This is a genomic window from Amycolatopsis sp. NPDC059021 (genome assembly GCF_042739895.1).
Taxonomy (GTDB): Bacteria; Actinomycetota; Actinomycetes; order Mycobacteriales; family Pseudonocardiaceae; genus Amycolatopsis.
On sequence record NZ_JBHYIQ010000086.1, the window covers coordinates 1 to 44233 of the forward strand.

40 protein-coding genes are annotated in these 44233 nt (G+C 69.9%); 18 read left to right on the top strand and 22 right to left on the bottom strand.

Annotation, left to right across the window (positions count from 1 at the left end; translation table 11 throughout):
* Positions 1 to 293 precede the first annotated feature (293 nt).
* Both alc and allB read right to left on the bottom strand, forming a co-directional pair.
* Positions 294 to 1313 (bottom strand): allantoicase, encoded by a 1020-nt coding sequence (alc, locus tag ACFWX1_RS36095; RefSeq protein WP_378394328.1) that lies wholly within the window; start codon positions 1311 to 1313, stop codon positions 294 to 296.
* 1 nt (position 1314) lies between these two features.
* Positions 1315 to 2640, bottom strand: a complete 1326-nt coding sequence (allB, locus tag ACFWX1_RS36100; RefSeq protein WP_378394288.1) for an allantoinase AllB — start codon at positions 2638 to 2640, stop codon at positions 1315 to 1317.
* 80 nt (positions 2641 to 2720) lie between these two features.
* Between allB and uraD the strand changes: the two genes are divergently transcribed.
* The 4 genes from uraD to ACFWX1_RS36120 are packed head-to-tail and all read left to right on the top strand — an operon-like array spanning position 2721 to position 5022.
* Positions 2721 to 3212 carry a 2-oxo-4-hydroxy-4-carboxy-5-ureidoimidazoline decarboxylase gene (uraD, locus tag ACFWX1_RS36105; RefSeq protein ID WP_378394289.1) on the top strand — a complete coding sequence of 164 codons (492 nt, stop codon included), beginning with the start codon at positions 2721 to 2723 and terminating at the stop codon, positions 3210 to 3212.
* Positions 3209 to 3535: a hydroxyisourate hydrolase gene (gene uraH / locus ACFWX1_RS36110; RefSeq protein WP_378394290.1), complete on the top strand. Its 327-nt coding sequence runs from the start codon at positions 3209 to 3211 to the stop codon at positions 3533 to 3535. Before uraD ends, uraH begins: the two co-directional genes overlap by 4 nt.
* Before the next feature lie 2 nt (positions 3536 to 3537).
* Entirely contained in the window at positions 3538 to 4413 is an 876-nt protein-coding gene (gene pucL, locus ACFWX1_RS36115; RefSeq protein ID WP_378394291.1) for a factor-independent urate hydroxylase, read from the top strand.
* Between the two features lie 57 nt (positions 4414 to 4470).
* Positions 4471 to 5022 (top strand): TetR/AcrR family transcriptional regulator, encoded by a 552-nt coding sequence (locus tag ACFWX1_RS36120; RefSeq protein ID WP_378394330.1) that lies wholly within the window; start codon positions 4471 to 4473, stop codon positions 5020 to 5022.
* A 4-nt stretch (positions 5023 to 5026) separates the two neighbouring features.
* On the opposite strand, the gene ACFWX1_RS36125 is transcribed toward ACFWX1_RS36120, so the two are convergent.
* From ACFWX1_RS36125 to ACFWX1_RS36150, 6 genes are all read right to left on the bottom strand, one after another.
* The gene (locus tag ACFWX1_RS36125; RefSeq protein WP_378394292.1) at positions 5027 to 6076 is read right to left on the bottom strand and encodes an NADPH:quinone reductase; all 1050 of its coding nucleotides are present in this window, start codon (positions 6074 to 6076) and stop codon (positions 5027 to 5029) included.
* Positions 6077 to 6150: 74 nt separating this feature from the next.
* Entirely contained in the window at positions 6151 to 6876 is a 726-nt protein-coding gene (locus ACFWX1_RS36130; RefSeq protein ID WP_378394293.1) for an MgtC/SapB family protein, read from the bottom strand.
* Between the two features lie 127 nt (positions 6877 to 7003).
* Positions 7004 to 9283: a xanthine dehydrogenase subunit D gene (gene pucD / locus ACFWX1_RS36135; RefSeq protein ID WP_378394294.1), complete on the bottom strand. Its 2280-nt coding sequence runs from the start codon at positions 9281 to 9283 to the stop codon at positions 7004 to 7006.
* Positions 9280 to 10620 (bottom strand): 8-oxoguanine deaminase, encoded by a 1341-nt coding sequence (locus ACFWX1_RS36140; protein ID WP_378394296.1) that lies wholly within the window; start codon positions 10618 to 10620, stop codon positions 9280 to 9282. Before ACFWX1_RS36140 ends, pucD begins: the two co-directional genes overlap by 4 nt.
* Positions 10617 to 11084: a (2Fe-2S)-binding protein gene (locus ACFWX1_RS36145; protein WP_378394297.1), complete on the bottom strand. Its 468-nt coding sequence runs from the start codon at positions 11082 to 11084 to the stop codon at positions 10617 to 10619. The genes ACFWX1_RS36140 and ACFWX1_RS36145 overlap by 4 nt, the downstream gene beginning before the upstream one ends.
* Complete coding sequence (locus ACFWX1_RS36150; protein ID WP_378394298.1) at positions 11075 to 11944, bottom strand: FAD binding domain-containing protein; 870 nt, start codon at positions 11942 to 11944, stop codon at positions 11075 to 11077. Before ACFWX1_RS36150 ends, ACFWX1_RS36145 begins: the two co-directional genes overlap by 10 nt.
* Positions 11945 to 12066: 122 nt before the next feature.
* On the opposite strand from ACFWX1_RS36150, the gene ACFWX1_RS36155 reads away from it, so the two are divergent.
* The gene (locus tag ACFWX1_RS36155) at positions 12067 to 13485 is read left to right on the top strand and encodes a PucR family transcriptional regulator ligand-binding domain-containing protein (protein WP_378394300.1); all 1419 of its coding nucleotides are present in this window, start codon (positions 12067 to 12069) and stop codon (positions 13483 to 13485) included.
* Here ACFWX1_RS36155 and ACFWX1_RS36160 read toward each other — a convergent pair.
* Positions 13414 to 14658, bottom strand: a complete 1245-nt coding sequence (locus ACFWX1_RS36160) for an MFS transporter (protein ID WP_378394301.1) — start codon at positions 14656 to 14658, stop codon at positions 13414 to 13416. The genes ACFWX1_RS36155 and ACFWX1_RS36160 overlap by 72 nt on opposite strands.
* Positions 14659 to 14768: 110 nt before the next feature.
* Here ACFWX1_RS36160 and ACFWX1_RS36165 point away from each other — a divergent pair, with 110 nt between their 5' ends.
* Positions 14769 to 15698 carry a LysR family transcriptional regulator gene (locus tag ACFWX1_RS36165; protein ID WP_378394302.1) on the top strand — a complete coding sequence of 310 codons (930 nt, stop codon included), beginning with the start codon at positions 14769 to 14771 and terminating at the stop codon, positions 15696 to 15698.
* A gap of 74 nt (positions 15699 to 15772) precedes the next feature.
* Here the strand turns inward: ACFWX1_RS36165 and ACFWX1_RS36170 are convergent, their stop codons facing one another.
* Together ACFWX1_RS36170 and aceB are read right to left on the bottom strand one after the other, a co-directional pair.
* The gene (locus ACFWX1_RS36170; RefSeq protein WP_378394303.1) at positions 15773 to 16966 is read right to left on the bottom strand and encodes a DUF6986 family protein; all 1194 of its coding nucleotides are present in this window, start codon (positions 16964 to 16966) and stop codon (positions 15773 to 15775) included.
* Complete coding sequence (aceB, locus tag ACFWX1_RS36175) at positions 16966 to 18540, bottom strand: malate synthase A (RefSeq protein ID WP_378394304.1); 1575 nt, start codon at positions 18538 to 18540, stop codon at positions 16966 to 16968. The genes ACFWX1_RS36170 and aceB overlap by 1 nt, the downstream gene beginning before the upstream one ends.
* Positions 18541 to 18645: 105 nt before the next feature.
* On the opposite strand from aceB, the gene ACFWX1_RS36180 reads away from it, so the two are divergent.
* On the top strand, positions 18646 to 19404 hold the full coding sequence (locus ACFWX1_RS36180; protein WP_378394305.1) for an IclR family transcriptional regulator: 759 nt from the start codon (positions 18646 to 18648) through the stop codon (positions 19402 to 19404).
* Positions 19405 to 19451: 47 nt separating this feature from the next.
* Here ACFWX1_RS36180 and ACFWX1_RS36185 read toward each other — a convergent pair whose 3' ends face one another.
* The gene (locus tag ACFWX1_RS36185) at positions 19452 to 19670 is read right to left on the bottom strand and encodes a hypothetical protein (RefSeq protein ID WP_378331499.1); all 219 of its coding nucleotides are present in this window, start codon (positions 19668 to 19670) and stop codon (positions 19452 to 19454) included.
* Between the two features lie 120 nt (positions 19671 to 19790).
* Between ACFWX1_RS36185 and ACFWX1_RS36190 the strand changes: the two genes are divergently transcribed.
* The 5 genes from ACFWX1_RS36190 to ACFWX1_RS36210 are packed head-to-tail and all read left to right on the top strand — an operon-like array spanning position 19791 to position 22619.
* Complete coding sequence (locus tag ACFWX1_RS36190; protein WP_378394306.1) at positions 19791 to 20639, top strand: helix-turn-helix domain-containing protein; 849 nt, start codon at positions 19791 to 19793, stop codon at positions 20637 to 20639.
* 18 nt (positions 20640 to 20657) lie between these two features.
* Positions 20658 to 20861: a DUF397 domain-containing protein gene (locus ACFWX1_RS36195; protein ID WP_378394307.1), complete on the top strand. Its 204-nt coding sequence runs from the start codon at positions 20658 to 20660 to the stop codon at positions 20859 to 20861.
* A gap of 35 nt (positions 20862 to 20896) precedes the next feature.
* Positions 20897 to 21079 (top strand): hypothetical protein, encoded by a 183-nt coding sequence (locus tag ACFWX1_RS36200; protein WP_378394308.1) that lies wholly within the window; start codon positions 20897 to 20899, stop codon positions 21077 to 21079.
* Entirely contained in the window at positions 21076 to 22305 is a 1230-nt protein-coding gene (locus ACFWX1_RS36205) for an rRNA adenine N-6-methyltransferase family protein (protein WP_378394310.1), read from the top strand. Before ACFWX1_RS36200 ends, ACFWX1_RS36205 begins: the two co-directional genes overlap by 4 nt.
* A 5-nt stretch (positions 22306 to 22310) precedes the next feature.
* Positions 22311 to 22619, top strand: a complete 309-nt coding sequence (locus tag ACFWX1_RS36210; RefSeq protein WP_378394311.1) for a hypothetical protein — start codon at positions 22311 to 22313, stop codon at positions 22617 to 22619.
* Here the strand turns inward: ACFWX1_RS36210 and ACFWX1_RS36215 are convergent, their stop codons facing one another.
* Positions 22620 to 23135: a GNAT family N-acetyltransferase gene (locus tag ACFWX1_RS36215; RefSeq protein WP_378394312.1), complete on the bottom strand. Its 516-nt coding sequence runs from the start codon at positions 23133 to 23135 to the stop codon at positions 22620 to 22622.
* 209 nt (positions 23136 to 23344) lie between these two features.
* On the opposite strand from ACFWX1_RS36215, the gene ACFWX1_RS36220 reads away from it, so the two are divergent.
* On the top strand, positions 23345 to 24217 hold the full coding sequence (locus ACFWX1_RS36220) for a hypothetical protein (RefSeq protein ID WP_378394313.1): 873 nt from the start codon (positions 23345 to 23347) through the stop codon (positions 24215 to 24217).
* A 1-nt stretch (position 24218) separates the two neighbouring features.
* Here the strand turns inward: ACFWX1_RS36220 and ftsY are convergent, their stop codons facing one another.
* On the bottom strand, positions 24219 to 25547 hold the full coding sequence (gene ftsY / locus ACFWX1_RS36225; RefSeq protein ID WP_378394314.1) for a signal recognition particle-docking protein FtsY: 1329 nt from the start codon (positions 25545 to 25547) through the stop codon (positions 24219 to 24221).
* Positions 25548 to 25687: 140 nt separating this feature from the next.
* Between ftsY and ACFWX1_RS36230 the strand changes: the two genes are divergently transcribed.
* From ACFWX1_RS36230 to ACFWX1_RS36240, 3 genes are all read left to right on the top strand, one after another.
* Positions 25688 to 26908 carry an anhydro-N-acetylmuramic acid kinase gene (locus ACFWX1_RS36230; RefSeq protein ID WP_378394315.1) on the top strand — a complete coding sequence of 407 codons (1221 nt, stop codon included), beginning with the start codon at positions 25688 to 25690 and terminating at the stop codon, positions 26906 to 26908.
* Positions 26909 to 26917: 9 nt separating this feature from the next.
* Entirely contained in the window at positions 26918 to 28486 is a 1569-nt protein-coding gene (locus ACFWX1_RS36235; RefSeq protein ID WP_378394316.1) for a sodium:solute symporter, read from the top strand.
* A gap of 109 nt (positions 28487 to 28595) precedes the next feature.
* Positions 28596 to 29123 (top strand): DUF3455 domain-containing protein, encoded by a 528-nt coding sequence (locus ACFWX1_RS36240; RefSeq protein ID WP_378394317.1) that lies wholly within the window; start codon positions 28596 to 28598, stop codon positions 29121 to 29123.
* Between the two features lie 79 nt (positions 29124 to 29202).
* Here ACFWX1_RS36240 and smc read toward each other — a convergent pair whose 3' ends face one another.
* Both smc and ACFWX1_RS36250 read right to left on the bottom strand, forming a co-directional pair.
* A complete protein-coding gene (gene smc, locus ACFWX1_RS36245) occupies positions 29203 to 32805 on the bottom strand; it encodes a chromosome segregation protein SMC (RefSeq protein ID WP_378394318.1) in 3603 nt (1200 codons plus the stop codon).
* Positions 32806 to 32985: 180 nt separating this feature from the next.
* Positions 32986 to 33273, bottom strand: coding sequence for an acylphosphatase (locus tag ACFWX1_RS36250; RefSeq protein WP_378394320.1), 288 nt, complete (start codon positions 33271 to 33273; stop codon positions 32986 to 32988).
* Between the two features lie 178 nt (positions 33274 to 33451).
* Between ACFWX1_RS36250 and ACFWX1_RS36255 the strand changes: the two genes are divergently transcribed.
* Entirely contained in the window at positions 33452 to 34096 is a 645-nt protein-coding gene (locus tag ACFWX1_RS36255) for a hypothetical protein (protein ID WP_378394321.1), read from the top strand.
* Positions 34097 to 34171: 75 nt separating this feature from the next.
* Here ACFWX1_RS36255 and ACFWX1_RS36260 read toward each other — a convergent pair whose 3' ends face one another.
* From ACFWX1_RS36260 to kdpF, 6 genes are read right to left on the bottom strand one after another with little or no spacing between them, the layout of a single operon-like run.
* Positions 34172 to 34867 (bottom strand): response regulator, encoded by a 696-nt coding sequence (locus ACFWX1_RS36260; RefSeq protein ID WP_378329140.1) that lies wholly within the window; start codon positions 34865 to 34867, stop codon positions 34172 to 34174.
* Positions 34864 to 37461, bottom strand: a complete 2598-nt coding sequence (locus ACFWX1_RS36265) for a DUF4118 domain-containing protein (protein WP_378394322.1) — start codon at positions 37459 to 37461, stop codon at positions 34864 to 34866. The genes ACFWX1_RS36260 and ACFWX1_RS36265 overlap by 4 nt, the downstream gene beginning before the upstream one ends.
* A 5-nt stretch (positions 37462 to 37466) precedes the next feature.
* Positions 37467 to 38078 carry a potassium-transporting ATPase subunit C gene (locus ACFWX1_RS36270; protein WP_378394324.1) on the bottom strand — a complete coding sequence of 204 codons (612 nt, stop codon included), beginning with the start codon at positions 38076 to 38078 and terminating at the stop codon, positions 37467 to 37469.
* A 5-nt stretch (positions 38079 to 38083) separates the two neighbouring features.
* On the bottom strand, positions 38084 to 40186 hold the full coding sequence (kdpB, locus tag ACFWX1_RS36275) for a potassium-transporting ATPase subunit KdpB (RefSeq protein WP_378394325.1): 2103 nt from the start codon (positions 40184 to 40186) through the stop codon (positions 38084 to 38086).
* Positions 40183 to 41844 carry a potassium-transporting ATPase subunit KdpA gene (gene kdpA / locus ACFWX1_RS36280; protein WP_378394326.1) on the bottom strand — a complete coding sequence of 554 codons (1662 nt, stop codon included), beginning with the start codon at positions 41842 to 41844 and terminating at the stop codon, positions 40183 to 40185. The genes kdpB and kdpA overlap by 4 nt, the downstream gene beginning before the upstream one ends.
* Positions 41845 to 41880: 36 nt before the next feature.
* The gene (gene kdpF, locus ACFWX1_RS36285; RefSeq protein ID WP_345389302.1) at positions 41881 to 41982 is read right to left on the bottom strand and encodes a K(+)-transporting ATPase subunit F; all 102 of its coding nucleotides are present in this window, start codon (positions 41980 to 41982) and stop codon (positions 41881 to 41883) included.
* Between the two features lie 363 nt (positions 41983 to 42345).
* On the opposite strand from kdpF, the gene asnB reads away from it, so the two are divergent.
* On the top strand, positions 42346 to 44187 hold the full coding sequence (gene asnB / locus ACFWX1_RS36290; RefSeq protein WP_378394327.1) for an asparagine synthase (glutamine-hydrolyzing): 1842 nt from the start codon (positions 42346 to 42348) through the stop codon (positions 44185 to 44187).
* The last annotated feature ends 46 nt before the right edge of the window (positions 44188 to 44233 follow it).

Below are 44233 nucleotides of genomic sequence, written 5' to 3' on the forward strand. Positions count from 1 at the left end.
TGTTCGCCGCGCCCGCCCCCCCTCCCCCACTCTGCGTCCAAACGCCCCCCCTGCCGGCCCCATAAACCCGACACCCACTGCACGAACGGACCATTCGCGACACCCCGCCTGCGGAGGCGTCGAGATTTCCTTGCTGCTTAAGGGTTTCCGGCGGTATCCACAGCACGGGACGCATGTGGACAGTTCCCGGGCCCACGTCCGATCGCCGGGGTTTTTGTCGGCCCCGGGCGATAGACTGTTGCAGGGCTGCCCCCCTTGGGGAGGGTGGGGGAGGGGGTTAGGCGGGGAGGGGGTCAGGAAGTGGTGTCGCGGTAGCGGGTTTCCAGGGTGGCGCGGCCCCGGGGGGTGAGGGAGCCGTGGAGGCGGAGGCGGGCGAGGCCGCCGTCCGGGTAGATGTCGAGGCGGGCTTCGGTGATCTCGGGTGAGCCGGGGACGGCGAAGCGGTGGCGGGTGTCGGGTTGCAAACGGGTCTTCGGCAGCACCGGTTGCCAGGGGCCGTCGCCGTCGCGGCCGCTCAGTGCGGCCCAGCCGGGGGCGTTGCCCTTGAGGTTGCTCGTGTCCAGGTCGACGAAGCGGACAACACCGGCGCCGACGAGGCGCACGGTCACCCAGTCGTTGCCGTCGTCGCGGCGGCGCGCGGTTTCCCAGCCTTCGGCCTGGTGCGCGGCGAGGCCGGGCGAGAAGAGGTTGTTCGGCGACGAGTAGAACATATTGCTGCAGCCGGTGCACTCGGCACCGTTCTCCAGCGCCGCCAGATCCAGCGCGCCGAGGTCGAGCAGCGCCGGATCCGGCACCGGCGAGCCGTGCACCCGTAGCCGCGCGACACCGCCGTCCGGGTGCATGGTCAGCCGGACATGCGTGTAGCGCCGGGTACCGCCGACGGCGAAGAAGTTCTCCGTGTGCCCCTCGGCCGGCGCTCGATCCACCAGAACGTCCCAGTCCACTTCGGACAGTTCAGCGGCGGACGGATACCCGGGGACGGCACAGGCCTCGACGGAGACGAACGGCGGGTAGTTCCCTTTGAAGAACGCCGTGTCGACGATGACGCCGGAGATCACCCCTGGCAGGCCCAGCCGCAGCACGGCCTGGTCGTCGCCCGGCGAGCGGTGCCGCCGGGTCTCCCAGCCGTCGTACACCTGGCCCCGCGGCCCGAAGGTTTCCGGCCGGTGTTCCGGTTTCCATGGGTTGACCAGGTTCTCCTTCTCGGCGAACAACTCGTCGGTCGCCCACATCACGGTCCCGCCGAAGCGGCGCGAGGCCAGATCCGGCTGAGCTGTCCATTCCGGACGGTCGTACGGCACATTCGCCTCCAGGTCAGCAGTTCCCACGTTCCAGCAGCGTCCCACGCGGTTCCTCGCCGATCATGGTCCCGCGCAGCCAGGTACTCCGCACCACGCCGGCCAGCGGACGCCCGTGGTAGGCGCTCACCGGGTTGCGGTGCTTCAGTTTCGCGACGTCCACGACGAAGGCCTCATCCGGTGCGAACACGCAGAAATCGGCGTCGCACCCGACCGCCAGCCGTCCCTTGCGCCGCATGCCCGCCTGCGCCGCCGGGCGCGCGGCCATCCAGCGGACGACGTCGGTGAGCGCGAACCCGCGTTGCCGTGCCTGCGTCCACACCGCGGGCAACCCGAGCTGCAGGCTGGAAATTCCACCCCACGCCAGCCCGAAATCCCCGCTGTCGAAGCGTTTCAGCTCCGGTGTGCACGGCGAATGATCGCTCACCACGCAGTCGATCACGCCGTCCGCGAGCCCCTGCCACAGCCGCTCGCGGTTGGCCGCCTCGCGGATCGGCGGGCAGCACTTGAACTGCGTGGCGCCGTCGCGGATCTCCTCCGCGGTGAAGGTCAGGTAGTGCGGGCACGTCTCCGCGCTCACCGCGACACCCGCGGAGCGCGCAGCAGCGAGCAGGGGCAAACCGTCCGAAGAGGACAGATGGAGGATGTGCGCCCGCGCACCCGTCCGGCGCGCCTCTTCGATGACCTGCGAGATCGCCGTGTTCTCCGCGACGCGCGGGCGCGAGCGCAGGAAGTCCGCGTACTCCGGCCCGTGTGGTTCCGGGGCGCTGTCGATCTCGTGCGCGTCCTCGGCGTGCACAATCATCAACGCGCCAAGCGAGGCCAGCTCCCCCATCGCCGAAGCCAGCCCGCGCGCGTCCAGCGGCGGGAACTCGTCGACGCCGGAATGCAGCAGAAAGCACTTGAATCCGAAGACTCCGGCCTCGTGCAGCCCCCGTAGTTCGGCGAGGTTGCCCGGGATCGCGCCGCCCCAGAACCCGACGTCGACGTGCACCCGCCCCGCCGCTGCCTGGCGCTTCACCGCCAGCGCCGCGACGTCGACCGTCGGCGGAAGGCTGTTGAGCGGCATGTCGACAATCGTGGTGACACCGCCCGCCGCGGCCGCGCGCGTCGCCGTCTCGAAGCCCTCCCATTCGGCGCGGCCAGGGTCGTTGACGTGCACATGCGTGTCGACCAGGCCGGGCAGCAGCACGACGTCCTGGCCGAGGTCCAGGACCTCCTCGCCGTCCATCGTGGCCTCGAAGGGTTCGACCGCGACGATCCGGCCGCCGTCGACACCGATGCTCGCGGCGACCTCGCCGTCCCCGGTGATCGCCCGCGCCGCGCGTACCACCAGCTCCATCCACGATCCCCTTCCCCGCACGGGTTTTCCGGGTCCAGAATGGCACGCCGATCAAGCCCGAGCCTGCTAACGTCGGGTGCGTGCCGACCGATCTCGCAGCGTTCAACACCGCCGACGCCGACCGGGTCCGGCCGCTGCTGACCGCCTGTTTGGCGGTACCTCGCTGGGTGGACACGCTGCTCGCGGGCAGGCCGTATCCCGACCTGGCCGCGTTGTTCGCGGCCGCCGATCAGGTGAAACCGCTGATGCCAGGCGAAATCCGCGACGCCATCGCCGCGCATCCCCGCATCGGCGAGAAACCCTCGAAGAACGACACCGAGGCCGAGTGGTCCCGTTCGGAGCAGTCCGGTGTGGACGACGCGGCCGCGGAGGCGTTCGCGGCGGCCAACGCCGAGTACGAGGCCCGATTCGGGCACGTCTACCTGGTCTGCGCGAACGGCCGCGACGGCGAGGAACTGCTGACCGACCTCGTGCACCGGCTCCGCAACGACCCCGAAACCGAGCTGCGCAGAGCAGGCGAGGAACTCGCGAAAATCGGCAGGCTCCGGCTGGAAAAGGCGGTGGTTCCTTGAGTCTCATCACCACGCACGTCCTCGACACCGCGGCGGGCAGTCCGGCCATAGGGATCGCCGTCCGGCTCGAACACCACGACGTCGCGGGCTGGAGCCCCGTCGCCGAGGGCCGCACCGACGACGACGGCCGTGTCCGCGAACTGGGCCCGGACACCCTCGCGCCCGGGACGTACCGGCTGGTCTTCGAGACCGGCACCCATCACGGGCCCGACGCGTTCTTCCCCGAGGTGACGATCGCCTTCCGGATCACCGACGGCACCGCGCATCACCACGTGCCGCTGCTGTTGAGCCCGTACGCGTACGCGACCTACCGAGGGAGCTGACAGTGGCCATCACGCTGGGCCCCAACCAGTACGGCAAGGCGGAGGTCCGGCTGGTCACGGTGCGCCGGGACGGACCGGTGCACCACCTGAAGGACCTCACCGTGTCGACGGCGCTACGCGGTGATCTGGCCGCGACGCATCTGACCGGCGACAACTCGGCCGTCCTCGCCACCGACACGCAGAAGAACACCGTGTACGCCTTCGCCAAACAACAGCCGGTCGGCGAGATCGAGGACTTCGCCCTGCGGCTCGCCCGGCATTTCGTCGCGACGTCGGAGAAGATCACCGGCGCGCGCATCGTCATCGCCGAGCACGGCTGGGACCGCATCCCCGTCGATGGCGCGCCGCACGATCACGCGTTCACCCGCTCCGGCGGGGAAAGCCGCACCACCACGGTCACCGTGCACCACGACCGCGCGTGGGTGGTGTCCGGTGTGGACGGTCTCGTCGTGCTGAAGTCCACCGGCTCGGAGTTCCACGGCTTCCCCCGCGACGAGTACACGACGCTCGCCGAGACCGACGATCGCATCCTCGCCACCGCCGTCACCGCGCGCTGGCGGTATCAGGGCGAAGTGATCGACTGGGCGGACGCGCACGAGGAGATCCGGCGGGTCATGCTGGAGACGTTCGCGACCAAACACAGCCTGTCGCTCCAGCAGACGCTGTACGCGATGGGCGAGGCCGCGCTGAAGGCGCGTCCCGAGGTGGCCGAGATCCGGCTTTCCCTGCCGAACAAACACCATTTCCTGGTCGATCTGGCCCCGTTCGGGCTGACGAACGACAACGAGGTCTTCTACGCCGCGGATCGCCCGTACGGGCTCATCGAGGGCACGGTGCTCCGCGACGACGCGGAGGACGCCGGACCCGCCTGGATTTGATAGACCGCTCTAGCGTGGGCGTATCCTGAGCGGGTGGCAGGGACCAAGGAACGCATCATGGCCGCCGGCGCCGAGTTGTTCCGGCGCAACGGGTACACCGGCACCGGCGTGAAGCAGATCGTCGAGGCCGCGAACGCGCCGTTCGGCTCGCTGTACCACTTCTTCCCCGGCGGGAAGGAGCAGCTCGGCGAGGAGGTCATCCGCACCTCCGGGATGATGTACATCCAGGTGCTCGAAATCTTCCTCGAACCGGCGCCGGACCTGGTCAGCGGCATCGAGGCGGCCTTCGCGGGCGCCGCGGCCACGCTACGCGAGACCGACTACGCCGACGCCTGCCCCATCGCGACCGTGGCGCTGGAAGTGGCCAGCACCAACGAACAACTGCGGATCGCGACGGCGGACGTGTTCGAGGCGTGGCTCAAGGCGGGCACCGAGCGGTTCGGGCAGTTCGGGCTGAGCGAGGACGCCGCGCGGACGCTGACGATGACGCTGGTCACCAGCCTCGAAGGGGCGTTCGTGCTGAGCCGGTCGCTGCGCAGCACCGAACCCATCGCGATCGCGGGCTCCGCCGTCGTGGACGTCGCGCGCCGTCTCCTCGCCGAGGCGTGAGCCTTCAGGGGACGGTGACGAGAACCTTGCCGACAACGCCTCGTTCGACGGCGGTGTGCGCGTCCGCGAGCCGATCCAGCGGGAAGCGATGGAGTGGCAATCCGGCCTCTTCCCCGGCGCGCAAGGCACCCGCGGCCATCGCCGCCGTGACGTCGGCGACCGCGTGCTCCTTCGCCGTCACCGGGACGGTGTAGACGAAAACGCCCTGCCAGCGCAAGTTCGACGGGAGCGTTTCGAGCACCGGCACGGAAAGCGGCTCCCCGGCGTTTCCCGAGTAGAACGCGATGACCGCGCCCGGCGCGGCGACCGCGACATCGAGCGCGGCGTTGGCCGCGGGCGCGACCTCCACGATGATGTCCACGCCCTCCGGCGCGACGGCCCGGATCTCCGTGACGGCGTCCTGCGCACGGTAGTCGATCACGCGGTCCGCGCCCGCCGCGTGAGCCAGCGCCGCCTTGGCGGGCCCGCTGACGGTGGTGATCACCCGCGCGCCCGCCCAGTGAGCGAGCTGGATCGCCGCGTTCCCGACCGCGCCCGCACCACCCGCGACCAGAACGGTGACGTCGCGCAGCGTGCCCGGCGCGATCCGCGCCGGACCGCCGTCAGCAACGGTGAGCGCGCGATGCGCGGTCAGTGCCGGAATCCCGGCGGACGCGCCGAGTTCGAACGAGGCGTGGCCGGGCAGTGCGACGGCCTGCCGGTCGGGGACGAGCGTGTACTGCTGGGCCGTGCCCCAGGCCCGCTGCCACGCGGCTTCCCAGAGCCACACCCGCTGCCCGATCCGGTCCGGGTCCACGTCCGGCCCGACGGCGTCGATCACCCCGGCGCCGTCCTGATGCGGCACCTGTTCGCTCAGCCCGTCGGGCAGGTCACGCTGCCTGCTCCGCCAGTCCGTGGGGTTGACGCCGGAGACGTGCACCCGTACCCGGACTTCACCCGGTCCCGGCTCGGGAACCGGACGTTCGACCAGCTCGAAAACCTCGGGACCACCGGCGGCCGTCCGGACGACGGCCTTCATCACGCCCACCACACTTCCGCCAACCGGCATGATCATCGGCGTATTCCCCAAGCCGTGAAGGCCTCCTTACCGGCGCTCAGGGCCGTGAAGGAGTCCTTCACGGAACACCGCTATTCGCCGTTCTTGGGTTCCGGGGCCTCGCTGCGGACCTCCCAGCGGACGCTGGTGACTGACGGCTCCAGCGAAAGCCTGCTCACCGCCGACTCCATCTGCTTGTCGTCCCGTTGTTCCGCCGACAGCTCGGCCCGCACCTCGACGAGCCCCTCGGTGTCGGTGTTGCTGCTCTGCACCGACGCGAGCCGGAAGTCGGTCCGGCCGAGCGCCTGGACCAGCAACGCGCGTACGTGCGCCTCGGAGTCGTCCCGGGTCACCGCGCGGAAGTCGTAGACGGACGGCGTTTCGTCGCCGGATTCCGGCCTGCGGTCGATCGCCCGGCCCAGCGGGCGCAACGCCAGGTTGACCGCGACGACCACGACGGTCCCCGCGGCCGCGACCGAGTACAACCCGGCTCCGGCCAGCGAGCCGACCGCCGCCGAGCACCACAACGTCGCGGCGGTGTTCAGGCCGCGGATCGACAGCCCGTCCCGCAGGATGACACCCGCGCCGAGAAAACCGATGCCGGACACGATCTGCGCGGCCACCCGCGTCGGGTCCGCCGTCCCCGCGAGCCCGCCGAAACCGTAGGACGACAGCAGCACGAACAGCGTCGCACCCGCCGCGACGAGCGCGTTGGTGCGCAGGCCCGCCATCCGCGCGCGGTACTGCCGTTCGACACCGATGACGATGCCGAGGCCCACCCCGGTGGCCAGCCGCAGCACCATTTCCGCAGTGGTCATGCACACGGCCTTCGGTCTCGGGAGTGACAGTGCCACCACGATCGGTGACAGCGCGCCCAGTAGACCGCAGTCCGATCACACAGTCAAATACTTGCGCAAGTAATTGACCGTACGTTCACCGCGTGTTTCAGGTTCCAGTGAGGTGCTCCGGCCGCACGGGAACGCGGGTGAGCGCGAGACCGGTCGCCGCGCGGATGGCCGCGACGATGGCGGGCGTCGAGGAGATCGTCGGCGGTTCCCCGACCCCGCGCAACCCGTAGGGCGCGTGCGGATCGGGCCGCTCCAGCACGTCGATCGTCATCGGCGGCATGTCCAGCACGGTCGGGATCAGGTAGTCGGTGAACGACGGGTTGCGGATCTTCCCGCCGTCGATCTGGATCTCCTCCATCACCGCGAGCCCGAGGCCCTGCGCCGAGCCGCCCTGGATCTGGCCGAGCACGGCCTGCGGGTTGAGCGCCTTGCCGACGTCCTGCGCGCAGTCCAGCGCGACGACCTTGACCAGCCCGAGTTCGGTGTCGACGTCGACCACCGCGCGGTGCGCGGCGAACGCGTACTGGACGTGCGCGTTCCCCTGGCCGGTCTCGGGATCGACCGCCGCGGTGGGCCGGTGCCGCCACTCCACCGTCTCATCGAACGCGACGTCCGCCAGCACCTCCGGCAGATCGGCCAGCACCCGGCCGTCCGCCGCAACGACCTTCCCGCCGGCGAGCCGCAGTTTTCCCGCCACGCCAAGGAGATCACGCGCGTGCTCGGTCAGCTTCCCCAGCACGGCCGCGCACGCGGCCCGCACCGCGCCGCCGGTGACGTAGGTCTGCCGCGACGCCGACGTCGAGCCGCCGCTGCCGATCGAGGTGTCCATCGGCAGGATCGTCACGCGCTCGACGCCGAGTTCGGTCCGCACGATCTGCTGCATGACGGTGACGAGCCCCTGGCCGACCTCGGCCGCGGCGGTGTGCACGGTCGCGGCCGGTTCCCCGCCGACGAGTTCCAGCCGCACCCGCGCGGTCGAATAGTCGTCGAATCCTTCGGAGAAACAGACGTTCTTGATGCCCACCGCGTAGCCGACCCCGCGCACGACGCCCTCGCCGTGGGTCGTGTTCGAGACACCGCCGGGCATCCGCCGCAGGTCGAATTCCCCCGGCGCGGCGGGCATCGGCATCGCGCGCACCCGGTCCAGCAATTCCGCGACCGGCGCGGCCGAGTCGACGACCTGACCGGTCGGCATGGTCGAGCCCTCGCTCAGCGCGTTGCGGATCCGGAGTTCGACCGGGTCCAGCCCGCACGCCTCGGCCAGTCTGTCCATTTGGGACTCGTAGCCGAACGCCGCCTGCACCGCGCCGAACCCGCGCATGGCCCCACACGGCGGGTTGTTCGTGTAGACGCCCCAGCAATCGACCGTCACGTTGTCCACTATGTACGGTCCGATGCCGAGTGTCGCCGCGTTCGCCACCACCGCGCCGGTCGAGGACGCGTACGCACCGCCGTCGAGATAGAAGCGCGCCTTGACATACACCAAGTGCCCGTCACGATCCGCGCCGTGCTCGTAGTACAGCTTCGCCGGATGGCGATGTACGTGGCCGTAGAAGGATTCCTCGCGGTTGTAGACCATCTTGACCGGCTTGCCCGTGTGCAACGCCAGCAGACAGGCATGGACCTGCATCGACAGGTCTTCCCTGCCCCCGAACGCGCCGCCGACTCCGCCGAGCGTGAGCCGCACCTTCTCCACGGGCAGACCCAGCGCGGCGACGATCTGCTGCTGATCGACGTGCAACCATTGCGTCGCCACGTAAAGGTCGATGCCGCCTTCGGTGTCCGGCACCGCGAGCCCTGATTCCGGACCGAGAAAAGCCTGGTCCTGCATACCGACTTCGTACACGCCGGAGACCACGACGTCGGCTTGCGCGTCCTGCGCCCCGCGCCGGATCTTCATGTGCCGCACCACGTTCCCGCCCGCGTGCAGCCGCGCCCCTTCCCCGGCGGCGGCGGATTCGGCGTCGATCACCGGCTCCAGCACGTCGTAGGTCGCGGCGATCCGGGCGATCGCGCGACGGGCGGTCTCCGGATGGTCGGCGGCGACGAGCGCGACCGGCTCGCCCTGGTAGCGCACGACGTCGTCGGCGAGCACCGGCTGATCGGCGTGTTCGAGGCCGTAGCGGTTCACGCCAGGAACGTCCTCATGCGTCAGTACGGCGTGAACCCCAGGCACCGCAAGGGCTTCCGCGATGTCGATCCCGGTGATGCGCGCGTACGGATGTGGACTGCGCAGGGTCGCGCCCCACAGCATGTCCTCGTGCCACAGATCGGACGCGTAGGCGAACTCGCCGCGAACCTTGCCGACGCCGTCGGGCCGCTGCGGGCTGGCGCCGACGCCGTTCGCGGTCCCGGCCGCCGCCTCCGTGGTGGTCATCGCCGCTCCCGCAGCCGGGCGCTCGCCGCGGCGAGTTCACGGGCGATCGACGGCTCGTCGGCGTGGTCGAGCCTGCCGTCACTCACCACCTCGCGCCCGCCGACGAACAGCCGCCGCACCGGCGGTGTCGTGCCGAGCACCAGCGCGGCGACGGGATCCTCGATGCCCGCGTAGTGCAGCCCGTTCAGGTCCCACACCACGAGATCCGCGAGTTTGCCCTGCTCGATCGAGCCGAGTTCGCGTTCCCGTCCGAGACAGCGGGCCCCGCCCATCGTGCCCATCCACAACGCCTCGCGCGTGGTCAGCGCGCGCGGCCCGCCGCGTTGCCTCGCCTGCAACAGCGACTGGTGCAGCTCCTCCCCCAGCCCGCCGGACTCGTTGGACGCCGCGCCGTCGGCCCCGAGCCCGACCGCCACTCCCGCGTCGAGCAGCTCACGCACGGGCGCGATCCCGGCGCCGATGCGGCCGTTCGACGTCGGACAGTGACCCGCCCCGGTCCCGGTGGCGCCGAGCCGGCGGATCGCCTCCGGGGCGAGGTGGATGGTGTGCGCGAGCCAGACGTCGCCGCCGAGCCAGCCGAGTTTGTCGGCGTACTCGGCGGGCGTGCAGCCGTTCTCCTCGAGGCACTGCCGTTCCTCGTCCACGGTCTCCGCGAGGTGCGTGTGCAGCCGGACTTTCTTCCGGCGAGCCAGTTCCGCGGCCCCGGTCATCAGCGGCTCAGTGACGGTGAACGGCGAACACGGGCCCGCGGCGATCTGGACGTGCGCGTTCGGGGACGCGTCGTGGAAGCGGTCGATGGCGTCCTCGGTGCCGAGCAACGCGGCTTCGGTTTCCTCGACGAGGTTGTCCGGCGGCAGCCCGCCCTGCGATTCACCACGATCCATCGAGCCACGCACGACGTGCAGCCGCACGCCGATCCGTTCGCGCGCGGAGACGAGCGCCTCGACCTGGTCACCCGCGTCGCGAGGGAAGACGTAGTGATGGTCGGCGACGGTGGTACAGCCGGTCGTGGCCAGCCGCGCGAGCCCGGCCGTGGCGGCCGTGTGCGTGATCGCGGCGTCGAGGTTCCCCCAGACCGGGTAGAGCGCGGTGAGCCATTCGAACAGCGTGTGATCGGCGGCCATCCCGCGGGTGGCCCACTGGTAGAGATGGTGGTGGGTGTTGATCAGGCCGGGCGTGACCAGGCAGCCCGAGGCGTCGACACGCCGATCGGCTTCGGCGGGACCCGCACCCTCGCCGACGGCGGTGATGCGCTCGTCGTCGATGACGACGTGGCCCTTGTCGTACTCGGGGCCGGTGACCGTGGCGATCGCGGCGTTCTCGATGACCGTCCTCATGCGACACTTCCCTTCGCGGCGAGCCGCACCGCGTCGAGGATCTTCTCGTACCCGGTGCAGCGGCACAGGTTCCCGGCCAGCGCCTCGCGGATCTCCTCGTCGCTCGGCTCGGGCACCCGGTTCAGCAGGTCGTGTGCGGCTACCACCAGCCCCGGCGTGCAAAACCCGCACTGCACCGCCCCGGCGTCCACAAAGGACTGCTGGACCGGGTGCAGGGTGTCGCCGTCGGCGAGTCCCTCGACCGTACGCACCTCGCGGCCCTCGGTCTGCCCGGCCGCGACCAGGCACGAACACACCGGAACGTCGTCGAGGTACACCGTGCAGGAGCCGCATTCGCCCTGTTCACAAGCGTTCTTCGAACCGGGGAGGCCGAGCCGCTCGCGCAGCACGTAGAGCAGGCTCTCGCCCTCCCACACGTCGTCGGCCTGCCGCCGCTCGCCGTTGACCGTCACGTTCACGCGCACCAGCGTTCACTCCCCCGCAACTCGTCCCAGGCCCAGCCCAGCGTGCGCCGGGCCATGACCGACAAAGCGTGCCTGCGATACGCGGCGCTGCCGCGCACGTCGTCGATCGGCGAAGCGGCCTCGGCCACCAGCTCGCCGAAGTGGCGCTTCACGGAGTCCGCCAGCGGCGCCCGCGACGTCCAGGCCAGCTCCGACGCGAGGAACTCCTCGGCCGCCCGCGCACGGCGCGGGGTCGGTGCGGCGGAGCCGATCGCTGCGCCGATCACCGCCCGATCGGGCCGCAGGGACAGCGCGAACGAGCACACCGCGATGACCATCGCATTGCGCGTCCCGACCTTGGCGAACTGCTGCGGGCCTGCCGCCGCGGGCAGGAGGATCGCCGTGATCAGCTCGTCCGGTTCGAGCGCGTTCCGCTTGACGCCGCGATAGAAGTCGTCGGCGGCCAACGTCCGTTTCCCTCGCACGGAGGCGACTTCGACGCGGCCGCCGAGCGCGAGCAGCACGGGATGCGTGTCCCCGGCAGGCGAAGCGGCGCCGAGGTTGCCGCCGACCGTGCCGCGGTTGCGGATCTGCGGCGAGCCGACCGTCCGCGACGCCATCGCCAAACCGGGCAGCAATTCACCCAGCTCAGTGATCACGCGGGTGTACGGGACGCCCGCGCCGAGCCGGACCTGGCCGTCCGAAGTGGACCATTCCGCCAGTTCGGGGACGCGGTTCAGATCCAGCAGCGCGGCGGGCCGCCGGTGGTCGAAATTCAGCTCCACCATGACGTCCGTGCCGCCCGCGAGGGGTACCGCGTCGGGATGTTCGGCCTTCGCGGCCAAAGCGTCGGCGAGGGAAGCGGGCCGCAGGAAATCCACGCTGGAACTCCTTCCCAGGTTCGATGCTCCAGTAGACGCCAAGACCGGCACGGCGGCAACGGTGCCGCCCCACGAACCGGGGGCAGCGCGGCGGGCCCGTTTTGTGCTTTCCTACAAACCTGATGACGACCGTGAAAACTCTGCTTGACCTGCCGGGGTTGCGCCCGCACGCGAGCACCGGCAGGGAGCTGCTCGACCGCACGGTGACCCGGATCTTCGTCACCGAGCTGCCCGACCCGGGCCGCTATCTCTCGGCGGGCGAGCTGGTGCTGAGCGGGCTGTTGTGGTGGCGTGAACCCGGTGACGCCGAGCCGTTCGTAGCCGCGCTCGCCGAATCCGGCGCGGCGGCGCTCGCGGCGTCCGGCGCGGACACCGGTGGCATCCCGGCCGACCTCGTCGAATCCTGCGCCCGCCACCGGATCCCGCTGCTGGAGGTACCGCCGGACCTGTCGTTCGCGGTGATCACCGAACGGGTGGTGCTGGCGCTCGCCGCCGCCTCGGACCACGCCCGCAAACGTTTGCTCGCCGCGGCCGCCGAAGACGCCCCGATCGAGGGACTCCTGCGCAGCGCGACGACCGAACTCGGGCTGCCGTGCTGGGTGGTGTCGACGCTCGGCCGCGTCGTCGCGGGCACCGGCCCGTTGCCGGGCACCGCGGACGACATCGTCCGCCGGTTCCTCGGCAGGCGGCGGTCCGGGAAGCTGACGCTCATTCCGATCGAGGGCAGGCACGCGGTGCCGTGGCTGCTCGCCGTCGGCGGACCGCTGACCGCACCGCAGACCGAACTCGCCGAGGAACTGGCCGGGCTGGTCGGCCTGGCCAGGGCCCGCGCGGATCAGGTGCGGCGGGTGGCGGATCGCGTCGTCGATCCGGTCCTCGCGGGCGGCGACGTCCAGGGCCTCGGGCTCACCGGTGAGCTGCGGGTGATCGCGGTCCGCACCGAAGGCAGCGACGAAGCCCAGGACGTCCTGCGCGAGTTGCTGGCCGACCACTCCGGGCGGGTCCTGGTCGGTTCCCTCGACGGGGACGCGTACGCGCTCGCCGAGGACAACGGCGACTGGCCGTCGGACACGGCCCGCGCACTGTCCACTGTGGAGCCTTTGCTGACGGCGCGTGGCATCCGTGCCGGGATCAGCGACCGCGTCCCGGTTTCGGCGCTGCACGGCGCGCAGGAGGTGGCGCGGCACGCGCTCGCCGTCGCGGCAGCCCGGCCGGGCCCGGTGGCGGTGGTGCCCGCCGGCGAGGTCGGCGTCCATCAGCTGCTGCTCGCCGGGGCGCCGGACCAGCTTCGCGCGGTACTGCGGCGGCGGGTGCTCGGCCCGCTGCTGGACTACGACGCCGAACAGCACTCCGACCTCGTGCACACCCTGCGCGTGTTCCTCGACTGCTCGGGCTCGCCGACCCGCGCGGCGAAGGCGTTGCACGTCCACGTCAACACCCTGCGCTACCGGATCGGCCGGGCGAGCGAACTACTCGGCGTCGACCTGACGGAGTTCACCGCGCAGCTCGACGTCTACCTCGCGCTGCTCGCCGAGGGTTGACCGGCTGCGCAGCAGGAAAGGCGTGCCCAGCACCAGAATCCCGGCCAGTGCGAGAGCCGCGCGCGGGCCGATGAGCTGGGCCAGGAGGCCCCACAGCAGGGTGAGCACCGCGATGCTCGTGCTGGTGCCGATGGACCACGCGGCAAGCACCCTGGCGCGTCGATCGGCCTCGGTGTGGTTCAGCCGGTAGGCGGACAGGACGGAGCTGAAGAGGCTCGCGCAGACGATCAGCCCGAACTCGGTGACCATCACGATCACCAGCCCGGCCACGCCCGGCCGGACGAACGCGAGCCCCAGCGGCCAGCAGGCCCGAAGCGTGCCGAAGACACGCAGCACCCGCGGTTCGCCCCAGCGGGCGGCGACGCGGCGGGAGAGCCGGGCACCGATCAAGCCGCCGATACACGGAACGGCGAACGCCAGCCCGTACTCCCAGACTTCGAATCCCAGGTGCGAAAGCATCAGCACCGACAACAGCGGCTCTCCGGCCATGATGAACCCGTTGACCAGCATGGCGTTGAGGAACAGCGGGCGCAGCGTGTCGTGGGTGAAGATGTAGCGCCAGCCCTCGACGATGTCGCCCCGCCGACGCGTCGACGTCTTCTTCGCGGGTGGCTCGGGTTCCCGGATAGCGGCGATGCCGAGCGCCGAGAAGAGGTAGCTGACCGCGTCGATGACGACGGTCGCCACCGGACCCACCAGTCCGATGACGGCGCCGCCCACGGGCGGTCCGACGACCGTGGCCGACCAGGTGGTGGCCTCGAAGCGGCTGGTGGCCACGAGCAGCCTGTCTGCGGGGACGATCGTCTTGAGATACGCGCCGCCGGCCGCGGTGAACGCGATCTTCGCCGCCGCGGTGACGACGGAGATCACCAGGAGCTGCGCGAAGGACAACACGTCCAGCCAGTAGGCGAGCGGCAGAGTCGCCAACGCCGCGAAGCGGACGACGTCCATCGCGATCATGACCGGCCGCTTGGCGCGGAACTCCATCCACGGCCCGAGCGGGACCGCCAGCAGCGCCCCGATCAGGAGCCCGGACGACGACAACGCCGCGACCTCCGCCGAACCCGCGTGCAGGACCACGATCGCGACGACCGAGAACGCGCCGAATCCGAGACCCGTCCCGTACGCGCTGACCGCGTACGCGGCCCACAACCACCCGAATGCCCGACCCATCTCCACCTCTCTGGTCTCCGAGGAGAGGGAAGCCGATCGGCGGGCGATGGCACCAACAACGGATCGAGCGGCGTGTCACAACAGAACGTTGTGGCGTTACGTTCTTCCCCGTGGATCTCGTCGCGGTTCGTACCTTCCTCGCCGTCGCCGACGCGGGCCAGTTCCAGGCCGCCGCTGACGAACTGGACGTCACCCAGCAGGCCGCGTCGCGACGAGTCGCCAACCTCGAACGGGAACTCGGCGTTCAGCTCTTCGTGCGGACGGCCAGGGGTGCGCGGCTCACCGTCGACGGGCAGGCGCTGCTCCCCCACGCGCGTGAGCTGCTGCGTGCCGCCGAACGCGCCAGCGCGGCCGTGACTCCGGGGCGCCGGGCCCTGCGGGTCGACGTCGTCAGCCGCCGGGTCGCGCCGTCCACCGTGTTGCGTGCCTTCTACCAGGAGCATCCGGACATCGAGCTGGACGTCGTCGCGCTGACCAACGCCGATACGCCGTCGGCGCTGGCCGAGGTCAGCGGAGGTGCCGTCGACGCCACCTTCCGGTCGTTGCGGGACTTCGGGCTCAGGGCTCCGGCCGGGCTGCGGTCGGCACGCGTCATCGACGACCGGCACGAAGTCCTGGTCGGCCCGCGGCATCCGCTGGCGGACCTCCCGGCCGTGACCCCTGCCGAGCTCGCCGGGCACCCGATCTGGATGCCCGGGATGACCGATGAGCCGATCGGCTACTACGAGGATCTGGCGAAGGCGTTCGGGCTCACCATCGACATGACCGGGCCGGTCTTCGGCATCGAAACGCGCCTCGCCGAGATCGCCGCGTCGCCTCGGCTGGCCACGTTCATTGGCGAGGGGACGCGCTATCTCTGGCCGGAAAGCTACGACCTGCGCCGCATCCCCGTCGTCTCGCCTGCTCTGGTCTATCCGCTCCGGGTCGTCTGGCGAGCCGACAACCCCCACCCCGTCCTGGCGAGCTTCCTCGACTACCTCCACGCCCGGCACCAGGCCACCTCCGATGCCGACGCCTGGGTCCCCGACTGGGCCCGGTGAGCTGAAGGGGACTTTCGTCGCATGCGATGCGAGGAAAGTCCCCTTCAGCTCATGTAGCGTGACGAAAGTCCCCTTCAGCTCACGCGGCGGGCGTGGCGGTCGAGGGTGGCGCGGTCGAAGGGGAGTTCGGACGGCGCCAGGGCGCCACAATCCAAGCCCCGCAAGAGATACGACGCCAGGGCCTGCGCGGTGGCGGGCTCGTCGAGGACGCCGCTGTCGATCTTGTCGACGTAGTCTCGAAGCCGCGTCACGGCCGAAGGGAAGCCTTCGCGGAAGAAGGCGTACGTCGCCGCGTAGCGCGTCGGGAGCTGATGCGGGTGAAGGTCCCAGCCCTGGTAGAAGCCGCGTTCCAGCGACCGGCGCACCAGCCGCTGATGCTCCGCCCAGGCCGAGGGCAGCGCGTCGCCGATCGGAAGGCGGTTGGTGGAGCCGTCGGACAGCCGGACCCCGGTGCCCGCCGCCGAGACCTGCATGACCTGTTTGGCGAAGTCGGCCGCCGGGTGGTCCATGCTCTGGTACGCGGCGCCGATCCCGAGCCCGGCGCTGTAGTCGTACGTCCCGTAGTGCAGGCCCGAACACCGGCCCGAAGCCGCGCGGATGATCCGCGGGACCGACACCGTGCCATCGGTGTCCACAATGGACTGCGACGTCTCGATCTGGACCTCGAACCGCAACGTCCCCTCGGCGAGGCCGTACGCGGATTCCAGGCGTGCCATGACGTCCGCCGCCACCGACACCTGCTCGACAGCGGTCACCTTCGGCAGCGTCACCACGAAACCGGACGGAAGCGGCCCGTTCTCCAGCAACCCGGACAGGAACAGGTCCAGCGTCCGGATCCCGCGCCGCCGCGTCGCGGCTTCGAAGCTCTTGAACCGGATCCCGACGAACGGCGTCCCGCCGGTGGTGGCCAGAGTCTGGCCAGCCGCGAGCGCCGCCGCGTCCTCGACGTCGTCAGGCACGCGGCCGTAGCCGTCCTCGAAGTCGATCCGCAGATCCTCGATCGGCTCAGTGAGCAGCTTTTCCCGCACCCGGTCGGCGATCTCCGGCTCCAGGCCGAGAAGTTCGCCCTGTTCGACGAACACGCGCATGGCCTGCTTGCCCCAGTCCGCGACCAGCCGCGCCCGGTACTGCGACGCCGGGACGTACACCGTGTGGACCGGCTGACGCCCCGGAGCCTCACCGGGGTACGCCGCCGCGACGCGCGCGTCGGCCGAAGCCAGGCGCGCGTCGGCGGCGGCGTAGACGTCTTCGGGAAGACGTCCGGGCACTACTTGATCCGCTCGTAGGCGGGCAGGGTGAGGAAGTCCGGGAACTCGTCGGCCAGCGCGACCTGCTCGAACAGCTCCACCGCCGGGTCGAGCAGCTCGGACTTGATCTCCGCGGCCAGCTCGCCGCGGACCTCGGTCACGACGCCACGGACCAGCTCGCGGGTCACGACGTCGCCACTGTCCAAAGTGGTCCCGTTCTTGACCCACTGCCACACCTGCGAGCGCGAGATCTCCGCGGTCGCGGCGTCCTCCATCAGGTTGTGGATGGCCGCGGCGCCGTTCCCGCCGAGCCAGGACGCGATGTAGCGGATGCCGACGTCCACCGCGCCACGCAGGCCCGCGGCGGTTGCGCCACCGGGCGTCGAAGCGACGTCGAGCAGCTGCTCGGCGGTGACGCTGACCTCGTCACGAGTGCGGTCGAGCTGGTTCGGCTTCTCGCCGAGGACCTTGTCGAACTCCTCACGGCACAAGGAAACCATGCCCGGGTGCGCGACCCACGAGCCGTCGAAACCGTCGCCCGCCTCGCGGGCCTTGTCGTCGTGGACCTTCTTGAACGCGCCCTCGTTGACCGCCGGGTCCTTGCTCGGGATGAACGCCGCCATCCCGCCGATCGCGAACGCACCGCGCTTGTGGCAGGTGCGCACCAGCAGCTCGGTGTAGGCGCGCATGAACGGCGCGGTCATGGTGACCGAGTTGCGGTCCGGCAGCACGAACTTCTCGCCGGCGTCGCGGAAGTACTTGATCACGCTGAACAGGTAGTCCCAGCGGCCCGCGTTGAGGCCGGAGGCGTGCTCGCGCAGTTCGTAGAGGATCTCCTCCATCTCGAACGCGGCCGGGATGGTCTCGATCAGCACGGTCGCGCGGACGGTGCCGTGCTCGATGCCCAGCGCCTTCTCGGCGTGGGTGAACACGTCGTTCCACAGCCGCGCTTCGAGGTGGCTTTCCATCTTCGGCAGGTAGAAGTAGGGGCCCTTGCCACGCTTGAGCAGCTCGGCGGCGTTGTGGAAGAAGTACAGCCCGAAGTCGACGAGCGCGCCGACACCCTGGCGGCCGCCGAAGGACAGGCCCCGCTCGTCGAGGTGCCAGCCACGCGGGCGGACCACAATGGTCGCGTGCTCCACATCGGACTTCAGCTCGTAGTGCTTGCCGTTCGAGTCGAGGCTGATGGTGCCGCGGATCGCGTCGGCGAGGTTGACCTGCCCGGAGACGACGTTCGCCCAGTGCGGCGTGTTGGCGTCCTCGAAGTCGGCGAGCCACACCTTCGCGCCGGAGTTCAGCGCGTTGATCGTCATCTTGCGCTCGGTCGGGCCGGTGATCTCGACACGCCGGTCGCGCAGCGCGGGCGGCGCGCCGGCGACCTGCCAGTCGCCCTCGCGGATTTCCTTGGTCTCGGGCAGGAAGTCGAGCTTCCCGGTGGTCCTGGCCTCCTCGCGGCGCTTGCCCCGCGCCAGCAGCAGCTCGTCGCGCCGCGCGGCGAAGGCGTCGTGCAGGCCCGCGAGGAACGCGAGCGCGTCCGGCGTCAGGATCTCGTCACCACGCTCGACCGGATCACCGAGCACCTGGACTTCAGACATGCGAAACACCCCGGATCGTGAAGAAAGACGTCCATACGGTTTTTACATATCGGACTATAGTTTCTGCATAGCGGAAGCTCAACGTGAACGTTAGGAGAGCCACCCGTGGCAGTGAAAGATGGCGGCGTCCAGTCCCTGCAACGCGCGTTCGACCTGCTCGAACACCTCGCGGACACCGGCGGCGAGGCGAGCCTGTCCGAGCTCGCGACGCTGTCCGGGCTGCCGATGCCGACCATCCACCGGCTCATCCGCACCCTGGTCGACCTCGGCTACGTCCGGCAGAACACCAACCGGCGGTACGCGCTGGGCGCCCGCCTGATCCGGCTCGGCGAGAACGCGAGCATGCAGTTCGGCACCTGGGCACGGCCGCTGCTGGCCGAGCTGGTCGAGGAGGTCGGCGAGACGGCGAACCTCGCGGTCCTCGAGCGCGACGAGGTCGTCTACGTCTCGCAGGTGCCGTCGAAGCACTCGATGCGGATGTTCACCGAGGTGGGCAGGCGGCTGCTGCCGCACGGCACCGGTGTCGGCAAGGCGATGCTGGCCCAGCTGCCCGCCGAGGACGTCAAGGACCTGCTCTCCCGCACCGGCATGCCCGCCTACACCGAGCACACGTTCACCGATCCCGACGCGCTGTTGCGGGAGTTGGAGAAGATCGCGCAGCAGGGTTATTCGCTCGACGAGGCGGAGCAGGAACTCGGCGTCCGCTGTGTCGCGGTCGCCGTCCCCGGCGCTCCGGTGCCCGCCGCGGTCTCGGTGTCCGGCCCTTCCGGACGGCTCACCGCCGACGCGGTGGCGCACATCGCCCCCGCCGTCCAGCGCATCGCGAAGACGTTGGGCGCGCACCTCCAGGAAGCCGACGCGTAAGTCTCTGAAGGCCACCATGAGGGCGTCTAGGTCCCTGAAGGTGGCCTTCAGAGACCAGGGCTGTCCTGACCGGCCGCGCGAAGGGCGCGTAGGGCCTGAGAGCCCGTCTCGACGAGTTGTTCCAGACCGCGTTCGGTGGCGTCGAACTGGAACCCGTCCATCCGCCCGCCGAGCGAGAATTCGACCGCGCCGTCGCACAGGCGGTACTCGATGCCGCAGTTGTCGATCCGGACCCAGGCGCTGACTTCGACTCCGCTGTGTGACATGCCGTGCTCCTCTTTCGGGTAACTGCCTGATGCCTACGCTTGCCTTCGCAGGTTTCCGACCTGCGACGACTAGGCTAAGGTGCGTACAGGAATTTGTCTCGCACCTGAAAGGGTGAAGTCATGGCACAGGGCCAGCTCCGCACCGCCGAGCGCATCCAGATCGGCGCGACACTCAAGCGCATGCGGACCGAGGCGAAGGTCAGCCGGGAAACCGCCGCCGAGACGCTCGGCTGCACCGTGACGACCATGGGCAACATCGAGCAGGGCCGGACCAAGATCAGCCACGGCGATCTCACCGCCCTGCTGCGGCTCTACGGCATGCCGGAGGACCAGACGGCGGACCTCCTGGCCGTCAACAAGGAAGCGCACCGGAAGGTCGGGCGGGTCACCGGCGGGACGGACATCCAGCCACATCAGCGTCGCTCGGCGGACCTGATCAAGGCTGCGCGGACCATTCGCTACTACAGCCCAGAGGCGTTCCCCGGCGTGTTGCAGTCGGAGGACTACGCCCGCGCGATCATGGCGCCGACCGGTCATCTCACCAAAGAGCTGGAGACCCGCCTGCGGTTCCGTCTCAGCCTGGGCGAGGTCCTCATCCGTGACGAGCAACCGCTGGACCTCTGGGCCGTCGTCGGTGAGGCGACGCTGCACAAGAACGTTGGTGGCAAAGAGGTTCGGCGCCGCCAGCTCCAGCATGTCGCCCGTCTCTGCCGCGAACGTCCCAACGTCACCGTGCAGGTGCTCCCACTCGACACTCGCGAGCACGAACTCATCGGCGCCTCGATCACCATCTACCGGGTCGATGACCAGATCGACGAGATCGCCAGCGTGGACACGACGATCGGCGAACAGTTCTTCGACCGGGACACGGCGGTCTCCGAAGCGATCACGAAGTTCGATGACGTCCGGCTCAAGGCCCTCGATCCGCTGACAAGCCTCGATATGCTGGAAGAGTTCAGCACCCGCTAGCGAATCGAGTCCCCGCCCATGTCCCTGCAGCCCAACGTATGGACCAAGTACTCCTCGAACGGAAACAACTGTGTCGAGGTCATGCTCACCGACGACGAGGTCCTCGTCCGCAACTCCCACCGGCCCGGCGCGGGCACTCTCTCCTTCACCCACGCGGAATGGGATTCCCATACACAGGGCCACAAACTCGGCGTCTTCGACCTCCCTGTTGACCCGACGTAACAAATCACAGCTGCTCACCCTATGTGGCGACTTGCATGGCTTCGCTCGCGTCGACCAGGCTGGTTCGTGAACGACCGGCGAGAGGGGATGCGGCGACGATGGCCAAGCACGAAGAGCGAACTCAAGAGGATCGCGGCCAGCCGGACAACAAGAAGGGCACCCAAAGCGGCGGCCAGAGCAACGATCCCGACAAGCCCGACCGTAAACACGGCAAGTGACGGCCGCCGAAACCCACGACCTGGCCACCCGGCTACGCAAGGAGAGCGCGCTGCCACGTGAGTGGGAAGCCGCGTTCGCCGCCGTCGACCGCGGGGCGTTCGTACCGCACCGGGCGTGGTTCGACGACGAGGCCGGTATTCCCCGGCCGATCGAGTACGGCACCGACGAATGGACTCGCGCGGTCTATTCGGACGAACCGGTCGTCACCCAGCTCGATGAGGGACGCGTCGCCTGGCCGGGAGTCAGCCGACTGGTCACCAGCTCGGCCTCGCAACCGAGCATGGTGTTGCGAATGCTCGACGCGCTCGATGTCCGCCCCGGGCACACGATCTTGGAGGTCGGCACCGGAACCGGCTACAACGCCGCACTTCTCGGCGCGCGTCTCGGCGATGAGAACGTGACCACCATCGAGATCGATCCGGCTCTCGCCCGGCAAGCACGCGAGGCCCTCCACCACGCGGGCCACCCGGCGATCACCGTGATCAGCGGTGACGGCGCCACCGGCCACCCACCGCGCGCACCCTACGACCGGATCATCGCCACCGCCGCGGTGCTCGCCGGACACATCCCGCACGCCTGGATCAGCCAAACCCGGCCCGGCGGCCTCGTCCTCACCCCGTGGGGCACCTCCTATCGCAACGGCGGCCTGCTCCGGCTCACCGCACACGGCGACGGCACCGCGTCCGGCCACGTGATCGGCGACTCCGGCTTCATGCGGCTACGTCAGCAGACCACGCCATTCGGGCACGCGAGCCGTCTCGCCGAGCTCGTCGAAACCGATCCGACCGTCACCGGAACCACCACGCGCACCCCGCCGGCCGAGATCGGTGAGCACCCGGACGCCACCACAGTGATCGGCCTGCGCCTGCCTGGTGTCCAGCGCAGCATCGGCGTCGACGATCCAGAACGTTGGGAAGTCTTGCTCTACGACGTCGCCACCGATTCTGCCGCCATCGGCTACGTCACCCCCGAAGCCGAGCACGCAGGTTCCTACCCGGTGCGGCAATACGGGCCCCGGAAACTCTGGGACGAGGCGGAAAACGCGTGGCGGTGGTGGGTCAGCGCCGGACGGCCCCGCCGAACCCGGCTCGGGGCCACCGTGACCCCCGACCGGCAGTGGTCCTGGCTCGACCAGCCCGACAACGTCATCCACCCCTGTCTAACCCCGCGTGATCAATCGCGTACCCACCGAAGCCGGGCCTCGACGACGCGTCCGTTAGGCTGACGACCGTGGCCAGCCTCGAAGAACTCGAAGCACGTATGGACTCGCTGGAGCGGCAGATGGCGCAGCTCCGGCAGGACTCCACCGCCGCCCATGTGCTCGCCAACGCAGCAGCCCGCGACGTCACCGAGTTTCGGGAAACCCTCAATGGGCATACCAGCCTGCTGAACGCCATCCGCGAAACGCAGCTCGAACAAGGCCAGCGCTTGGACAGGCTCGAGCGCAAGGTGGACGAGGGGTTCACCAAGGTCAATCTGGGCATGAACCAGATCACCGTCCTGCTGCAGAGCGCCATCGACCAGCGCCCCGCGGACTAGTCACACCGCGCGTTCCGTCAGCTCGCCGACGAGCAGGTCCATCAGCAGGCCGTCGTGGTAGGTGCCGTCCGTCCCGAGTTCGTACTGCCGCAGGATGCCGACCGGCCGGAACCCGAGCCCGCGGTAGACGCGGATCGCGACCTCGTTGGCGGCCGACGGGTCGATCGTGAGCCGGTGGTGGCCGCTCGCGAACAGGTGCCGCGCGAGCGTGCGGATGGCGTCGCTGCCGATGCCGCGGCCGTGCCAGTCCGCGTGCACCGCGATGTCGATGCCCGCCTGCCGGTATTGCAGATCGTTGTCCTCGACGCTCTGCATGACGCCGACCGTCTCGCCGCCGAACTCGATGGCGTAGACGGTGATGTCCTCATCGTCCTCGTCGACGAGGTCGTCGGCCTCGCGGTCGGGATCGCCCCACCAGCGGGAAACCTCAGGCGTGGCAAGGATTTCGCGGACGCGGGAGCGGTCCGCGGTGGTGAGCGGGCGCAGGCGCACCAGCGCACCGTGCAGGATGGTCATGATCGTCCTCTCGGTTCGACGTACGGGATCGCGGTGGCACATCGGACCGGAGGGGCACGAGCGGAACGGACTCAACCGGGCATGACGGAATTGTGCCCGATAGCCGGGGAATTCGTCACCCTGTTTCCGGAAGCGTCCATCCGGGCGTATTCGATACTGTCCCCGGAAAACGCGCCTTAGACTTCCCGCGGGACGAGGGGAGGCGCCTGATGGATCCCATTCTGGTCGGCGCGTTGATCTGGCTGGCGCAGCGCCTTGCGGAGAAAGGTTTCGACCGGATCTTCGACCGGGTCGTGGACGGGCCACGGATCGCCGCACCCCCACCCTTCGCCGCTCCGCCACAGCCGGTCCGGCGCCATGACCTCACCGTCGCCGGGGCCCAGGCAACCAGCGACGTCGATTTCGCCGTCCGGCATCATCTCCTGGCGCAGGGCCGGAAACCGGTCATCCTGACGTTCCAGAAGTTCAACGACACCACGACCGGCACGACGCTCCCGATGGTGCTGGGCGACACCGCCCACGTGACGCTGCCCCGCGACCACTACTTCGTCACCGCGCTGATCATCGACCTCCCCGGGAAGCGCGGGGCGATGCCGACCCTGCGGGGTGTCGGGTGGGCTCAGCCGTACGTGGCCGACAACCACACCGCGAAGATCACCATCGGCTCCCGGCATCCGACCGAGAAGCTGGTCAAGAAGCTCGGGCTGAAGACGTCCGACGGCAACGCGGTGTTCCACCTGCCACCCGAGCCACCGGCCGTGGCGGCGGCCAAACCCGCCGTGGCGCCTCCCGTGTCACCCCTGGCGAAGTCCTTCACGCAGTTCACCGCGGACTGGCTCAACAACCAGCAAACACGCCAGAAGGCGGTCCGGTTCCCTCCGCCCACCAAGCCGCGAACAGAATTCCCCGCCATCAAGAAATTCCCCATCGTGCGCAAATGCCGGGCACGCGCCTTCGTCGGCAACAACCAGTGCACGTTCTTCGCCGTCCGCGACGAGCTGTGCACGATCCACCGCGAACAGGTGCGCGCCGGCACGGATATCCGGGACTACCGGACGGGGGAACGCATCGTCCTGCCGTAACTCAGCCGAGGAGGGCGTCCACGAAGGCGCCGGGCTCGAACGGGGCCAGGTCGTCCGGGCCCTCGCCGAGGCCGACGAGCTTCACCGGCACGCCGAGTTCGCGCTGCACCTGGAAGACGATGCCGCCCTTGGCCGTGCCGTCGAGCTTCGTCAGCACGATGCCGGTGACGTCGATGACCTCGGCGAACACCCGCGCCTGCGCGAGGCCGTTCTGCCCGGTGGTCGCGTCGAGCACCAGCAGCACCTCGTCGACCTTCGCCTGCTTCTCCACGACACGCTTGACCTTGCCCAGCTCGTCCATCAGGCCGGTCTTGGTGTGCAGCCGCCCGGCGGTGTCGACGAGCACCGCGTCGACACCGGCGTCGATCCCGCGCTTGACCGCGTCGAACGCGACCGCCGCCGGGTCCGCACCCTCCTTGCCGCGCACGACCTCCGCGCCGACCCGCTCGGCCCACGTCTGGAGCTGATCGGCCGCCGCCGCGCGGAACGTGTCCGCCGCGCCCAGCACGACACTGCTGCCCTGCGCGACGAGCACCCGCGCGAGCTTGCCGGTGGTGGTGGTCTTGCCGGTGCCGTTCACGCCCGCGACCAGCACGACCGCCGGCTGCTTGGTGCCGTCGACGGTGTGCGGGAGCGCCCGCACCGCGCGATGCCCGTCGGTGGACAGCTCGGCGGTGAGCACCTCGTGCAGCACCGCCCGCGCCTCGTCCGACGTCCGGACCGTGCGCCGCGCCAGCTCGTCGCGCAGCCGCTCGACGATGTGGGTCGTGGTGGCCGCGCCGAGGTCCGCCACCAGCAGCGTGTCCTCGACGTCCTGCCAGGAATCCTCGTCCAGGTCACCGGCGCCGAGCAGGCCGAGCAGGCTCTGGCCGAACATCGAGCGGGACTTCGCCAGCCGCCCGCGCAGCCGCTCCAGCCTGCCGGACGCCGGGGCGATCTCCTCCCGGGGCACCTCTGCGGCCTCGGGTTCGGCCGTCTCGGGCTCGGGGAGTTTGACGTCACGCATCGTGCGCTGGTCGGAGTCCCGGGGCACGGCGGCGTCGTCCCCCACCGCGGGCTGACCGTCGACCTCGGGCCGGTCCTCGACCGGGTGCTCGACGGGCTCCTCGGCGGGTTCCGCCTTCTCCTCGGCCTCGGCCGTTCCGCCCGGCGCCAGCGCGATCCCGCCGCTGGCGGTGTAGCCACCGCCGCGCGGCTTCCGCTCGAGTTCCGCGTCGCGGGCGGCGTCCAGGCTGATGCGTCGCTTGCGCGCGATGAGCAGGCCGGTGACCAGGATGGCGACCAGCACGACGACAGCGACGACGACGATCCAGAACCAGGGGGTGTCCACGGCGTCATCCTCGCATCCGCGTCCGGTGGCCACCGGACACACCCCATGCGCGGCCAATGGATAACAATGCGCTTTCCGATTAGGCGAAGTCTTCACCGTATGTCTTGCGTCACCTCGCTCACCTGGACTAGACCACTCGGATGACCTCCCACTCGAGCCACGGACTGCGCGTGATCGGACTGATCTCCGGCACCTCGGTCGACGGCATCGACGTCGCGGCGGCCGACCTCCACGCCGAGGGCGGCACCGTGGTGCTCACCCCACTCGGGGAGCTCGACGTCCCCTATCCCGAACCCGTCCGCGCGGGCCTGCTCGGCGCGCTGCCGCCGAACCCGTGCAGCGCCGAACAGCTCACCCGCCTCGACACCCAGGTCGGCCAGGCCTTCGCCGAGGCGGCCGCCCGCGGTGTCCGCGAACTCGCCGGCGGCTACACCGATCTGATCGCCTCGCTCGGCCAAACCGTCTTCCACTGGGTGGAGAACGGCACGGCCCGCGGCACGCTCCAGCTCGGGCAGCCCGCGTGGATCGCCGAGCGCACCGGGCTGCCGGTGATCGCCGACCTCCGCGTGCGCGACATCGCCGCGGGCGGGCAAGGAGCCCCACTGGCCAGCACGCTCGACGCCTTGTGGCTGGCCGGGCTCGCCGAGGAGACCGGCCGTCCCGTCGCCGCGCTCAACCTCGGCGGGATCGCGAACATCACCGTCGTCCGCACCGGCGGTCAGGTGCTCGCCTACGACACCGGACCGGCCAACGCGCTGCTCGACGTCGCGGCGACGCGGGTCACCGGCGGTGCGCAGAGCAGCGACGTCGACGGCCGGTTCGCGCTGCGCGGCTCGGTACACGCGGAGCTGCTCGCGCGGCTGCTCGCCGACCCGTACTTCACCGCGCCACCACCGAAATCCACCGGCAAGGAGTACTTCCACGCCGGATACCTCGACGCCGCGCTGACCGGCCTGCCGCCGCTGTCCGCCGAAGACCTCCTCGCGACGCTCACCGAGTTCACCGCCACCACCGTCGCCACGGAATGCCGGCGGCACCGCGTCGGCACGGTGATCGTGTCCGGCGGCGGCGCGGCCAACCCTGCGCTGATGGCCGCGCTCGCCAGGAACCTGCCCGGGACGGGCCTGAAGACGAGCGACGACCTCGGCCTGCCCGGCGCGGGCAAGGAGGCCTACCTGACCGCGCTGCTGGGCTGGCTCGGCTGGTGCGGGGTGCCCGCCAGCGTCCCGTCCGCGACCGGCGCGCGCGGCCCCCGGCTGCTCGGCGCGCTGACGCCGGGCGCCTGCCCCCTGAACCTTCCCGCCCCACTGGGGGGCGCCGTAACCCGGATGCGGGTAGCGGAGAAGGCCGCACAACGGTAGGGAGAATCCATGAATCCCGTCGACCTGGCGATCGTGGTCGCCTATCTGGCCGCGATGCCGATCATCGGCGTCCTGGTGGGCCGGAGACAGAAGTCCGCCAACGACTACTTCGTCGGTGAACGCAGCATGCCGTGGTGGGCGGTGACGCTCTCGGTGGTGGCGACCGAGACGTCCACGCTGACCGTGATTTCCACGCCCGGCCTCGTCTTCGGCAGTGCGTTCCTGTTCCTGCAGGTCGCGTTCGGCTACATCGTGGGCCGCACCATCGCGGCGTTCGTGTTGCTGCCGAAGTACTTCAAGGGCAACTACGTCAGCGCGTACGAGTTCCTCGGCAAGCGGTTCGGCCGGGGCCTGCAGGGCACGGCGTCGGTGACGTTCGTGGTCACCCGGCTGCTCGCGGAGGGCCTGCGGCTGTTCGCCGGGGCGATCCCGATCAAGGTGATCCTCGACCACTACGGCATCCACACCGCGTACTGGCACATCGTCGTGCTGCTGACCGCGCTGACCGTGGTCTACGCGTTCGTCGGCGGGATCAAGTCGGTGATCTGGGTCGACGTCATCCAGTGGTCGCTCTACATCCTCGGCGCGATCGGCGCGATCATCTTCCTGGCCACGAAGCTGCCCGACGGCTGGACCACCATCGCGGCGGATCAGGGCCGGTTCAAGTTCACCGACTTCACCTCGAACCTGCTCACCCAGCCGTACGCGTTCGTGTGCGCGGTGATCGGCGGCGCGTTCCTGTCCATGGCCTCGCACGGCGCCGACCAGCTCATCGTCGGCAGGCTGCTGTCCTGCCGGAACCTGCGCGACAGCCAGCGCGCGCTGATCGGCTCGTCGATCGTGGTGTTCATCCAGTTCGGGTTGTTCCTCGTGGTGGGCGCGATGCTGTGGGTCTACACCGGCGGGAAGACCGGCGCCACGGCGGTGAACATCGCGGCGGGCAAGGGCGCCCCGGACGACGTGTTCCCGAACTTCATCGTCAACGATCTGCCGGTCGGGCTGGCCGGGCTGCTCATCGCGGGCATCCTCGCCTCCACCATGGGCGCGCTCGCCTCGGCGCTCAACGCGCTCTCGACGTCCACCATCGCCGACCTCTACCAGCGCTTCACGAAGCGGAACGTCGAGGACTCGAAACTGCTCCGGCACGGTCGCATGTGGACACTCATCTGGGCGGTCGTCTTCGCCGCGTTCGCCTCGCTGTTCACCGACTCCAAGGACCCGGTGATCCAGCAGGGCCTCGGCATCGTCGGCTACACCTATGGCGCGCTGCTCGGCTCGTTCTTCCTCGGCCTGCTGATCAAACGAGCCAGGCAGGTGGACGCGATCGTGGCGTTCGCCGCGTCGGTGCTCGGGATGGCGTTCATCATCCTGTTCGTCAAGTTCGACAAGGCCACCGCGGCGATCCACATCCAGTTCGGCGCCAACACGAAGTCGCTGGTCGCGCTCGCGACGTTCTGGTACACGCTGCTGGGCGTGGTGATCACGCTGGTCGTCGGCGGGCTGATGGCGCTGCGCCACCGCACCCCGGACCCGAACACCCTCGACACCGAGCCGCCGAAGGAAGAGGTGGCGGCCTAGGCCGTTCGTGTGTTCCCCGTCACCGCCTGAACCGTTCCCGGCGGGCGCCCGTGTGAGAGGTGGGTGCCTGCCGGGGGAACGGCGGGTGGGAGAGAAGACAAGGGGAATCATGAAGAAGCGGATCATGGTCGCGCTCGCGACCGGAACACTGGTGCTGGCCGGCGGAACCGCGGCATATGCGAGTTCTTCCGACACCACGGCGGAAACCGGGCACCGGGTGCCGTCCGCGATCGCGGTGCCGGACGGCAACAAGCGTGTCGCCACCTACCGCGGCGAGGGTGTCCAGATCTACGGGTGCGCGAATGGGGCGTGGTCGCTGATCCAGCCCGCGGCGACGCTGTTCTCGCATGGCCGCGCGGTGGCACTGCACAGCAAGGGTCCGGTGTGGACGTCCACTGTGGACGGGAGCACGGTCGGCGCGGCGGCGGTGCCGGGTGCCGCCGTCCAGCATCCCGGCGCGGTGCCGGAACTGCTGCTCAAGGCGAACCAGAACCTCGGCGACGGCGTCTTCGGCAAGGTCACCTACGTGCAGCGCCTGAACACCCGGGGCGGGGTGGCTCCGGCGGGGGCCTGCACGACCGGCGCACAGACCGCCGTCCGCTATTCCGCCGACTACGCCTTCTGGGCCGCGAAGTGAAGTGAGCTGAAGGGGACTTTCCTCGCATCGCATGCGACGAAAGTCCCCTTCAGTACGTCTTACGAGACGAAAGTCCCCTTCAGCTCGCGGGGACGGGTTCCTCTTCGGAGACGCGCAGGCGCTGCGAGATGACCTTGGTGATGCCGTCGCCCTGCATGCTCACCCCGTAGAGCGCGTCGGCGATCTCCATGGTCGGCTTCTGGTGCGTGATGATGATCAGCTGCGAGGAGTCGCGTAGCTGCTCCAGCAGGCCGATCAGCCGCCGCATGTTGGTGTCGTCCAGCGCGGCCTCGACCTCGTCCATCACGTAGAACGGTGAAGGCCGGGCGCGGAAGATCGCCACCAGCATGCCGACCGCGACGAGCGACTTCTCGCCACCCGAAAGCAGCGACAGCCGCTTGACCTTCTTGCCCGGCGGCCGGGCCTCGACGTCGACGCCGGTGGAGAGCAGGTCGTCCGGCTCGGTGAGCACCATCCGGCCCTCGCCGCCGGGGAACAGCACGCCGAACACCGTCTCGAACTCGCGCGCGACATCGGCGTAGGCGGAGGCGAAGACCTCGAGGATCTTCTCGTCGACCTGCTTGATGACCTCTTCGAGATCCTTGCGGGTGTCCTTGAGGTCCTCCAGCTGCGTGGAGAGGAACTTGTAGCGCTCCTCCAGCGCCGCGAACTCCTCCAGCGCGAGCGGATTCACCTTGCCCAGCAAGGAAAGGTCCTTCTCCGCACGCTTGGCGCGGCGGGCCTGGGTGTCGCGGTCGAACGGCATCGGGGGCGGCGGGGTGACGTCCTCGCCGCGTTCCTTCGCCGCCTCGTACTCGGCGACCTCACCGGCGCTCGGCGGCACCGGGACGTCCGGGCCGTACTCGGCGACCAGATCCGTCAGGCCGATCCCGAAGTCGTCGGCAATCTTGCCTTCCAGCTGTTCGAGCCGCAACCGCTGCTCGGCGCGGAGCACCTCGTCGCGGTGCACGGCATCGGTCAGCTTCTCCAGCTCGCCGGACAGTTCGCGGACCTTGCCGCGGACGGCGGTCAGCGCTGTTTCGCGGGTCTGCCGCTGGGCCTGGGCCTCGTCGCGCTCGGCCGCCGCGCGCTGCACGGAGTGTTCGATGCGCTCCAGCGCGATCTCCCCGGCGTTGACGACGGCGTTCGCGATCTCGGCGCCGCGCTGCCGGGCCGCCTTCGCCTTCGCGGCGCGTTCGCGGGCCTGTTGCTCGGCGAAAGCCGCGCGGCGCAAGGATTCCGCCTTGCCCGCGATGCCGCGGGCACGTTCCTCGGAGGTGCGCAGCGCGAGCCGCGCCTCCATTTCCTCCTGCCGGACGGCGGTGAGCTGCTCGGCGGCCTCGTCGCGCTCGGCGGTGTCCGGGTCCTCGACGACGGGCTGGTCGGAGACCGCGGCGAGGCGCTCCTCCAGCTCGGCCAGCTGTTCCAGCGCCTGCTCGCGGCTCTGCTCGACCTTCGTCCGCTGCGCGCGCAGCCGTTCGACCTCGGCCTCGGTGACCCTGGCCGCCTGCTGCAGCCGGTTGAGCCGCTCCGACGAGCGGGCCTTGCGCACCTTGGCCTCGCCCAGCGCGTCCTTGGCCTGGCCGACCTCTTCGCGGCGCGCCTGCTGCTCGGCGCGGGCGCCTTCCAGCGCGGCGGCGGTGCGCTCCAGCGTCTCCTCGGCGGCCTTCAGGCGTTCCGCCGCTTCGTCGACGGCGGCCTGCACCTCGATGACGCTCTCGGCGCGCGTGCCACCACCGGCCGCCCAGCGCGCGCCGAAGACGTCGCCATCGGCGGTGACCGCGCGGACGTCCGGATGCGCGGCGACCAGGCTCCGCGCCGCGTCGAGCGTGCCGACCAGCGCGACCTTTTCCAGCGCCTGCTCGACCGCGGGACGCAGCTGCGGCGGGGCGGTGACGACCTCGCGGGCCCAGCGGGCACCCTCGGGGAGATACGGCCAGCCCGCCGTGTCCACAGTGGACTCAGGGGCGCCGAGCACCAGCCCGGCACGGCCGGAGTCGTTGTCCTTCAAGTACTTCAGCGCGGCGAGGGCTTCTTCTCCCCCGGCGACGGCGACCGCGTCGGCCACCGGGCCCAGCGCGGCGGCCAGCGCGACCTCGTGGCCGGGCTCGACCGTCAGCAGCGCCGCGACCGAACCGAGCAGACCGGGCAGTTCGTGCGACGCACCGAGCAGCGCGCCCGCGCCGTCCTTGCGTTTGAGCCCCATCGACAGCGCGTCGACCCGCGCCTTCTCGGACGCGATCTCGCGCTCGGTGGCGCGTTCGGCCTTGACCAGCTCCTCGACGCGGGCCTTGGCGGCGTTGTTCGCCTCGACCGCGTAGTCGTGCCGCTGCTGCAGATCGGCGTCGTCGGATTCCTCGACGCCGCCCTCTGCCTTGGCCTCTTCGAGTTCCTCGCGGGCGATCTCGGCACGCTCGGCGGCCTCGTCGAGCGACACGGTGAGCCGGTCGATCTCGTCGGAGGTGGCGCCGTTCTTGCTGCGCAACGCCTCGACCTGGCCGGTGAGCTTCGCCAGCCCCTCGCGGCGGTCGGCGATCGCGCGGACGGCGGCCCAGTGCGCACGTTCGGCCGCCTGGACCCGCTGTTCGAGGTCCTCGCGCCGCAGGACGGTCTCCGCCAGCAGCTCACGGGCCTCCATGACGGCCTCGTTCAGCTCCTGCTCCTGCTCGGCGACGCGTTCGGCCTCTTCGAGCAGTTCCTCCGGGTCGCGGCCACCGGTCTGCGCCTCGACGTCGGCCGAGAGGTGCCGCTGCCGCTCGACGGCGAGCCGGACGGTGCCGCGCAGCCGCTCGGCCAGCGCGGACAGCTTGTACCAGGTCTCCTGCGCGGCAGTCAGCTTCGGCGCGTCCTCGGCGAGCGAGGACTCCAGCTCGGCCTCCTCGGCGGCGACGACTTCCAGCGCCTGCTCGACCTCGCCGCGACGCTGGCGCGCGACGCGCTCGTCGGCCTCTTCCCTGGCGATGGCGTCGCGCTGGGTGACCAGGTCGTGGGCGAGCAGCCGCAGCCGCGCGTCCCGCAGCTCGGACTGCACGGCCTGCGCGCGGCGGGCGATCTCGGCCTGCTTGCCCAGCGGTTTGAGCTGACGGCGCAGCTCGGTGGTGAGGTCGCCGAGGCGGTCGAGGTTGCCCTGCATGTTCGCGAGCTTGCGCAGGGTCTGTTCCTTGCGCTTGCGGTGCTTGAGGACGCCGGCGGCCTCTTCGATGAAGGCGCGGCGCTCCTCGGGCTTGGACTCCAGGATCGCCGACAGCTGGCCCTGCCCGACGATGACGTGCATCTCGCGGCCGATACCGGAGTCGGAGAGGAGTTCCTGGACGTCCATCAGACGGCAGCGATCGCCGTTGATCTCGTACTCGCTGGCGCCGTCACGGAACATCCGGCGCGTGATCGAGACCTCGGTGTACTCGATGGGCAGCGCGCCGTCGGTGTTGTCGATGGTGAGCGTGACCTCGGCACGGCCCAGCGGGGCGCGGCCCGCGGTCCCGGCGAAGATGACGTCCTCCATCTTGCCGCCGCGCAGGTCCTTCGCGCCCTGCGTGCCCATCACCCAGCGCAGCGCGTCGAGCACGTTCGACTTGCCTGAGCCGTTGGGGCCCACCACGCAGGTGATGCCCGGCTCGAAGCGCAGCGTGGTGGCCGAGGCGAAGGACTTGAAGCCCTTGAGCGTCAAGCTTTTCAGGTGCACTGGGTGCCGACCCTCCGGCCGCGGGAAACTGGCTGTTCGATCCGGCCAGGTTACCTGGCGGCCTCCGGCCCCCGTGGGACCCGGCCCCCTCCGGCGTGCCTTAGCACAACCCCGGCCACCACAGCAACCCCCTCCGTCACACCTGTCACTCCGTGCACCGGGGAGAGCAAGGGACCTTTGCTATCGCTCGACGAAGCCGGTGAGGCCACCTTTCGCGTCCGACCACCGCTCGACGACGTGGTCCACACTTCCGGGTGATTCCCCGGACCGCAGGGCGACCAAAAGCCGCTCACAGTGGTCCCGAACACCCTCCGCTACCACCTCGACACGCCCATCCGGAAGATTCCGCGCGCTTCCGGCGAGTCCGAGTTCGAGCGCGCGGCTCCGGGTCCACCAGCGGAAACCGACACCCTGCACGCGTCCGTGCACCCACGCTGTCAGCCTGACTTCTGCACTCACGGGGGCCATCCTCCCCCATCGCCGCGACTCCGGACGGTGAGCGTCCTCGTTCGTCTCCGCCCCGAACCGGGCATCGGCGGTGATAACCTCCCCGCCGGGTCCCGCCTTCCGGGCCTAGCGCCCGAACCAGCCAATTGCTTTGTTCTTCCCGAGAGTCCGTACGTCCCCAGCGTCCCGAGGAGCCTGTATGTCCCGCCCCGACGGGTCTGATCCGAGCTCACGCGTCTCCGTCGCCCCACCGGCCGGAGCGCATGGGCTTGCCGGCCGCACCGGCTACGTCGTCCTGGGCGTCAGCGGCCTGGTCGTCGCGACCGCGTTCGCCGCGGTCGCGCAGTTCGCCGGTTCCGGCACCCCGACCGCCGGCGGTACCGGCGGCCCCGGCCAGGGCACCTCGCCAGCCGGTATCCAGGTCGTGTCCGGTTCGCCCGTGCCGGGCGCGCCGATGACCGTCACCGGGGAACCGGTGCCCGGCAGCTCGCCGTCGTCCAGCGCCCCCACCACCGTGGTCTCCCGTGGCGCGGACGGCCACGAGACCACCACCGTGGTCGTCCCGCCCGCCCCGCCGCAGCCCGGACAGCCCCAGCCGGGTCAGCCGCAGCCGGGCAACCCCGGCCACACGACGCCGGGCGGCGGAACACCGACCAGCCGCAGCGACGAACCGCCGAGCTCGACCAACCCGACCACGACCGGCCCGACGTCGGGTAGCCCCAGTACCCCGCCGAGCACCCCGCCGACCACGTCGACCACCAAGTCGAGCGGCAGCTCCAGCACGGCGGGCTCCCCGACCGCCACCGACACGTCCACAATGGACACCACACCGTCGCACCGCTGACCCGCGAAAGCCTCTGAAGGCCACCTTGAGGGCGTTCAAGTCCCTCATGGTGGCCTTCAGAGGCACGTGCACGGCTCAGACCTCGAAGCGGTAGCCCATGCCCGGTTCGGTGAGCAGGTGGCGCGGGCGCGAGGGTTCCGGCTCCAGCTTGCGCCGCAGCTGTGCGAGGTAGACGCGCAGGTAGTGCGATTCCGTCTCGTACGACGGGCCCCACACCTCGTGCAGCAGCTGCTTCTGCGCCACCAGCCGCCCGCGGTTGCGCACCAGCAGCTCCAGCACACCCCACTCCGTCTTGGTGAGGTGGACCTCCTTGCCCTCGCGCCGCACCTTCTTCGCCGCGAGGTCGATGGTGAAGGAACCGGTGTCCACCACCGCTTCCACACCGTCCACACCGGACACCGCGGAACGACGGACGGCGGCGCGCAGCCGCGCGAGCAGTTCGTCCATCCCGAACGGCTTGGTGACGTAGTCGTCGGCGCCCGCGTCCAGCGCGTGCACCTTGTCGGCCGAGTCGGAACGCGCGGACAGCACGATGATGGGCACCGTCGTCCAGCCGCGCAGCCCGGCGATCACCTCGGTGCCGTCCAGATCCGGCAGGCCGAGGTCCAGCACGACGACGTCCGGTTTCGTCTCGGCGACCGCCTTGAGCGCGGCGGTGCCGTCGTGCGCGGTGATCACCTTGTAGCCGCGCGCGGACAGGTTGATCCGCAGAGCCCGCACGATCTGCGGTTCGTCGTCGACAACCAGCACCGTCGCGTTGTCGGGGCTCATCGCACCGTCTCCCTGTCGTCGTCCTCGAGCTCCTGATCGCGTGCGAGGAGGTCCTTCTCCGGATCCTGTCCGCGGTAGGCGGGCAGGGAAATGATCACGGTCAGCCCGCCGCCCGGGGTGTCCTCGGCGCGGATCGTGCCGCCCATCGCCTCGGTGAACCCCTTCGCCACGGACAGCCCCAGCCCCACGCCCGGCGTGGAATCGCGGTCGCCGCCGAGCCGCTGGAACGGCGCGAACGCGGACTCGGCGGTCCCCTTCCGCAGCCCGCGGCCGTGGTCGACGATGCGCAGCTCGACGTGATCGGAATGCGCGCTGGCCCTGGCCGCGACCGGTTCCCCGGCGGGATTCGCGCCGTGCCGCAGCGCGTTGTCGAGCACGTTCGCCACCACCCGTTCCAGCAACCCCGGGTCGGCGAGCACGGACGGCAGCCGCGCGTCGTCGACCGCGACGACCACCGAGCCCGAACCGTCCACATTGGTCAGCGCGTGGCTGACGACCTCGTCGAAGCCGACCGGCCGCAGGTGCGGGCGTACCGCGCCGGTGGCGAGCCGGGACGAGTCGAGCAGGTTGTCGATCAGCCCGGCCAGCCGGTCGGCCGACTCCTCGATGGTCTCCAGCAGTTCCGCGTTGTCCTCTTCGGACAGTGACAGATCCGGCGCGCGCAGGCTGCCGATCGACGCCTTGATCGAGGTGAGCGGCGTCCGCAGGTCGTGCCCGACCGCCGAGAGCAACGTCGTGCGCAGTTCGGTCGCGGCCGCCTTGCGCTCGGCCTTGGCCGCCGCGGCCGCCGTCCGCTGCTGGCGCAGCGCGAGCAGCGACTGCCCCGCCACGGCCTCCAGCACCCGGCGGTCCGAGGCGGGCAGCACCCGGCCGACCAGCGTCAGGTGCACGTCCGCGGTGACCGCGATGTCGATGTCGGCGTCGTCGGGGTCCTTGCACGGATCGCCGCCCGAGCACGCGATCTTCGTCCACTCCCCCTTCTGCTTCTCCAGCAGGGTCACCGAGGTCAGGCCGAAGTTCTCCTTCACCTTCTCCAGCAGTCGCTCGATCGGGTTCGCGTGCGTCATCACGGTGCGCGCGTAGGAGGCGAGCAGCGACGCCTCGGTCCTCGCCTGCGCCGCCTGCGTGGCCCGGCGCGCGGCCGAGTCGACGACAATCGCGACCAGCACCGCGACGACCATCATCGAAATGAGCGTCACCACGTTTTCCGGCGTGTGCACGTTGAGCGTGTACAGCGGCGGGGTGAAGAAGAAGTTGAGCAGACCGGCACCGAGCACCGCGGCGACGAGCGCCGGGCCGAGCCCGCCCACCAGCGCGACGACGACCGTGGCGAGCACGTAGTCCATCACATTCGTCGGATACTCCAGCGCCTGTTCGAACTGGACGCCGGTGAACGTCACGAACGCGGGCAGGAGCACCGAAAGCACCCAGCCCATGACGCGGCGGGTCGGCCTGAGCGGGCTCTTGCCCAGCCGCGCGGGCAGTTTCCCGCCCGCTTCCTCGTGCGTCACCATGTGCACGTCGATCGGCCCGGAGTCGCGGACCACGGCGGCGCCGATGCCCTCGTCGAACAGCCGCGCCACCCGCGATCGCCGGGACGTGCCGATCACGAGCTGCGTGGCGTTGACGCCGCGCGCGAAGTCGAGCAGCGCGTCCGGCACGTCGTCGCCGACGACGGTGTGGAAGGTGGCGCCGACCTCCTCGGTCAGCTTGCGGCAGCGGGCCATCGCGGTCGGGCTGATCCCGCGCAGCCCGTCCCCGCGCAGGATGTGCACGACCTGCAGCTCGGCGCCGGCGCGGGTGGCGATCCGGCTCGCGCGCCGGATCAGCGTCTCGCTCTCCGGGCCGCCGGTGATCGACACGACGACCCGTTCGCGGGTTTCCCAGGTGTCGGTGATCCGCTGCTCGGCGCGGTACCGCTGGAGCGCGACGTCGACCTGGTCGGCGACCCACAGCAGGGCCAGCTCGCGCAGCGCGGTGAGGTTGCCCGGCCGGAAGTAGTTGCCGAGCGCGGCGTCGATCCGCTCGGCCGAGTAGATGTTCCCGTGCGCGAGACGACGTCGCAGCGCTTCGGGTGTGATGTCGACCAGTTCGAGCTGCTCGGCGCGCCGCACCACCTCGTCCGGCACGGTTTCCTGCTGGGGCACGCCGGTGATGCGCTGGACGACGTCGTTGAGGCTCTGCAGATGCTGCACGTTGACCGTGGACAGCACGTCGATCCCCGCTTCGAGCAGTTCTTCGATGTCCTGCCAGCGCTTCTCGTTGCGCGAACCGGGCACGTTGGTGTGCGCGAGCTCGTCGACGACGGCGACCTCGGGTTTGCGCGCCAGCAGCGCGTCGATGTCCATCTCGGTGAACTCGTGTCCGCGGTGGGTGAACCGCCGCCGCGGCACGATGTCCAGTCCCTCGATCAGCTCCGCGGTCTTCTTGCGGCCGTGGGTTTCCACGAGCCCGATGACGACGTCGGTGCCGCGGTCGAGCCGCCGTCGCGCCTCGCCGAGCATCGCGAAGGTCTTGCCGACGCCCGGCGCCGCGCCGAGGTAGATCCGCAGTTCTCCCCGGCGCGGCTTCGGGCGTGTGCTGTCGTTGTCCACGACTGTCAGTGTGCCCCTCCGGCCGCGGCCTGCACGGCCAGGTTGACCTTCAGCACATTGACCCCGGGAACGCCGATCCCGGCGCCGCCGGTGTTCTGTTCGACCAGCTCACGGACCTTCGCCTCGGGCAACCGGGTCACCCGCGCCACCCTGGCGATCTGCAGGTCCGCGTAGGCGACGCTGATCGTCGGGTCGACACCGGCGGCGTCCGCGGTCACCGCGTCGGCGGGCACCTGATCGGGTTTGGCCCCCTCCCGCTGGGCGATGAGGTCCTTCCGCTTGGTGATCGCGTCCACCAGGTCCTGGTTGTACGGGCCCTTGTTGGACGCGCCGGAGGTCGACGGGTCGCCGGGGCCGAGCACGTCCTTCGCGGTGGCCGACGGCCGGGTGTGGAACCACGGGTCGTTCGCCGGGTCCTTCGCCACCGGGTCGATCCCGATGAGCGAGGAACCCACCGCCTGGCCGTTCTGCGTGACGACCGAGCCCTCGGCGTTGTCCTGCAGCCCCGGGATCCGGGACACCGCCCACACCGCGAGCGGGTAGATGACGCCGAGGAGCACGGTCATCACGATCAGGACGCGCAGCCCGGCACCGGTCTGCTTGAGAAGAGCCTTCATCACATTCACCCGATTCCAGGGATGAGCCGCACCAGCAGGTCGATCACCCAGATCCCGAGGAACGGGGTGACGATGCCGCCGAGGCCGTAGATCAGCAGGTTGCGCCGCAGCAGCGCGGACGCGGTGGACGGGCGGTAGCGGACGCCGCGCAGCGCCAGCGGGATCAGCGCGACGATGACGAGCGCGTTGAAGATGACCGCCGAGAGGATCGCCGACTTCGGCGTCGCCAGGTGCATGATGTTGAGCGCACCCAGCTGCGCGAAGATGCCGGTGAACATCGCGGGCAGGATGGCGAAGTACTTCGCGAGGTCGTTGGCGACGCTGAACGTCGTCAGCGCGCCGCGGGTGATCAGCAGCTGCTTGCCGATCTCCACGATCTCGATCAGCTTCGTCGGGTCGGAGTCGAGGTCCACCATGTTCCCCGCCTCCTTCGCGGCGGAGGTACCGGTGTTCATCGCGACGCCGACGTCGGACTGCGCCAGCGCGGGAGCGTCGTTGGTGCCGTCACCGGTCATCGCGACCAGGCGACCGCCCTCCTGCTCCTTCTTGATGAGCGCCATCTTGTCCTCGGGCTTGGCCTCGGCGAGGTAGTCGTCGACGCCCGCGTCCTCGGCGATGGCCTTCGCGGTGAGCGGGTTGTCGCCGGTGATCATCACCGTCTTGATGCCCATCGCGCGCAGCTCTTCGAAGCGCTCCTTCATGCCCGGCTTGACCACGTCGGACAGCCGGATCACGCCGCGCACGAACGCTTTCCCGCCCGTCGTCTCCGCGACCACCAGCGGGGTCCCGCCCTGCTGGGAGATCTCGTCGACGACGCGCTCGGTCTCGTCCGGCATGTTGCCGCCGCGCTCGCGCACCCACTCACGTACCGAACCGGTGGCGCCCTTGCGGACCTCGCGCTCGCCGAAGGTGATCCCGCTCATCCGGGTCTGCGCGGTGAAGGGGACGAACTCGCCGAGCTTCTCGTCCTCGTTCGCCACCTGCGGGAGGCCGTGCCGTTCCTCGATGAGTTCGAGGATGCTGCGTCCCTCGGGCGTTCCGTCGGCGAGGCTGGAGAGCCGGGCCGCCGCGGCCAGATCGTCCACAGTGGATTCGCCGACCGGGATCAGCTCGGTCGCGCGCCGGTTGCCGAAGGTGATCGTGCCGGTCTTGTCGAGCAGCAGGGTGCTGACGTCACCGGCCGCTTCGACCGCGCGGCCGGAGGTGGCCAGCACGTTGCGCTGCACGAGCCGGTCCATGCCCGCGATGCCGATCGCCGACAGCAGCGCGCCGATCGTCGTCGGGATCAGGCAGACGAGCAACGCGGTCAGCACGATCACCGACTGCTGGCTGCCCGAGTAGGCCGCCATCGGCTGCAGCGCCACGACGGCGAGCAGGAAGATGATGGTCAGCGTCGAGAGCAGGATCGTCAGCGCGATCTCGTTCGGCGTCTTCTGCCGGGAAGCGCCCTCCACCAAGGCGATCATGCGGTCCACAAAGGACTCACCGGGCTTGGTGGTGATCTTCACGACGATCCGGTCGCTCAGCACCGTGGTGCCGCCGGTGACCGCGCACCGGTCGCCGCCCGATTCGCGGATGACCGGGGCCGACTCGCCGGTGATGGCCGATTCGTCGACCGTCGCGATGCCCTCGACGACGTCGCCGTCACCCGGGATCACCTGTCCGGCCTCGACTACGACGAGGTCGCCGATGCGCAGGTCCACGCCGGGGACTGACTCCTCGGAGCCGTCCTCGTTCAGGCGCCGCGCGACGGTTTCCTTCTTGGCCTTGCGCAGCGTTTCCGCCTGCGCCTTGCCACGGCCCTCGGCCACGGCTTCGGCGAGGTTCGCGAACAGGACCGTGAACCACAGCCAGATCGCGATGAGGATGGTGAACACGCTCGGGTCGGTGATGGCGAACACGGTGACGAGCACCGAGCCCACCCACACCACGAACATCACCGGGTTGCGCAGCTGGTGTTTCGGGTTCAGCTTGCGCAGCGCGTCCGGCAGGGACGTCCAGAGCTGACGCGGGTTGAAGATCCCGGCCCCGACCCGGCCCGCGTTCTCGACGTGGTGCTGGGTCTCCTCCTCCGGGGTCCGCCGGGGTGTTTCGGTTGTGGTGGTCATGCCAACGCCTCCGCGATGGGCCCGAGCGCGAGCGCCGGGATGAAGGTGAGGGCCGCGACGAGGACGACGGTGCCGGCCAGCATCGTGCCGAAGAGCGGCCCCGTGGTGGGCAGCGTGCCCGCGGTCTCGGGCACCTTCCGTTGTGCCGCAAGGGATCCGGCGAGGCACAGCACGGCGACGATCGGGATGAACCTGCCGAGCGTCATGCACACGCCCAGCGAGGCCTGGAACCAGTCGTTGGTCACCGTGAGGCCGCCGAAAGCGCTTCCGTTGTTGTTGCTCGCCGACGCGTAGGCGTAGAGGACCTCCGACAGCCCGTGCGGGCCGCTGTTGGACATCGCGCCCGAGGTGCCGGGCAGCAGCAGGGCGATCGCCGAGCCGAGCAACATCACGGTCGGCATCGCCAGCATGGAGATCGCCGCGCATGTGACCTCGCGCTTGCCGAGCTTCTTGCCCAGGTACTCCGGGGTCCGGCCGACCATCAGCCCGGCCAGGAACATCGCGATGACGGCCATCACCAGGATGCCGTAGAGACCGGTGCCGACACCGCCCGGCGACACCTCGCCGAGCAGCATGTTCAGCAACGTGCCACCGCCGCCCGCGCCGGACAGGCTGTCGTGCATGCCGTTGACCGCGCCGGTGGACGTCCCGGTGGTGGTGTCCGCGAAGATCGACGTCAGGCCGATCCCGAAGCGCTGCTCCTTGCCCTCCATGTTCGCTCCGGCGGCCAGCGCGGCCGGGCTCTTCGTGAAGGCCTCGGCGCACCAGATCCCGACGAGCATCAGACCCCACAGCGCGCCCATGACGCTCAGCAGGACGTAGCCCTGCTTCGTCTTGCCGACGAGCTTGCCGAACGTGCGGGTCAGCGCGACCGGGATCACCAGGATCAGGAAGATCTCGATCAGGTTGGTCCACGCGTTGGGGTTCTCGAACGGGTGCGCGGAGTTGCCGTTGAAGATGCCGCCGCCGTTGGTGCCGAGTTCCTTGATGACCTCCTGGCTCGCGGCCGGGGCCAGCGCGATCCGGCTGGAGCTGCCGTCCGGGTTGACGACGTCGATGCCGGACTTGAGGCTCTGCACGACGCCGAGGCCGATCAGCACGATCGCGAAGACGAACGCCATCGGCAGCAGGATCCGGACGGTGCCGCGGGTCAGGTCCACCCAGAAGTTGCCGATGCGGTCGGTCTTCGAGCGGATGAATCCGCGGGTCACCGCGATCGCGACGGCGAGGCCGACCGCGGCGGACAGGAAGTTCTGCACGGTGAGCCCGGCCATCTGGACGAAGTGGCCCATGGTCGACTCGGGCGTGTACGACTGCCAGTTCGTGTTGGTGACGAAGCTGATGGCCGTGTTGAACGCGACGCCGGGCGACACCGCGCCCCGGTCGAAGTTCCACGGCAGGATCGACTGCAGCCGCTGCAACAGGTACAGCAGGATGATCGCGACGAACGAGAACCCGAGCACACCCGAGGCGTAGGTCTTCCAGTGCTGCTCGGCGTCCGGGTCGACGCGGGCCACCTTGTAGAGGCCCTTTTCGACCTTCAGGTGTTTCTCGGTCGAGAAGACCCTGGCCATGTAGTCGCCGAGTGGTTTGTAGACCACTGCCAAGGCGACAAGAAGAAGGCCGACTTGCAGGAAGCCGGCCGCTGTGTCACTCATTCCGCTCCTCCGCGGGACGACATGCGACGAAGCGCATCAGAACTTCTCCGGCTTGATCAGCGCGATGAAGAGATAGACGATCAACCCCAGTGCGAGCACCCCGCCGATCACGTTGGCGGCCACGCCCACGCCGTTCACAGCTTCTCCAAACCGCGCAGGGTCAGCGCGAGAACTCCGAAAATGCCGATCAGCAGAAGGGCATAGAGCAAGTCGGCCACGAGGCACCTCTCAGAATAGGTCACCCAGCGGGTGACCAATGGACGCCGCAACTGTGCGGCTGTCGCACTGAGTAATCGACACCGCCTGACGCCCCCTTGACGCCCCGGAAGTGGGCATTTACGCGTCCTTGACGGCTGGTGACGGCCGCCACGGCGGCCATGACGGTCAGCAACCGAGTGATCTCTCAGCGGTGTGGACATATCGGGCAGACATGAGCCCCAGGTGGTGTTACAACAGCATTACGAATAGTTGTCTTTGCTAAGCAACTGTAGGAGGTAGCACATGTGCGGTATCGCTGGCTGGGTCGCCTACGACGCCGACCTGACCCGGCGCCAGGCCGACATCGACGCCATGACCGAGACCATGTCCTGCCGGGGTCCCGACGACTCCGGCACCTGGGTTCGCACGCATGTCGCGCTGGGGCATCGGCGGCTGGCGATCATCGACCTCCCCGGCGGGAAGCAGCCGATGAGCGTCGCCACCCCGAACGGCACGGTGGCCATGGTGTACAGCGGTGAGGCCTACAACTTCACCGAACTGCGCGAGGAACTGAGCGGGCTCGGCCACACCTTCGAAACCGACAGCGACACCGAGGTCGTCCTGCACGGTTACCTGCAGTGGGGCGACGCGGTGGCCGAGCACCTCAACGGCATGTACGCCTTCGCGATCTGGGACGAGCGCGACGACAAGCTCGTGATGATCCGCGACCGGATGGGCATCAAGCCGTTCTACTTCTACCCCACCCGAGACGGGGTGCTGTTCGGCTCCGAGCCGAAGGCGATCCTGGCGAACTCGCTGGCGGCGCGCGTCGTCGACCTCGACGGGCTGCGTGAGCTGATGGGCTTCACCAAGCGTCCCGGCTGGTCGCTGTGGAAGGGCATGAGCGAGGTCGAGCCGGGCACGATCGTCACGGTTTCGCGCGAGGGCGTGCGTACGCGAACCTACTGGAAGCTCGACGCGAAGCCGCACACCGACGACCAGGAGACCACGGTCGCCCGCGTGCGGGAGCTGATGACCGACATCGTCAACCGGCAGCTCGTCGCCGACGTCCCGCGGTGCGTGCTGCTGTCCGGCGGGCTCGACTCCAGTGCCGTCACCGGTCTCGCCGCCGCCCGGCTGGCCGAACAGGGCGAGCAGCTGCGGACGTTCTCGGTCGACTTCTTCGGCCAGGAGGAGAACTTCAAGCCGGACGAGATGCGCGACACCCCGGACTCGCCGTTCATCCGGGACGTCGCCAAGCTCGTCGGCTCCGCGCACCAGGACGTCATGCTCAACCCCGCCGAGCTGAGCGACCCCGCGATCCGCCGCGCGGTGCTCACCGCCCGGGACATCCCGGTGGGCATGGGCGACCTCGACATGTCGCTGTACCTGCTGTTCAAGGCGATTCGCGGTGAATCGACCGTGGCGCTGTCCGGTGAGTCCGCCGATGAGGTGTTCGGCGGCTACCGCTGGTTCCACGACGAAGCCGCGGTGCACTCGGGGACGTTCCCGTGGCTGGCTTTCCGCAACGCGCTGATGAGCGAGCGGACCCAGATGCTCGACGCCGGCCTCGCCGCGAAACTGGATATCCCGGCGTACATCGCCGACCAGTACGCGACCGCCGTCGGGAAGGTCGAGCACCTCGACGGCGAGACCGAGCAGGAAGCGCGGATGCGCACGATCTGCCATCTGCACCTGACCCGCTTCGTGCGGATGCTGCTCGACCGCAAGGACCGCGCGTCGATGGCGGTCGGCCTGGAGGTCCGGGTCCCGTTCTGCGACCACCGGCTGGTCGAATACGTCTACAACACGCCATGGTCGCTCAAGACCTTCGACGGCAGGGAAAAGAGCCTGCTGCGGCACGCGACCAAGCACGTCCTGCCGGATTCGGTGCGGGACAGGGTGAAGAGCCCTTATCCGTCCACACAGGACCCCGGCTACGCGGTGGCGTTGCAGCAGCAGGCCAAGGAGGTGCTCACCGAGCGGGGACACCAGGTGTTCGACCTGGTGGACCGCGGCTGGCTCCAGCGAGTGTCCGAACTGGACGCGACGACGATGGAGCCCGCCGTGCGTGCCGGCCTCGACCGCACGCTCGACCTCTATCACTGGGTCGACCTGTATCGCCCGGAAATCCAGGCCGGCTGAGGGTTCGGTGGTCCGTGGGGGCCTCCTTGAGGGACTCAGAGTCCCC

Excerpts from the sequence above, each read along its gene's own strand:
- allB (WP_378394288.1), bottom strand. The coding sequence starts at position 2,640 with ATGGAGCTGGTGGTACGCGCGGCGCGGGCGATCACCGGGGACGGCGAG.
- ACFWX1_RS36120 (WP_378394330.1), top strand. The coding sequence starts at position 4,471 with ATGGCCGCCGGCGCCGAGTTGTTCCGGCGCAACGGGTACACCGGCACC.
- ACFWX1_RS36125 (WP_378394292.1), bottom strand. The coding sequence starts at position 6,076 with ATGATCATGCCGGTTGGCGGAAGTGTGGTGGGCGTGATGAAGGCCGTC.
- ACFWX1_RS36130 (WP_378394293.1), bottom strand. The coding sequence starts at position 6,876 with ATGACCACTGCGGAAATGGTGCTGCGGCTGGCCACCGGGGTGGGCCTC.
- pucD (WP_378394294.1), bottom strand. The coding sequence starts at position 9,283 with ATGACCACCACGGAGGCGGCGGCCGGGACCGCGAACGGCGTCGGCGCC.
- ACFWX1_RS36140 (WP_378394296.1), bottom strand. The coding sequence starts at position 10,620 with ATGAGGACGGTCATCGAGAACGCCGCGATCGCCACGGTCACCGGCCCC.
- ACFWX1_RS36155 (WP_378394300.1), top strand. The coding sequence starts at position 12,067 with ATGACGACCGTGAAAACTCTGCTTGACCTGCCGGGGTTGCGCCCGCAC.
- ACFWX1_RS36160 (WP_378394301.1), bottom strand. The coding sequence starts at position 14,658 with ATGGGTCGGGCATTCGGGTGGTTGTGGGCCGCGTACGCGGTCAGCGCG.
- aceB (WP_378394304.1), bottom strand. The coding sequence starts at position 18,540 with ATGTCTGAAGTCCAGGTGCTCGGTGATCCGGTCGAGCGTGGTGACGAG.
- ACFWX1_RS36185 (WP_378331499.1), bottom strand. The coding sequence starts at position 19,670 with ATGTCACACAGCGGAGTCGAAGTCAGCGCCTGGGTCCGGATCGACAAC.
- ACFWX1_RS36190 (WP_378394306.1), top strand. The coding sequence starts at position 19,791 with ATGGCACAGGGCCAGCTCCGCACCGCCGAGCGCATCCAGATCGGCGCG.
- ACFWX1_RS36195 (WP_378394307.1), top strand. The coding sequence starts at position 20,658 with ATGTCCCTGCAGCCCAACGTATGGACCAAGTACTCCTCGAACGGAAAC.
- ACFWX1_RS36200 (WP_378394308.1), top strand. The coding sequence starts at position 20,897 with ATGGCTTCGCTCGCGTCGACCAGGCTGGTTCGTGAACGACCGGCGAGA.
- ACFWX1_RS36215 (WP_378394312.1), bottom strand. The coding sequence starts at position 23,135 with ATGACCATCCTGCACGGTGCGCTGGTGCGCCTGCGCCCGCTCACCACC.
- ACFWX1_RS36220 (WP_378394313.1), top strand. The coding sequence starts at position 23,345 with ATGGATCCCATTCTGGTCGGCGCGTTGATCTGGCTGGCGCAGCGCCTT.
- ACFWX1_RS36230 (WP_378394315.1), top strand. The coding sequence starts at position 25,688 with ATGACCTCCCACTCGAGCCACGGACTGCGCGTGATCGGACTGATCTCC.
- ACFWX1_RS36235 (WP_378394316.1), top strand. The coding sequence starts at position 26,918 with ATGAATCCCGTCGACCTGGCGATCGTGGTCGCCTATCTGGCCGCGATG.
- ACFWX1_RS36240 (WP_378394317.1), top strand. The coding sequence starts at position 28,596 with ATGAAGAAGCGGATCATGGTCGCGCTCGCGACCGGAACACTGGTGCTG.
- ACFWX1_RS36250 (WP_378394320.1), bottom strand. The coding sequence starts at position 33,273 with ATGGCCCCCGTGAGTGCAGAAGTCAGGCTGACAGCGTGGGTGCACGGA.
- ACFWX1_RS36255 (WP_378394321.1), top strand. The coding sequence starts at position 33,452 with ATGTCCCGCCCCGACGGGTCTGATCCGAGCTCACGCGTCTCCGTCGCC.
- ACFWX1_RS36260 (WP_378329140.1), bottom strand. The coding sequence starts at position 34,867 with ATGAGCCCCGACAACGCGACGGTGCTGGTTGTCGACGACGAACCGCAG.
- ACFWX1_RS36270 (WP_378394324.1), bottom strand. The coding sequence starts at position 38,078 with ATGAAGGCTCTTCTCAAGCAGACCGGTGCCGGGCTGCGCGTCCTGATC.
- kdpB (WP_378394325.1), bottom strand. The coding sequence starts at position 40,186 with ATGACCACCACAACCGAAACACCCCGGCGGACCCCGGAGGAGGAGACC.
- kdpA (WP_378394326.1), bottom strand. The coding sequence starts at position 41,844 with ATGAGTGACACAGCGGCCGGCTTCCTGCAAGTCGGCCTTCTTCTTGTC.
- asnB (WP_378394327.1), top strand. The coding sequence starts at position 42,346 with ATGTGCGGTATCGCTGGCTGGGTCGCCTACGACGCCGACCTGACCCGG.